47 protein-coding genes are annotated in these 57,465 nt (G+C 69.2%); 20 read left to right on the forward strand and 27 right to left on the reverse strand.

Annotation, left to right across the window (positions count from 1 at the left end):
* Together FJV41_RS13635 and FJV41_RS13640 are read left to right on the forward strand one after the other, a co-directional pair.
* A partial coding sequence (locus tag FJV41_RS13635) for a sulfatase-like hydrolase/transferase (RefSeq protein ID WP_141642901.1) occupies positions 1-1,864 on the forward strand: 1,864 nt, incomplete at its 5' end.
* Positions 1,854-2,222 (forward strand): PaaI family thioesterase, encoded by a 369-nt coding sequence (locus tag FJV41_RS13640; RefSeq protein WP_246137189.1) that lies wholly within the window; start codon positions 1,854-1,856, stop codon positions 2,220-2,222. The genes FJV41_RS13635 and FJV41_RS13640, both read left to right, overlap by 11 nt.
* Before the next feature lie 83 nt (positions 2,223-2,305).
* On the opposite strand, the gene FJV41_RS13645 is transcribed toward FJV41_RS13640, so the two are convergent.
* Entirely contained in the window at positions 2,306-2,869 is a 564-nt protein-coding gene (locus FJV41_RS13645; protein ID WP_141642903.1) for an NADH-quinone oxidoreductase subunit B, read from the reverse strand.
* Positions 2,870-2,875: 6 nt separating this feature from the next.
* Positions 2,876-3,247, reverse strand: a complete 372-nt coding sequence (locus FJV41_RS13650) for an NADH-quinone oxidoreductase subunit A (protein ID WP_141642904.1) — start codon at positions 3,245-3,247, stop codon at positions 2,876-2,878.
* Between the two features lie 247 nt (positions 3,248-3,494).
* Here FJV41_RS13650 and FJV41_RS13655 point away from each other — a divergent pair, with 247 nt between their 5' ends.
* Positions 3,495-5,060, forward strand: a complete 1,566-nt coding sequence (locus FJV41_RS13655) for a methyl-accepting chemotaxis protein (RefSeq protein ID WP_141642905.1) — start codon at positions 3,495-3,497, stop codon at positions 5,058-5,060.
* Between the two features lie 9 nt (positions 5,061-5,069).
* Here the strand turns inward: FJV41_RS13655 and FJV41_RS13660 are convergent, their stop codons facing one another.
* Complete coding sequence (locus FJV41_RS13660) at positions 5,070-5,297, reverse strand: amphi-Trp domain-containing protein (protein WP_141642906.1); 228 nt, start codon at positions 5,295-5,297, stop codon at positions 5,070-5,072.
* A 56-nt stretch (positions 5,298-5,353) separates the two neighbouring features.
* On the opposite strand from FJV41_RS13660, the gene FJV41_RS13665 reads away from it, so the two are divergent.
* Positions 5,354-6,760 (forward strand): pyridoxal phosphate-dependent decarboxylase family protein, encoded by a 1,407-nt coding sequence (locus FJV41_RS13665; protein ID WP_141642907.1) that lies wholly within the window; start codon positions 5,354-5,356, stop codon positions 6,758-6,760.
* A 27-nt stretch (positions 6,761-6,787) separates the two neighbouring features.
* Here FJV41_RS13665 and FJV41_RS13670 read toward each other — a convergent pair whose 3' ends face one another.
* Positions 6,788-8,464, reverse strand: coding sequence for an arylsulfatase (locus tag FJV41_RS13670; RefSeq protein WP_141642908.1), 1,677 nt, complete (start codon positions 8,462-8,464; stop codon positions 6,788-6,790).
* A 211-nt stretch (positions 8,465-8,675) separates the two neighbouring features.
* Between FJV41_RS13670 and FJV41_RS13675 the strand changes: the two genes are divergently transcribed.
* Positions 8,676-10,148 (forward strand): D-arabinono-1,4-lactone oxidase, encoded by a 1,473-nt coding sequence (locus FJV41_RS13675; protein ID WP_181790621.1) that lies wholly within the window; start codon positions 8,676-8,678, stop codon positions 10,146-10,148.
* Positions 10,149-10,159: 11 nt separating this feature from the next.
* On the opposite strand, the gene FJV41_RS13680 is transcribed toward FJV41_RS13675, so the two are convergent.
* Both FJV41_RS13680 and FJV41_RS13685 read right to left on the reverse strand, forming a co-directional pair.
* Positions 10,160-11,128 (reverse strand): deoxyhypusine synthase family protein, encoded by a 969-nt coding sequence (locus FJV41_RS13680; protein WP_141642910.1) that lies wholly within the window; start codon positions 11,126-11,128, stop codon positions 10,160-10,162.
* Between the two features lie 187 nt (positions 11,129-11,315).
* Entirely contained in the window at positions 11,316-12,134 is an 819-nt protein-coding gene (locus FJV41_RS13685) for a PHP domain-containing protein (protein ID WP_141642911.1), read from the reverse strand.
* A gap of 81 nt (positions 12,135-12,215) precedes the next feature.
* On the opposite strand from FJV41_RS13685, the gene FJV41_RS13690 reads away from it, so the two are divergent.
* From FJV41_RS13690 to FJV41_RS13710, 5 genes are all read left to right on the forward strand, one after another.
* A complete protein-coding gene (locus FJV41_RS13690; RefSeq protein ID WP_141642912.1) occupies positions 12,216-12,686 on the forward strand; it encodes an RrF2 family transcriptional regulator in 471 nt (156 codons plus the stop codon).
* 12 nt (positions 12,687-12,698) lie between these two features.
* A complete protein-coding gene (locus tag FJV41_RS13695; RefSeq protein WP_141642913.1) occupies positions 12,699-12,977 on the forward strand; it encodes a hypothetical protein in 279 nt (92 codons plus the stop codon).
* A gap of 58 nt (positions 12,978-13,035) precedes the next feature.
* Complete coding sequence (locus tag FJV41_RS13700; protein WP_141642914.1) at positions 13,036-14,259, forward strand: deoxyhypusine synthase family protein; 1,224 nt, start codon at positions 13,036-13,038, stop codon at positions 14,257-14,259.
* A 38-nt stretch (positions 14,260-14,297) separates the two neighbouring features.
* Complete coding sequence (locus FJV41_RS13705; protein ID WP_141642915.1) at positions 14,298-14,732, forward strand: OsmC family protein; 435 nt, start codon at positions 14,298-14,300, stop codon at positions 14,730-14,732.
* Between the two features lie 120 nt (positions 14,733-14,852).
* On the forward strand, positions 14,853-15,380 hold the full coding sequence (locus tag FJV41_RS13710) for a hypothetical protein (protein ID WP_141642916.1): 528 nt from the start codon (positions 14,853-14,855) through the stop codon (positions 15,378-15,380).
* Positions 15,381-15,456: 76 nt separating this feature from the next.
* Here the strand turns inward: FJV41_RS13710 and speA are convergent, their stop codons facing one another.
* Positions 15,457-17,463 (reverse strand): biosynthetic arginine decarboxylase, encoded by a 2,007-nt coding sequence (gene speA / locus FJV41_RS13715; protein WP_141642917.1) that lies wholly within the window; start codon positions 17,461-17,463, stop codon positions 15,457-15,459.
* A 226-nt stretch (positions 17,464-17,689) separates the two neighbouring features.
* Here speA and clpX point away from each other — a divergent pair, with 226 nt between their 5' ends.
* The gene (clpX, locus tag FJV41_RS13720) at positions 17,690-18,763 is read left to right on the forward strand and encodes an ATP-dependent Clp protease ATP-binding subunit ClpX (protein ID WP_141642918.1); all 1,074 of its coding nucleotides are present in this window, start codon (positions 17,690-17,692) and stop codon (positions 18,761-18,763) included.
* Here clpX and FJV41_RS13725 read toward each other — a convergent pair.
* From FJV41_RS13725 to dnaK, 3 genes are all read right to left on the reverse strand, one after another.
* A complete protein-coding gene (locus FJV41_RS13725) occupies positions 18,753-19,520 on the reverse strand; it encodes a CvpA family protein (protein ID WP_141642919.1) in 768 nt (255 codons plus the stop codon). The genes clpX and FJV41_RS13725 overlap by 11 nt on opposite strands.
* Positions 19,521-19,547: 27 nt before the next feature.
* Positions 19,548-20,312, reverse strand: a complete 765-nt coding sequence (locus FJV41_RS56890; RefSeq protein ID WP_141642942.1) for a J domain-containing protein — start codon at positions 20,310-20,312, stop codon at positions 19,548-19,550.
* Between the two features lie 1,692 nt (positions 20,313-22,004).
* Positions 22,005-23,612, reverse strand: coding sequence for a molecular chaperone DnaK (gene dnaK, locus FJV41_RS13735; RefSeq protein WP_141642920.1), 1,608 nt, complete (start codon positions 23,610-23,612; stop codon positions 22,005-22,007).
* Between the two features lie 198 nt (positions 23,613-23,810).
* Between dnaK and FJV41_RS13740 the strand changes: the two genes are divergently transcribed.
* From FJV41_RS13740 to FJV41_RS13770, 7 genes are all read left to right on the forward strand, one after another.
* Positions 23,811-24,647: a class II glutamine amidotransferase gene (locus tag FJV41_RS13740; RefSeq protein ID WP_141642921.1), complete on the forward strand. Its 837-nt coding sequence runs from the start codon at positions 23,811-23,813 to the stop codon at positions 24,645-24,647.
* A gap of 359 nt (positions 24,648-25,006) precedes the next feature.
* The gene (locus tag FJV41_RS13745) at positions 25,007-25,387 is read left to right on the forward strand and encodes an ATP-binding protein (RefSeq protein ID WP_246137190.1); all 381 of its coding nucleotides are present in this window, start codon (positions 25,007-25,009) and stop codon (positions 25,385-25,387) included.
* Positions 25,388-25,434: 47 nt separating this feature from the next.
* A complete protein-coding gene (locus FJV41_RS13750; RefSeq protein WP_141642944.1) occupies positions 25,435-26,079 on the forward strand; it encodes an ATP-binding protein in 645 nt (214 codons plus the stop codon).
* Entirely contained in the window at positions 26,070-26,645 is a 576-nt protein-coding gene (locus tag FJV41_RS13755; RefSeq protein WP_246137191.1) for a SpoIIE family protein phosphatase, read from the forward strand. Before FJV41_RS13750 ends, FJV41_RS13755 begins: the two co-directional genes overlap by 10 nt.
* A complete protein-coding gene (locus FJV41_RS13760; protein ID WP_141642922.1) occupies positions 26,642-27,133 on the forward strand; it encodes an STAS domain-containing protein in 492 nt (163 codons plus the stop codon). The genes FJV41_RS13755 and FJV41_RS13760 overlap by 4 nt, the downstream gene beginning before the upstream one ends.
* A 10-nt stretch (positions 27,134-27,143) precedes the next feature.
* Positions 27,144-27,824, forward strand: coding sequence for an STAS domain-containing protein (locus FJV41_RS13765; RefSeq protein ID WP_141642923.1), 681 nt, complete (start codon positions 27,144-27,146; stop codon positions 27,822-27,824).
* Positions 27,825-27,853: 29 nt separating this feature from the next.
* Positions 27,854-28,273, forward strand: coding sequence for an STAS/SEC14 domain-containing protein (locus FJV41_RS13770; protein ID WP_141642924.1), 420 nt, complete (start codon positions 27,854-27,856; stop codon positions 28,271-28,273).
* 46 nt (positions 28,274-28,319) lie between these two features.
* Here FJV41_RS13770 and FJV41_RS54585 read toward each other — a convergent pair whose 3' ends face one another.
* Both FJV41_RS54585 and FJV41_RS13780 read right to left on the reverse strand, forming a co-directional pair.
* Positions 28,320-35,783: an Ig-like domain-containing protein gene (locus tag FJV41_RS54585; RefSeq protein WP_141642925.1), complete on the reverse strand. Its 7,464-nt coding sequence runs from the start codon at positions 35,781-35,783 to the stop codon at positions 28,320-28,322.
* Entirely contained in the window at positions 35,780-37,153 is a 1,374-nt protein-coding gene (locus FJV41_RS13780) for an OmpA family protein (RefSeq protein WP_141642926.1), read from the reverse strand. Before FJV41_RS13780 ends, FJV41_RS54585 begins: the two co-directional genes overlap by 4 nt.
* Before the next feature lie 301 nt (positions 37,154-37,454).
* Between FJV41_RS13780 and FJV41_RS13785 the strand changes: the two genes are divergently transcribed.
* Both FJV41_RS13785 and FJV41_RS13790 read left to right on the forward strand, forming a co-directional pair.
* Entirely contained in the window at positions 37,455-39,386 is a 1,932-nt protein-coding gene (locus tag FJV41_RS13785) for a hypothetical protein (RefSeq protein ID WP_141642927.1), read from the forward strand.
* Between the two features lie 91 nt (positions 39,387-39,477).
* Positions 39,478-40,857, forward strand: a complete 1,380-nt coding sequence (locus FJV41_RS13790; RefSeq protein WP_141642928.1) for a hypothetical protein — start codon at positions 39,478-39,480, stop codon at positions 40,855-40,857.
* A gap of 137 nt (positions 40,858-40,994) precedes the next feature.
* On the opposite strand, the gene FJV41_RS13795 is transcribed toward FJV41_RS13790, so the two are convergent.
* The 15 genes from FJV41_RS13795 to FJV41_RS52200 form a co-directional block, all read right to left on the reverse strand.
* A complete protein-coding gene (locus FJV41_RS13795; RefSeq protein WP_141642929.1) occupies positions 40,995-42,233 on the reverse strand; it encodes a hypothetical protein in 1,239 nt (412 codons plus the stop codon).
* Between the two features lie 68 nt (positions 42,234-42,301).
* A complete protein-coding gene (locus FJV41_RS13800; RefSeq protein WP_141642930.1) occupies positions 42,302-42,832 on the reverse strand; it encodes a hypothetical protein in 531 nt (176 codons plus the stop codon).
* Entirely contained in the window at positions 42,829-46,713 is a 3,885-nt protein-coding gene (locus tag FJV41_RS13805; RefSeq protein ID WP_141642931.1) for a type VI secretion system membrane subunit TssM, read from the reverse strand. Before FJV41_RS13805 ends, FJV41_RS13800 begins: the two co-directional genes overlap by 4 nt.
* A gap of 3 nt (positions 46,714-46,716) precedes the next feature.
* Complete coding sequence (locus FJV41_RS13810; RefSeq protein WP_246137192.1) at positions 46,717-47,028, reverse strand: hypothetical protein; 312 nt, start codon at positions 47,026-47,028, stop codon at positions 46,717-46,719.
* A 10-nt stretch (positions 47,029-47,038) separates the two neighbouring features.
* Positions 47,039-47,677, reverse strand: coding sequence for a DotU family type IV/VI secretion system protein (locus tag FJV41_RS13815; RefSeq protein ID WP_141642932.1), 639 nt, complete (start codon positions 47,675-47,677; stop codon positions 47,039-47,041).
* 1 nt (position 47,678) lies between these two features.
* Complete coding sequence (locus tag FJV41_RS13820; protein WP_141642933.1) at positions 47,679-49,325, reverse strand: type VI secretion system baseplate subunit TssF; 1,647 nt, start codon at positions 49,323-49,325, stop codon at positions 47,679-47,681.
* Positions 49,326-49,338: 13 nt separating this feature from the next.
* On the reverse strand, positions 49,339-49,941 hold the full coding sequence (locus FJV41_RS13825) for a hypothetical protein (RefSeq protein ID WP_141642934.1): 603 nt from the start codon (positions 49,939-49,941) through the stop codon (positions 49,339-49,341).
* Between the two features lie 26 nt (positions 49,942-49,967).
* Positions 49,968-51,617, reverse strand: a complete 1,650-nt coding sequence (locus tag FJV41_RS13830) for a hypothetical protein (protein ID WP_141642935.1) — start codon at positions 51,615-51,617, stop codon at positions 49,968-49,970.
* Positions 51,614-52,012 (reverse strand): GPW/gp25 family protein, encoded by a 399-nt coding sequence (locus FJV41_RS13835; RefSeq protein ID WP_141642936.1) that lies wholly within the window; start codon positions 52,010-52,012, stop codon positions 51,614-51,616. Before FJV41_RS13835 ends, FJV41_RS13830 begins: the two co-directional genes overlap by 4 nt.
* A gap of 1 nt (position 52,013) precedes the next feature.
* On the reverse strand, positions 52,014-53,264 hold the full coding sequence (gene tssK, locus FJV41_RS13840) for a type VI secretion system baseplate subunit TssK (protein ID WP_141642937.1): 1,251 nt from the start codon (positions 53,262-53,264) through the stop codon (positions 52,014-52,016).
* A gap of 22 nt (positions 53,265-53,286) precedes the next feature.
* Positions 53,287-53,865 (reverse strand): hypothetical protein, encoded by a 579-nt coding sequence (locus FJV41_RS13845; RefSeq protein WP_141642938.1) that lies wholly within the window; start codon positions 53,863-53,865, stop codon positions 53,287-53,289.
* A 45-nt stretch (positions 53,866-53,910) separates the two neighbouring features.
* On the reverse strand, positions 53,911-55,401 hold the full coding sequence (gene tssC, locus FJV41_RS13850; RefSeq protein WP_141642939.1) for a type VI secretion system contractile sheath large subunit: 1,491 nt from the start codon (positions 55,399-55,401) through the stop codon (positions 53,911-53,913).
* A 42-nt stretch (positions 55,402-55,443) separates the two neighbouring features.
* Positions 55,444-56,061, reverse strand: coding sequence for a type VI secretion system contractile sheath small subunit (gene tssB, locus FJV41_RS13855; RefSeq protein WP_141642940.1), 618 nt, complete (start codon positions 56,059-56,061; stop codon positions 55,444-55,446).
* A gap of 66 nt (positions 56,062-56,127) precedes the next feature.
* A complete protein-coding gene (locus tag FJV41_RS13860) occupies positions 56,128-57,030 on the reverse strand; it encodes a type VI secretion system baseplate subunit TssG (protein WP_141642941.1) in 903 nt (300 codons plus the stop codon).
* Between the two features lie 4 nt (positions 57,031-57,034).
* Positions 57,035-57,465: type VI secretion system protein IglI family protein (locus tag FJV41_RS52200; RefSeq protein WP_281291414.1), on the reverse strand; the 431-nt coding region annotated here is incomplete at its 5' end.

Below are 57,465 nucleotides of genomic sequence, written 5' to 3' on the forward strand. Positions count from 1 at the left end.
GGGTGGGGTGGGGGTGACGGTGATGGGCTGGTGCGTGCTCGTCCTGCTGCTGGCGTGGGACCGCGCCATCTCCCGGCCCGCGCTCTTCGACGACCTGCCCGCCGTGCGTCCGCTCCTGGCCTGGCTGGTGGACCATGGCGCACCGTGGCATCCGCGCGCGGCGGCGGTGCTGCTCGCGCTGGTGCATGTCGCGGTGCTCCTGGCCCGACTGGGGACGTGGAAGCGCCGGCTCCAGGTGGGCCTGGGACTGGTGGCCACCGTGGCGGTGCTGTTCGTCGCGGGGCGCGCGGGCGGTGGCGGGACGACGGACGCCAGTCCTCCGCTGGTGGTGCTCATCGGCATCGATGCCTTCCGGCCGGACCGGCTGCGCACGCTGGGCGGAAACGGCGAGGTGGCGCCGCACGTGGACCGGTTCGTGGAGGACGCCACGCTCTTCACGCGGGCGTATACGCCGGTGGCCCAGACGGAGCCCGCGTGGCGCTCGCTGCTCACCGCGCGCTGGCCTCACGAGACGGGCGTGCGCTACGCGCTGACCTCCGAGTCGCGGATGAAGCTCCAGCCCACCTTCGCGGAGTCCTTCGCTCGGGCGGGGTGGCGCACGGTCTTCGCCACGGATTGCTCGCGCTTCCACGCGGAGGGGCCCGCTTCGGGTTTCGCCACCCGGTTGCAACCTCCACGGGGCGCGGTGAACTTCCTCCTGGAGAAGCTGCGTTACCGCGCGCTGGGCGTCTTCGCGGACCATGCCGTCGGTGCCGCGTGGGTGCCGGAGTTCATCGACAACCGCGCGCTGGCGGGCATCCATGACCCCATGGGCTACGCCGGGCGGCTGACGTCCACGCTGCTCGACGAGGCGAGCCAGGGCCCCACGCTGTTCGCCTTCCACGCCACCGCCGCGCACTTCCCGGGCGACCCCGTCCATCCCTTCTACCGGCGCTTCGTGTCGTCGTCCGAGCCCCTGGAGCGCCGGCTGCGCATGCACTTCGCTCCCGTGTCTCCCGGCGCGAAGGGCGGATGGAGTCGCGACGGGGCGGAGGCGCTCTACGACGAGCTCATCTCCCAGGCGGATGCGCAGGTGGGCATGCTGCTGGACGCGCTGCGCCGCTCGGGGCGGTATGACGACGCGCTCATCGTCCTCATGTCGGACCACGGCGAGAGCTTCCACGAGGACCGGCCGGACCTGGCGGGCGCGACGCCCGTGCATGGCGCGCGGCTGTCCGAGCTGGAGAACCGCATCCTGCTCGCGGTGAAACCGCCGAAGGGACGCGCGGGTGCGCCCGCGACCTCGGAGGCGCTGGTGCGTCTGGTGGACGTGGGGCCCACGCTGCTGGCGTTGTCGAGCCTGCCCGCGCTCTCCGGTGTGGACGGCGTGTCCCTGGCGCCACTCTTGCGCGGTGAGTCGCTTTCGCCGTTGAACCTGTACGCGGAGACGGGCTTCACGCACGTCTCGCCCGAGGTGTTCGACAGGGGGCACTGGCCCGGCGCGCCTCGTGCGTTCGACGCGTACCGCATCCGCCCGGACGGCGTGGTGGAGCTGGGTGACGCGGCGCACGAAGCCGTGGTGTTGGAGAAGGACCGGGGCGCGTTCGACGGACAGCGCTGGTGGGTGGACCGACCGCAGGCGGATGGCACCCTGCTGCGCGTGTGCGAAGGGGACTGTGAAGGGCTGGACGCGCTGGCGCTGGAGTCGTGGCTGGACACGGTGCGAGGACGGACGCCGGAAGGGGACTCGCGTAAGGTGGCCGGCCATGTCGACGACTCCAGACGCCCCGTCTCTCCAGGAACAGTACGCCCCCCACAACAGCTGCTTCGGCTGCGGCCCGGCCAACACCCAGGGCCTGCGCATCCGCAGCCGCGTGGAGGGTGACCTCGTCGTCGCCGAGTGGACGCCGTCCGAGCACCACCAGGCCTTTCCGGGCGTGCTCAACGGCGGAATCATCGGCGCGCTGCTGGACTGTCACTGCAACTGGACGGCGGCGTACCACCTGATGAAGGCGCAGGGCGCGTCCTCTCCGCCGTGTACCGTGACGGCCGACTACTCCATCACCCTCAAGCGCCCCACGCCCATGTCCGGGCTGGTGCGGCTGGAGGCGAAGCCGGTGGAGCTCAAGGGCGACCGCGCGGTGATTGAAGGCACGCTCACCGCGGGCGGCAAGGTGACGGCGCTGTGCCGGGGCACCTTCGTCGCGGTGAAGGAAGGCCACCCCGCGTACCACCGCTGGTGAGGGCGGAAACACCAGGGGCCCCGACGCCACCCCTCTGGAGGGGAGGCACGCGGGGCCCCGGGAGCAAGACGAAGGCTTTGGGACTACTTGCCCATGGAGATGAGCAGGTCGTGCCGGGCGGCCGTCTGGTTGGGCTGCTCGCGGTCCGCGATGCGGTGGACCTGGTTGGCGATCTTGTCCTGGAGGAGCATGAGCCCGTCCAGCACCTGCTCCGGACGGGGCGGGCAGCCGGGGATGTAGACGTCCACCGGGAGGATGCGGTCGATGCCCTGGAGCACCGCGTAGTTGTCGTAGAAGCCGCCCGAGGACGCGCACACGCCGAAGGACACGACCCACTTGGGCTCCGTCATCTGCTCGTACACGCGCTTGAGGATGGGGGCCTGCTTCAGGTTGATGGTGCCCACCACCATCAGGAGGTCCGCCTGACGCGGCGAGAAGCGGGGGAACTCGGCGCCGAAGCGCGCGATGTCGTGACGGCTGGCCGCCACGGACATGTACTCCATGCCGCAGCAGGCAGTGGCGTACGGGTAGGTGAACAGCGAGTACTTGCGGGCCCAACCCAGGCCCTTGGAGACCATGCGCTGGAAGAAGCCCATGGCTTCGTCGCGGCGGGTCGTCAGCACTGGAGCGATGTCTGAATCAGCCATGATGTCTCAGCTCTCCCAATCCAGGGCGCCCTTTTTCCAGACGTAGATGAGGCCCACCACCAGGGTCACCGCGAAGACCAGCATCTCCACGTACCCGAACCAACCGAGCGCCTGGAAGTTCACCGCCCACGGGTACATGAACACGGCTTCCACGTCGAACACGATGAACAACAACGCGACGACGTAGAACTTCACGGCGAAGCGCTGGCGTGCCGGGCCGCTCGACTCGGAGCCGGCCTCGAACGGTGTGGACTTGATGGCGCTCGGGCGACTGGGGCCCAGCAGCGAGGTGATGAAAGGAATCGCGACGCCCATGATGCCGGCCAGCAGCAGCACCACCGCCAGGGGCAGGTAGGGCGAGAGGGGAGAGGGAGTCATCGCGCGCGGAACCTAATGACACCGGCCTTGCCATGTCAAAGGGAAAGTCCCCCTGCTCGGTGCCGCAACCCCTTGAGATAACGATGAAAAGCAGGGCTTGTCGACTCCGGCGGCGAGCAGGGGGCCTGGGACGGTTCCCCGCATGCCCCGTGAGCAGCGGGCTCGTTTGACGCTTCTGGGGACGCACGCCTACCGTCGGGCGGCGCCGGCGGCCGGCGATCAGCGCGTCACTTGGGAGACGACAGGCATGTGGGGGCGGCTCGGCTTGCGGATGCAGGTGGCCATCGCGGTGCTCGTGCCCTGTCTCACGGTCATCGGCCTGTGCATCTGGAACTTCTCCGCCCGGCAGCGCGAGGTCTCCCTGGAGCTGCTCCAGAAGCGGGCCCGGGTCCTCGCCACGCTCGTGGCCAACCACCCGGCGACGCGGGAGTGGGACGGCACGGAGGCTTCCAAGGAGCGCCTGGACACCGTGCTGGCCCAGTTGGAGGCCCGTGACGTCAACGGTGAGGGTGGCTTCACGGTGAACTATCAGGGGCTGCTCGGGCCGGACGGCCGCCCCGTGTACGAGTCCGCGACGCGACTGCCCGAGCATGCGCGCGGCCGGACGGCGGTGACTCGGGACGGTTGTGTGACGTCGCTTCTGGCGCTGCGCGAGGTGTCGGTGCGCTGCGCGAGCGGCGAGCGGACGTATGTCGTGGGCCTGGGCCTGGACGAAGCGGCGGCCTCCGTCACCGAACTGAAGGGCTCCGTGGTGGCGGGGCTGGTGGGCGCGCTGGTGCTGGGGCTGCTGCTCGCGGCGCTCATCGGGCGGACCATCGTCGAGCCCGTGTCCCAGGTGACGGACGTGGTGCGGGACGTGGCCCGTGGAGACGTGTCGCGCGTGGAATTGGACGTGCCGGCCACGGGCGAGGTGCGGTTGATGGCGCAGTCCTTCAACCAGATGCTCGGCACGCTGCGAATCACGGTGCTGGAGCTGGTGTCGCGCACGGAGCAGTTGTCCGGAGCATCACGCGGACTGCTGGGCGCCTCCGCGGACCAGGAGCACGTCATCAGTCAGCAGGCGGCGTACGCGCAGCAGATCGCCGCGACGTTCGAGGAGCTGAGCCGCACGGCGGAGCAGATCTCCAGCTCCACCGAAGTCGTGGAGTCGAGCGCCCGGCGCACGCACGAGGCCGTGGCCGAGGCGATGGCGGTGGTGGCGCAGGTGGTCGCGGGCATCAACGACATCCGCACCGAGTCCAAGGGCGTGGCGGACGCGATTGTCGGCCTCAACCAGGACCTGCAGCAGGTGTCCAAGATTGCCCACGTCATCAATCAGGTGGCGGAGCGCTCGGACCTGCTGGCGTTGAACGCGGCGCTGGAGGGCACCAAGGCGGGCGAGGTGGGGCGGGGCTTCTCGCTGGTGGCGGCGGAGATGCGCAAGCTGGCGGAGAACGTGTCGGCCTCCGCGCGGGACATCGGCCGCATCGTCGAGAAGGTGCAGGACTCCGGCGAGGAGGCCGCGTCCAAGGCGCGCGTGGGCATGGCCACCAGCGACCGGGGCGTCGAGGTGGCGGAGCAGGCTTCCTCGGTGTTCCAGCGAATCGTGGAGTTGGCGCGCGGCACCAGCGAGGCCGCTCGGCAGATCACCATCGCCACGCGGCAGCAGCGTCAGTCCAGCGAGCAGGCGGTGCAGGGCGCTCGCAACGTGGCGGAGCTGGTGAAGCAGGGCGTGGACGCCACGGGCCGCACCACGCGCATCGCCCAGGACCTCCAGGCGGTGGCCGAGGGGCTCACCGCCGTCACCAGTCGCTTCAAGACGACGCGGAGCTGAGAGAGACGCCTACTCGTCGCGCGTCCAGCGGACCTGGAGCTCCAACTCGTCCACGTCGCCTTCGCGCTCGTGCTCGATGCTGAAGTGCGCATGGGCGGGGACGTGCAGGCGCTCGCCGGCCACCTGGATGCTGAACCCCTTGCCGCTCTCCACCGCGTCCGCGAGGCGTCGCAGCTTCGCGACGAACTGTGCGCGGGGATAGACCTTCTCGATGTCACGCTTCGGTCGCTTCGCCATCGCTTCATCCTGCCAGCGACGTGCAAACCCGTCGAACTTCATTACTGTGCGCGCCCATGGGCTCGCTCGAACTGTCCCCCGCGCATTTCCGGCGTCTGGCTGACCGCGTCTCCACCCTGGCCGAGGAGTGGCTCGAAGGGCTCGACTCACGCCCCATCGCGCCCTCAATCAATGGCGCCGCATCGGAGGCGATGTTCTCCGAAGGGCTCCCCGAGCAGGGCCTCGGAGACGCCGCGCTGGATGCGCTGCGGCCCTTCATGGAGGGCTCGCGCGCGGGCAACGCGCGGTTCCTCGCCTACGTGTTCGGCTCGGGCGAGCCGGTGGGTGTGCTCGGCGACTACGTGGCCAGCGTGGTGAATCAGAACGTCACCGCGTGGCGCTCGGCGCCCACGGTGGTGAGCCTGGAGCGCTCGGTGATTCGGAGCCTCGCGAGCGCGGTGGGCTGCGAGGGCTTCACCGGGAGCTTCGCGGGGGGAGGCTCCTCCGCCAACCTCATGGCCCTGGCCATGGCGCGTGAGTCGCTCGCTCCCGCCAATGAGGACGGCGCCCCGTCCGGCGTGGTGTACGCGTCGGCTGAAGTTCACATGTCCATTCCCAAGGCCGTCGCGCTCCTGGGCCTGGGGCGCAAGAACCTGCGGCTGATTCCCACGGATGCGCAGTGGCGGATGCGTCCGGACGCACTGGCTCGCGCGATAGCGGAGGACAAGGCCGCGGGCCTACGTCCCCTGGCCGTGGTGGCGACGGCGGGCACGGTGAACACCGGCGCGGTGGACCCCCTGACGGCGGTGGCGGCGCTGGCGCGCGAGCACGGCCTGTGGATGCACGTGGATGGCGCCTACGGCGCGCTCGCGGCCATGGCCTTCCCGGAGCGCTTCGAGGGACTGGGCCTGGCGGACTCCCTGTCCATGGATGCGCACAAGTGGCTCTATCAGCCAGCGGACTGCGGCGTGCTGCTGTTCCGCGACGCGAAGGCCGCGCGGCGGGCCTTCTCCTTCACGGGGGACTATGCGCGCGCCCTGAACGCGGACCCGGTGGAGGGCTTCGCGTTCTTCGACGAGTCGATGGAGCTGTCACGTCGCGCTCGAGCCCTGAAGGTGTGGCTCTCCGTCCGCTTCCATGGGCTCGCCGCGTTCCGCGAGGCCATCCGCCGCGACGTGCGGAACGCGGAGCGCCTGGAGGCGCTCGTCCGGGAGACGGCGGGACTGGAGCTGCGCTCCCCGGCGACGCTGAGCGCGGTGTGCTTCCGCTACACGGGCGGACTTCCGGACGCGGGGCTCGACGACTTCAACACGCGACTGCTGGCGCGAATCAACCGGCGGGGCCGTGTCTATCTCTCCAACGCGACGCTGGAGGGGCGCTTCTTCCTGCGTGCCTGCTTCGTGAACCACCGCACCACGCCCGAGGACGTGGCGACGGTGGTTCACGAGGTGCTCGCGGCGGCGGAGGAGCTCAGGGCCTCGTAGTCACGTCACGAGGCCCTGGGCGCGGGCTCAGGCGTGACTCTGCTGGAAGCGGTGGAGGGCCTCCTCCACCTCGTTGGCGAGCGCCATCACCTGGTCGCCGACCTCCGACTTCCCGTCGCGCTGAGCCTCCTTCATCTTCTCCTTCACCTTGTCCTTGAGGGGGCCGATGCTCAGGCTGCCCGGGGCCTGACTGGGCACGTAGTCGATGAGGCTCTCCGCGAACTTCTTCACCAGCGCCTGGGCCGGGACGAAGAGGAACATGCGCTGGCCGTACCATTGCGTGTACAGGCCGGAGAAGAGCGCCTCCTCGAACGGGTCCGAGCGCAGGTTGAGGATGTAGGGCCAGGAGGGGTTGAAGCGCTTGCCGCTGAACCACATGTCCGGGCCCCGGCCATCCTGGTAGCTGAAGATGACCTTCCAGTCGTCGTAGCGCACCGCCGCGATGTTGCCGCTGTCGAGCACGTAGATGAACTCGTGTCGCTGACCCGGCTCCTTGCCCGCGAGCAGCCCGCGCTGGTCATACCCATCCAGGTGCACGCGGAACTTCTTCTTCCCCACCGTGTGGCCCTGCTTGCACTTGTCCACGATGTCCTCGGGACCGCCCGCCGCCGCCACGAAGGTCGGCATCCAGTCCTCGTGCGCGAAGATGTCGTTGATGACGGTGCCCGCCTCGATGACCCCGGGCCACCTCACGACGCAGGGGACACGCACGCCGCCCTCCCACGTGGAGCCCTTCTCGCCCCGGAAGGGCGAGTTGCCGCCGTCGGGCCAGCCCATCTTCTCGACGCCGTTGTCGGTGGAGAACACGACGATGGTGTTGTCCGCGATGCCCAGGTCATCCAGCTTCTTCAGCAGCATGCCCACGTGGTCATCCAGCTCCGTCATCGCATCCGCGTACAGGCCCTTGCCCGTCTTGTTGCGGTACTTCTCCTGCAAGAACGTCCACACGTGGGTGCGCGTGCTGTTGTGCCAGAGGAAGAAGGGCTTGTCGTCCTTCGCCGCGCGCTCCATGAATGACAGGGAGGACTTGAGGAACTCCTCGTCCACCGTCTCCATGCGCTTCGTCGTGAGCGGCCCGGTGTCGACAATCTTCTGCCGGCCCACGCGGCCCCAGCGTGGATCCTCCGTCGGGTCATCGCGGTCCGTGGACCAGCAGTGGAGCACCCCTCGCGGACCGAAGCGCTCCTTGAACGCCGGGTCCTTCGGGTAGTCGGGGCACTCGGGCTCGTTCTCCGCGTTGAGGTGGTAGAGGTTGCCGTGGAACTCGTCGAAGCCGTGCACCGTGGGCAGGTAGCGGTTCGAGTCGCCCAGGTGGTTCTTGCCGAACTGCCCGCACACGTAGCCCTGGGGCTTGAGCAGCTCCGCGATGGTGGGGTCCGAGTCCTGGAGGCCGTAGGCGGCGCCTGGCATGCCGATGGTCGTGAGCCCCGTGCGCAGCGGGTTCATGCCGGTGATGAAGGCGGCGCGGCCCGCGGTGCAGCTCTGCTGGCCGTAGCAGTCCGTCATCATCGCGCCCTCCTTCGCGATGCGGTCGATGTTGGGCGTCCGGTAGCCCATCATTCCCTGGTTGTAGGCGCTGACGTTCCACAGGCCGATGTCGTCACCCCAGATGACCAGGATGTTCGGCTTCTTCCCCGGCTGCTTGCTGTCGTGGCCGTTGCCGTTGCCGTTGCCCTTGTTCTTGGATTTTCCGATGAACGCCATTCGCTCCGCCCCCGCTGTCCCGCCGTCGGTGAAATCCGTCCGGCCGACAGGCAAGGTGAGGCGGGGTGGTGTGAGAGGCGACTTGCCCTGCGGGGCAGTGGTCGGCCGGCTCCGTTCCCGAGCCCGTGCGTCCAGGCGAGCGTCGCCCCGCCCCAATGACTCACACCCGCGGCCGTTGCGCCTCCCTCTTTCGAGAAACGAGGGGGGACCCATGACGCTGGACCGCATTCGCCGCATCGCGCGCACGTGGCGCATCAACACGCTCAACACCGCTGTCTATGTCGCGTCGGGTGGCACCAAGACACTGCACGAAGGTCACTTTGCCCGCTGGCGAGGAACCTGGCGCAACTGGAGCCGGACCTTCGAATGTCAGCCCGAGCGCTTCGAGACGCCGGGCACGGAGGCGGAGCTGTGTCGCATCGTCCGTGAGTCGGAGAAGGTCCGCGTCGTGGGCGGGGGACATTCGTTCAACCGCTGTCCGCTGACCCAGGGGACCCTGATTTCGCTCGATGCGCAGAACCGCGTCCTGGAGGTCGACATGGAGCGGCGCGTGGTGCGCGTCCAGGCCGGCATCCGACTGCGCGACTTCACCCGGCGGCTCCTGGAGCACGGCCTTGCGTTACCAGTGCTCGGGTCCACGAACGCGCAGAGCCTGGGGGCGCTGATTGGCACGGACCTGCACGGCACGGGCAGGTCGCATGGCTTCCTCTCCGAGCAGGTGCTGTCGCTGCGCGTGGTGGACGCCGCGGGCGAGGCGCGCACGCTCCGGCGCGGCACGCCCGGGTTCCATGCGGTGGCGGGCTCGATTGGCACCTGCGGCGTCGTCACCGAGCTGGAGCTCCAGTGTGTCCCCGCGTTCAACCTGGAGAAGCGCCTGGAGGTCGTCCCGCGTCGGTGGGCCGAGGACCACCTGGACGAAATCCTCGGCACGAATGACCACGTCAGCTTCTATTACGTGGGCGGGATTGACGCGGAGCACGTCCGGATGAACGTGTGGAACCGGTCGACGCGGCCTCCATCGCGGTTCTGGCACCTCCGGAAGATGGGGCTGGAGCTGCTGGACATGTCGCTGTCGGGCTATCTGCTCGGCTTGTCCCGGGTGCTGATGTTGACGGAGCCCTTCGCGAAGGTCGGCTTATTCTTCATGAAGTTCACGCAGCAGGGACGCAAGACGGTGCTTCCCATGTGCTCCGCCTTCTCGCGCCAGCTCTTCTACCACCACGATGAGATTGAGTACGGCGTGCCCTTCGCCGTGCATCAGCGGTGTCTCCAGGACGTGTTCGACCTGCTGAAGCGACGGCGCTTCGTCTGCATCGTCGAGGTGCGCTTCACGCCCGCGACTTCCATGGCCACGGTGGGGCCGGGCGTGGGACGGCGCACGTGTTTCATCGAGCTGGCGCCCAGCCTGTCCGTCGACTCGAGCTCCGTCTTCGCGGAGGCGGAGCAGATCTTCCTCAAGTACGGCGGACAGGTCCATCTGGGGAAGGCGACGCGCGCCACCGAGGAGGACATGGAGCGGATGTATGGCGTGCGCTGGCACGCGCTGCGCACCGTGCAGCGCGCCCAGGACCCCGATGGGAAGTTCGTCAACGACTTCGTGGCCCGCGTCTTCGGCCCCACACGGAGGCTGGAGACGCGGGACGAAGACGCGCCGACACCGGAGCCCGTCGTCTCCTGGGGCTGAAGCGCCGCGCGCTACTGGTCCAGGACGTAGGCGAACAGCAGGGGGGCGACGATGGAGGCATCGCTCTCGACGATGTACTTGGGCGTGTCGAGGCCCAGCTTGCCCCAGGTGATCTTCTCGTTCGGCACCGCGCCCGAGTACGAGCCGTAGCTCGTCGTCGAATCGCTGATCTGACAGAAGTAGCCCCAGAGCGGCACGCCGGTGCGCTGCAAATCTTGATGCAGCATGGGCACCACGCAGATGGGGAAGTCGCCCGCGATGCCGCCGCCAATCTGGAAGAAACCCACGGGCGTCTTCGGAGCCACGTCCGTGTACCAGGCCGCCAGCGTCTGCATCGCCTCGATGCCCGTGCGCACCGTGTGCACGTTCTTCACGTCCCCGGAGATGCAGTGCCCCGCGTACATGTTGCCGAGCGTCGCGTCCTCCCAGCCCGGCACCCAGATGGGCAGGTTCTTCTCGCACGCGGCCAGCAGCCAGCTGTTCTTCGGGTCGATTTCGTAGCTCGACTCCAGCTTGCCGCCGCGGAGCACGCGGTACATGAACTCGTGCGGGAAGTAGCGCTCGCCCGCGCGGTCCGCCGCCATCCACTCCTCGAGCACCACCGCTTCGATGCGCCGCATCGCCTCCATCTCCGGGATGCAGGTGTCGGTGACTCGGTTCATGTGCCGTCCGAGCAGCGCCAGCTCATCCGCGGGCGTGAGGTCCCGGTAGTTCGGCACCCGCTCGTACGCCTCGTGGGCCACGAGGTTGAAGAGGTCCTCTTCCAGGTTCGCCCCGGTGCAACTGATGGCGTGGACCTTGTCCTGGCGAATCATCTCCGCCAGGGAGATGCCCAGCTCGGCCGTGCTCATGGCCCCCGCCAGTGTCACCAGCATCTTTCCGCCGCCATCGACGTGACGGCGGTAACCCTCGGCCGCGTCCACGAGCGCGGCGGCGTTGAAGTGACGGAAGTGCGTCCGACAGAAGTCCCTGATTCCCATGCGTGCTGCTCCCGGCGACCACGAGGTACAAGCGCGGGGGCTGTCGCCAGGAACACACCACGCCTGAACGCTCTACGGTCCGGACTGGCACCGCCATCGAAGCGTCGGGTGGCTCGGCGGGGTTCGTATATTCGCTTCACCCACGCGCCGCAACATGGGCGGCGGGCCTGCTCGGCGGGCAGGGAACTCAGGCGGCGGCGCGGGACTTCAGCTTCGCGAACAGCTCCGGCGGCATCGCGGCCGTGCCCAGGCGGTGCTCGGGCGACACGGCCTCGCCATGGAAGTCACTGCCGGCGGTGGGCACCAGGTCGTGCTCCTTCGCCAGCGCCAGGTACTTCTGGCGCAGCCCCGGGTTGTGGTCCGCGTGCAGCACCTCCAGGCCGGAGAGCCCCGCCTTCGTCAGCTCGCGAATCTCCATCCGCTCCGCCTTGGACGAGCCCGGGTGCGCCAGCGTCGCCGTGCCGCCCGCGTTGCGGATGAGGCGGATGGCGTCCGCGCCGTCCAGCTTGAAGCGCTCCACCCAGGCCATGCCCCGCGTCCCCAGGAAGCGGTCGAACGCGGCCTTCATGTCCACCGCCCAGCCCTGGTCCACCAGCACCCGGGCCAGGTGCGGCCGGCCCAACTGCGCATCTCCCGCGACGGCCAGCACATGCTCCATGCGCACCGGGAAGCCCAGTTGCTGCATCCGGGCCACCATGGCCTCCATGCGCTGCTCGCGCTCGCCGCGCAGGCGCTGGGCGAACCGCGCGAGGTCCTCGTCGTCCGGCCTCACGAAGTGCCCGAGGATGTGTACCTCGCGACCCAGGACGAAGGCGGACACCTCGATGCCCGGCACCAGCTCCACGCCGTGAGCGCGCGCCGCTTCGCCGGCCTCCGCCAGCCCCGCCACCGTGTCGTGGTCGGTCACCGACAGCACCGTCACCCCCGCCGCCGCCGCGCGCGCCATCAGCTCCGTGGGCGTGTACTGGCCGTCGCTGGCGGTGGTGTGGGAGTGCAGGTCGATCATCTCGGGCTCCGGGGCGAGCGGTTGAAAGCCGCACTGTCGCGACCTAGGCTCTTCTTCAAACCACGGACAACGTCAAGAGCGATGCCGCAGCACCCACTCCAAATCTCACGAAAGATTGAGTACGGGCTGCGGGCCATGACCTTCCTGGCCTCACAACCCCTGGAGCGCATGGTTCCCTTCCGGGAAATCGCGCGCCGGATGGACGTTCCCGAGGACTTCCTCGCCAAGATTCTCAAGGTCCTCGTCTCCCAGAAGCTCGTGCGGTCCACCCGGGGCGCGCACGGGGGCTACGCGCTGTCCCGGCCCGCCCGCGAGGTGACGTTCCTGGAGGTCATCGAGGCGGTGGAAGGGCCCGTCCACGTCAATGTCTGCCAGGACACGCAGCACGATGGCTGCAAGGCCACCGGCAGCTGCACCATGTACGGCGTCTGGAAGCTGGGGCAGCAGCGGATGCTGGACGTGTACCGCTCCACCACGCTGGACCGTCTGGCGATGACAGAGCTGCGGGCCCCGTCGGAAACCGGCTCGCCGGCCGTGACGGCGCGGGCCTAGACTGCCCGCCCCATGGCCAAGAAATCCGACACGAGCATCGAGAACCGGGTGTACCTCTTCGAGTCGCTCGCCAGCAGCTACGTGGCCGCGGCCTCGGAGGCGCTGGGCTCCAAGGACTCCGCCGAGCGCGAGCGCGCCCGGAGGGCCCTCGCGGAGCTGGCCTTCGTCTCCTGTGTGGTGGCGGACACCGGGGACCTGACGCCCGAGCAGGTCCGGGAGCGGGTGCTGAGCGCGCCCGCCGCCGACGCCGCCCCCCAGAAGCGCGGCAGCCGTCGCAAGCGCGACAAGTAGGGGCGGGGGCTCAGGCGGTGCTCCCCTTGGCGGGCGGGCGGTGTTAGATCGCCGCGCCATGGCCAAGACCTCCTCGAACCCGAAGAAGTCCCTCCGCTCCGCGTACTCCGGCGCCCGCAAGGCGGACCCCCGTCCCATCACCGGCAAGGAGAGGCCGGCGGAACTGCTCGCCCACGCCTTCAGCGCTTACGTGGGCCGCCAGGAGCGCACCGCGTTCGAGCTGATGTCCAAGTCGATGGAGGACGACGCGTCCATCTTCCTCACGCTGTCGGGCGCGATGACGCCGGCGGGTCTGCACCAGAGCTGTCTGATTCCCCTCATCGAGAAGGGCGTCATCTCCGCCATCACCACGACGGGCGCGAATCTGTACCACGACGCCCACCGCATCATCGGCCACGCCATCCGCGAGGTGAACCCCAACGCGGGCGACCTCCAGTACCGGCTGGCGCGCATCATCCGCATCTATGACCTGGGTTTCTGGGAGGAGGCGCTGCTCGACACCGACCGCCTCTTCTCCGCCATCATCCGGCAGCCCGAGTTCCAGAAGAAGATGACCACGCCGGAGTTCCACTTCCTGCTCGGCAAGGCCATCCACGGAATCGAAAAGCAGCTGGGCGTGAAGCAGCCGTCGCTCCTGTCCACCTGCTACAAGCACGCGGTCCCCATCTGGGTGGGCGCGGTGCAGGACGGCTCCATCTTCCTGAACATCGTCAAGCTCAAGCGCTTGCTCGGGCCCGAGTTCAAGTTCGAGCTCGACATCAACGACGACGTCTACTCCATGGCGGCGATGCAGCACTTCTGCCGGCACAACGGCAGCAAGCGGCTGGCCATCTGGATTCTGGGCGGCGGCGTGCCGAAGAACTACACGCTCCAGGGTGAGCCGCTGCTGGACCAGATTCTCAACGTCCCCACGTCGGGCTTCGACATCGACGTGCAGTTCTGCGTGGACCCGGTGGACAACGGCGCGCTGTCCAGCTGCCCCGCGGGCGAGGGCCACACCTGGGGCAAGGTCTCCGTGGAGGCGGTGGAGACGGGCTCCGTCTACGTCCACTGCGACGTGACGGCGGTGTTCCCCTGGCTGACGCACGCGCTGCTCAACGAGCCGAAGAACAAGCGCAAGCCCATGCGGCTGATGGACCGGCTGCCGGAGGCCATCACCTTCCTCGACGCCGACGTGAAGAAGCGCAGCAAGGCGCTGATGAAGACGCTGGACTGGAGCGTGGAGGAGGCGGAGCCTTCCACCAAGAAGGACGCGAAGAAGCACGAAGCCTACGTCCGCTGAACGCCCCAGGCCCCCAGGCTCCAAGGAGCTTCCGACCCATGAGCACGCAACAGCCCCCTGCCACCGGCGTGGTGATGACCCTGGTCAGCCACGCCCAGTTCAAGACGCAGCTCACCCACGGCCCCTCCAGCGCGGGTCTCCAGACGGAGGCGCCTCGCGACAATGGCGGCACCGGCGGCAGCTTCTCGCCCACGGACCTGGTGGGCGCGGCGCTGATGTCCTGCGCGGTGACGACGATGCACCTGTTCGCCTCGCGCGAGGGCATCGCCCTGGGAGAGATTCGCGCGAAGGTGGAGAAGCGGATGACGCCGCCGCCGCGCCGCATTGGCGAGCTGGTGCTGGACATCCAGATGCCCGCGGGCCTGTCCGCCGAGCACCGTGCTCGCCTGGAGCAGGTGGGCCGTGAGTGTCCGGTGGCTCGCAGCCTCCACCCCGAAGTGAAGCTGCCGCTGACGTTCAGCTACCCGGACTGAGCCGGCGCCCGGCTGTCCGGCCGTCCTCCAGTGGAGCCTCCGGGCCTTTGCTGCCCGGAGGCTCCCGCGTGAGAACCCTTCCCCCGCGGCGGTGTGGGCCGCGTGGCCGGGAGGGGCGGCATGGATGCGAAGCGACTGGGTATCTATCTCAGCGATCACCACGCGGGCTCGGTGGCGGGCATCGCGCTGGCGCGGCGCACCGAGTCGGAGAATCACAGCAACCCCGTGGGCCACTTCCTGGCCGCGCTCATCCCGGAGCTGCGCCAGGACCAGCGGACGCTCGAGGCGGTGATGCGGGCCCTGGAGCTGCGCAAGGACCCGCTCAAGTCCCGCGTCGCGTGGGTGATGGAGAAGGCGGGCCGCCTGAAGCTCAACGGCCACTGGGTGCGCTACTCGCCCTTGAGTCGCCTCATCGAGTTGGAGGGCCTGTGCACGGCCACCGAGGGCCGCATGTCCCTGTGGAGCACATTGGCGCGGCTCCAGCTTCACGACTTGCGGCTGGCGGGCTTCGACTTCGAGTCGCTCGTCGCCCGGGGTGAGCTGCAACAGGCGGGGCTCCAGCGGCTGCGCGCCCGCGCGGCGGATGTCGCCTTCGCGGACGAGCCCACGCCCTTCGGCGCCGGGGAGCCCGCCATCGCCAGCTACTGAAAACACCACGCCCCCCGACGCTTCCCCAGGAGGGGCGCGGCGGAGGGCGGGGTTTGAAGCGTCGAAGGCGAAGTGACTACGTGCCCGACGGAGACACCGGAGGACGGGTGGCGTCCGGCACCGGCACCAGACGGAGCTGGCTGGCGCTGCCCGCGAAGGTCGCGTCCACGCCGCGCTCCAGGTACGTGTAACCGGACAGGCCGTCCTCGTACATGCGCAGCAGGGTGCGCGACTCGTCCAGGGAGATGCGGCCCTGGCGCAGCGCCATCTCGGTGAACTTGCGCAGCCGGGCCACCAGGTCATCCCTGCTGTAGCTGACGTAGTTCAGCACTTCCGTCACGGTGTCACCGGCCACCACGTGGTCGATGAGGTAGCCCCCGTTGGGCGCCAGCGACACCTGCACCGTGTGCGTGTCCCCGAAGAGGTTGTGCAAGTCGCCGAGGATCTCCTGGTACGCGCCGACCAGGAAGATGCCCAGGTAGTAGTCGTCATCGTTGAGCGCGTGCAGCTCCAGCGCGTCCTTCACCTCGCGCTTGTCGATGAAGTGCTCGATCTTGCCGTCCGAGTCGCAGGTGATGTCCGCCAGCGTCGCGCGGCGCGTCGGCTTCTCCGCCAGCCGGTGGATGGGCATCATCGGGAAGAGCTGGTCAATCGCCCACGAGTCCGGCAGCGACTGGAACACGGAGAAGTTGCAGAAGTACGTGTCGCTGAGCGCCTTCTCGAGTGAGTCCAGCTCCTCGGGAATCTCGCCGGCCTCCTTCGCGATGCGCATGATCTTGTGGCAGGTGGCCCAGTAGATGTTCTCGGCCGCCACGCGCTGCTCCAGCGACAGGTGACCCAGCGAGAAGAGGGTGAGGCTCTCCTCCTTGGCGTCCTGCGCGTCGTGCCACGCCTCCAGCAGGTTCTTGTTCGTCACCTCGCGGAAGGTGGACAGGAGGTTGCGCACCACGGAGGGCGCCTTCTCGTCCACCTTGTCCGGCACGTGGGCCGGGTCGAACTCGCTGGTGCCCAGCACGTCCACCACCAGCACCGCGTGGTGCGCGACGACGGCGCGCCCCGACTCGGAGACGAGCGTCGGGTGCGGCACGCCAGCGCGGTCACACGCCTCCATCACGCCGAAGACGACGTCGTTGGCGTACTCCTCCGTCGTGTAGTTCATGGAGGAGGCGAAGTTCGTCTGGGAGCCGTCGTAGTCCACGCCCAGGCCACCGCCCACGTCCAGGTACTTCAACGGCGCGCCCTGACGCGCCACCTCCACGTAGAAGCAGCCCACCTCGCGCAGCGCGTTCTTCACGTTGCGGATGTTGGAGATCTGGCTTCCCAGGTGGAAGTGCAGCAGCTCGAACGCGGGCAGCAGGCCCGTGTCCTTCATGAAGCTGATGCAGCTCATCAGCTCCGACGAGGACAGGCCGAACTTGGAGCGGTCTCCACCGCTGGCCTCCCACTTGCCGGCGCCACGGGTGGACAGCTTCACGCGCATGCCCAGCCGCGGGGTGATGCCCGTGCGGCGCGAGACCTCCGCGATGAGGGGCAGCTCGCTGGGCTTCTCCACGACGAGGATGACGTTGCGGCCCAGGCGCGAATAGAAGAGGGCCGTCTCGATGTACTCCTCGTCCTTGTAGCCGTTGCAGATGACGAGCGCTTCCTCGTTCTCCAACAGCGCCATCACCGCCATCAGCTCCGGCTTGCTGCCGGCTTCCAGGCCGTAGTTGTAGCCCTTGCCCGCCTCGATGATGGTCTCCACCACGTAGCGGTGCTGGTTCACCTTGATGGGGTAGACGCCCCGGTAGCCGCCCTTGAAGCCCTGGTCGGCCATGGCCTTGCGGAAGGCCTCGTTGAGGTGGACGACGCGGTGGCGCAGCACATCCGTGAAGCGCAGCAGCAGCGGCAGTCCAATGCCCCGGCGACGAACTTCGTCCACCAGGTCCTTCAAGTCCATGCTGGGGGCCTGGGGGCCGTCCGGATGGACGCAGACGTGGCCCTTGTCGTTGATGCCGAAGTAGGGCGAGCCCCAGTTCCGGATTCCATAGAGCTCGTGCGCGTCAGCGAGGGTCCAGCGGTGCGGAGGGGCGTTTGCGGGCATCGGCGGTTCGAGGCTCCCAGGGAAATGGAGGGTGGACTCCAGTCAACACTGGAGGGGCGCGGGAACTATAGGAAAGCCCCCCCGCATACAACAGCCGGCTGAAGGGACAGCAAGCTGGCGGGCAGGCGACCACCCCGGGCCCCTGTCCTGGCGGGCGGACCTTCCATCTGATTCCTACCCTTTGGACGGAGTGTCGGGAGGACGCGTGGATAGAAGGGAAGGGTACATGGAGTCGTCCGCACGCAGGGAAGAAGCGCCGCTGACCCCTCGGGAAATCTTCGAGCGACTGGACCGCTACGTCATCGGCCAGGACGCCGCCAAGCGGGCGGTGGCCATCGCCGCCCACAATCACCTCAAGCGCGTGCAGGCCCGGAGGCTGCGTCGGCAGTCGCTCATCAAGAAATCCAACATCCTGCTCATTGGCCCCACCGGCAGCGGCAAGACGCACATCGCCCGCAACCTGGCGGACATCCTCCAGGTGCCCTTCACCACCGTGGACGCCACCGAGTACACGGAGGCGGGCTACTACGGCAAAGACGTGGAGGTGATGATCTCCGACCTGCTCCTCAAGGCGAACCACTCCGTCGAGGACACGCAGCGGGGAATCATCTTCGTGGACGAGGTGGACAAGATTGCCCGCCGCTCCCAGGGCGCCCGCAACGGTGCGGGCAGCCGGGACATCGGTGGAGAGGGCGTCCAGCAGGCCCTGCTGAAGCTCCTGGAGGGGCGTGAGGTGTACGTGCCGCTCAACGTCACCCAGGCCTGGAACAAGAGCGACTTCGTCCAGGTGGACACGCGCGACATCCTCTTCATCTGCGCGGGCACCTTCAGTGACTTGCACGACGCCGGCGACGAGGCGTCCAGCAGGCCCCTGGGCTTCGGCGCGGACGACGCCTCCAAGCGGCTCCGCAAGCGCATCAGCACCAAGCAACTGGTGGAGTTCGGGATGCTGGCGGAATTCCTCGGCCGCCTGCCCGTGGTGGTGCAGTTGGATTTGCTGGGCGAGGCGGACCTCATCCGCGTGCTCACGGAGCCGCCGGACTCCATCGTCCGGGAGTTCCGTGAGCTGTTGGCCATGGACGAGCTGGAGTTGGAGTTCGACGACGCGGCGCTGCGCGAGGTGGTGCACTACTCGGTGTCGCGCGGGCTGGGGGCTCGTGGGCTGCGCTCCATCCTGGAGCACGTGATGGCGGACATCATGTTCGAGGCGCCCGAGCGTCGGCGTCGGCAGTTGAAGGTGGACGCGGACTACGTGCGTCCCCGGCTGGTGGGGCTGGACGCCGTGCAGCTCAACGTATGACGTCCCCGGCATGCTCCGAGGCCCGGGCCGCCGCTCCCAGTCGGGCGGCGATGTCCGGGTCCTGGATGAGCTGGAGGACCAGGTCGTTGCGCAGGAGCGCGGCCGTGTCGCCCCGGACGAGCGCCTGCTTCACCTTGTCGTCCTGGAGGAGCCGCTGGAAGCGCGGGTCCTTGCGCAGGGCCTTGAAGGCGGGGTCGTTCTTCAGTGACGCCGCGCGCTCGGGGTCCCCCGCGGCCTTGGCCACCTGGACCATGTCGTCCATGGGGGCGAACTGGGTCATCTCGAAGAGGTTGTAGCGGCGCGCGGCGTGGGCGGCCAGGGAGTCCTTGGGCGACACGCCGATGCGCTTGCCGGCGACGATGACGTGCTGCTCGAAGAAGGTCATCGCGCTCAGGGCCATCCAGGCGAAGGCCGCCGTCTTCCCCGCGCCCAGCACGAAGCCGAGGAACCGGTCGATGCCCCGGTTCTCGTTCTGCTTGCCCGTGGCGAGGAAGCGCTGGAGCAGGGTGCCCAGCGCGTAGCGCACGGTGAGCCACACGCCGACGAAGAGGAGCACCGTGCCCAGCAGGAGGCCCAGCAGCAGCGGGCCGTCGAGCGCCTCCGCCAGCCGGGGGGCGACGAAGGGGCCCAGCCGGCGCGAGGCGAAAAACCCCAGCGCCAGGCCCACCCAGTTGGCCACCTGGCGTGAGGCGCCGGTGAGGGCGCCGATGAGCCCGAAGAAGAGCACCATGCCCAGGATGATGAGGTCGATGACCATGGGGCTTTGCCGCGCCTCCGGACGACGTCAGCGAATCTTGAACGAGTCGCCCTTGGCCTTGGCTTCTTCAGACAGGCGCTTCTGCGCCTCGGCCAGGCTCTCCTTGTAGCGGGGATTGGAGGGCTCGTAGGTGAGGGCCATCTTCAAGTTGCGCTCGGCGGCGGACCAGTTACCGGCGTCAATGTCCTTCTGGGACTGCTGGTAGAACTGGCGCCCCTTGGGGTGGGTGCCAATCTGTTCTTCCTGCTCCTTCTTCGCGGCGGCCTTCGTCTCGGATTCGGACGCCTCGGTGAAGCGCAGCTTCTGCGCGCGCTCCGCGCCCGTCACATCGACGAGGTACTTCTTGCGCTTCGTGTCGTCGCGCAGGACGTAGTAGGCCTCGGTGACGCGCTTGTAGAGCTCGTGCACCTGCTCCTTGAGCTGCTTGTCGTCGATGTGGAAGAAGCGGTCCGGATGGTAGGTGCGGCTCTCCCGGTAGAACGCCTTCTTGATGTCGGCGGGAGTGGCCGTGCGCTCCAGCAGGAGCACCTCGAAGTAGTCGAGCTGGTCCAGCTTCGCGCAGCGCGACTGGAGGTCCGCGAGCTGGTGTTCATCCAGGCCCGGGCCCTTGGCCGCGCTCGGCGGTGGAGGCGGCGCCATGGGCGCGATGGAAGGGACCGCCGGCGCGATGGGCGGCACCATGGGGCTGATGGCCGGAACGCGGGGCGCCGTCATCGGCGGGATGCCCGGGACGGTGGCCGCGGCGGGAGGTCGGGGCGGCAGGTCCGAGGGCGCCAGTGCCGGCAGCGACATCGTGGGCCGTGCGCCCGGACGTGCCTGCGGAGCTGGGGTCGGCGGCGGAGGCGGGACGACCTGTCCGACGGCGAGCGTCGGAGGTGGACGGGGCGTGAGCGCGGGACCCCGTGGCGCGGCACCTTGCGGCGGTACGGCCGGGGCGATGCTCGGAACGGTGGTGTGGGGCGGTCCCGCCAGGGGAGTGGTCGCCGGACGGACGGAGGGGGCCGCCGGGGCGATGCTCGGCACCGCGGGCGCGATGGACGGGACTCCGGGAGGAATGCTCGGCACCGCACCATGGGGCGCGGCGCCAGCGACGGGAGGTGGCGGCGGCACGATGGCCCGAGGCGCGACGGGCGGAGGCGTCAGGGGCGAGGTGCCGGCGGATGTCACGCGAGGCGGGGTGCCCGCGACAGGCGGAGGAGGCGGCACGGTGCCGACGGGAGCCGCGCGAGGTGGCGTGCTGGCGACAGGAGGCGGCGTCAGCGGCGTGAGACCCGCGGGAGTCCCACGCGGCGCGGGGCCCGAACCGGGAGGAGGCGGCGGCACCGTGCCGACGGGAGCCGCCCGGGGGGGAGTGCCGGCGACAGGAGGTGGCGTCAGCGGCGCGAGACCGGCGGGAGTCCCACGCGGCGCCGGGCCCGAACCTGGAGGAGGCGGCACCGTTCCCACGGGCGCAGTGCGAGGCGCAGCGCCAGCGACGGGAGGAGGTGTCAGCGGCGCGAGGCCCGCAGGCGTCGGACGCGGGGCGGGGCCCGAAGCGGAGGGGACTGCGCCCCCGGGTGCCCCGCCCGCGACAGGCGGGGGAGTCAACGGCGCGATCCCGGAAGGTGCGCCTTGGGGCGAGGGCGGTGGTCCTGCTCGCGCGGCGGGCGCTGTGGGCCTCGCTGTCGCTTGAGCCTGCGGCGTACCCGTTGCGGGACTCGCGGGTGCACCGCCGGCGGCGGGCATGGCAGCAGCCACCGTGGGCCGCGCACCTGTTGCCGGAGTCGCGGGCGCACCGACGGCGGGAATGCCTGCGGCGATCGATGGCCTCGCACCCGTTGCCGGAGTCGCGGGCGCACCGACGGCGGGAACGCCTGCGGAGACCGTGGGTCTCGCACCCGTTGCTGGACTCGTGGGTGCACCGACGGCGGGAATGCCTGCGGAGACAGTGGGCCTCGCACCTGTCGCCGGAGTCGCGGGTGCACCGACAGCGGGCACCGTGGAGACAGTGGGCCTCGCACCTGTCGCCGGAGTCGCGGGCGCACCGACGGCGGGAATGCCTGCGGCGATCGATGGCCTCGCACCCGTTGCCGGAGTCGCGGGCGCACCGACGGCGGGCATGGCGGCCACCGTGGGCCTCGCGCCCGTGGGCGTGGAGGTGGGGCTTCCCACCGAGGGCAGCCCCGTGGCGCTCGTGCGCTGCGGCGTGGGCGCGGTGATGGCGGGCACGGACACCGTGGGCCGCTGCGATGGAGGCACGGCCGGCGCCGCGACGCCCGGAGGTCTTGCTGTCGGCACTCCAGCGGGCGCGGCTTCCGTTCCGGGAGGACGCGGCGGGGCGGCGGCGGGAGGCCCGGCCACCGGCGCCGGAGTGGGCGGTACGGGGCCCGGGGTGGCCGCCGTCATCCGCGGAATGGCGGGGCGCGCGGGAGCCGCCGGTGTCCCGGGCGGGCTTCCCGGCGGCCTGCCGGAGCTGGGATCGGAAGGCTCGGACATCGCGCTCGTCTACTGGGCCACGGCGGGCAGGTCGTTGTTGTTGTGTCCGGCGAGGCGGGTGCTCCGGTTCGCCTGGATGGACTTCTGGATGTCGTCCTCCGACATGCCAGACGACAGGGTGATGGTCGTCGACGTCTTCTGTCCCGTCTCGGTGTCACACGCGGACACGTTCACCAGTCCGTCCGTGTTGATCTCGAACGTGACTTCGATCTTCACCTCGCCGCGATAGCCGATGCGGAAGCCCGCGAACTCGAACTCACCGAGCATCTCGCACTCGTCGGCCCGGTTGGACTCGCCCTGATACACACGAATCTTCACCTTCTCCTGCCCGTCACGGCTGGTGGTGAACGCCTTCGAGCGGTCGATGGGCACCGGCGTGTTCTTGTCGATGATCTTCTCGGTGTACCCACCCACCGTGCCGATGCGCAGGGTCAGCGGCGTGACGTCCACCAGGAACGTCTCCGTCTTGCTGTCCAGCAGCGCATGCGACTGGAGCGCCGCGCCCATGGCCACGACCTGGTCGGGGTTGATGCCCTCCAGCGGAGCCTTCTGGAAGTAGTGCTTCACGGAGTTGCGGATGATGGGCAGCCGCGTGGGCCCGCCGACGAGGATGACCGCGTCGATGTCCGCCGCCGTCAGCCGCGCGCTCTGCAGCGCCTCGTCGCAGACCTTGAACGTGCGCTGCACCAGGTCCATCACCATCCGGTTGAACTGGTCCTGGTTCAACGTGTGGCGCAGGTCCATCACGTTGCCCTGCGCGTCCTGGCAGATGCCCGCGCAGAGGATGTCCGCGGAGCCCGTCTGCCCCACGTCGATCTTCGCCTTCTCCGCGGCCTCCTTCAGCATCTGCAGACAGAACTTGTTCTGCCGCAAATCCAACCGCGTCTTGCCCAGGAAGTCGTCCGCCAGCCACGTCATGATGCGGTCGTCGAAGTCGTCGCCGCCCAGGTACGTGTCGCCCGCCGTCGCGAGCACCTCGAAGACGTCCTTGCCGATCTCCAGGATGGACACGTCGAACGTGCCGCCGCCCAGGTCGTAGACGACGACGCGCTGGTTGACGTCCCGGCCAAAGCCGTACGCGAGCGCCGCCGCCGTGGGCTCGTTGAGGATGCGCAGCACCTCCAGCCCGGCGATGCGGCCCGCGTCCTTGGTGGCCTGGCGCTGGTTGTCGTTGAAGTACGCCGGAACGGTGACGACCGCCTTGGTCACCTCACGTCCCAGGTACGTCTCCGCGACGGCCTTCATCTCCTTGAGCACCAGCGCGGAGATTTCAGGCAGCGAGTACGCACGCTCCCTCACCCCGATGCGCACCGAGTTGTTCTCGCCCTCGACGATGCGGTACGGCATCACCGCCTGCGCCTTCTTCACCTCGTCGGAGAAGTAGTAGCGACCGATGAGCCGCTTGGCCGAGTACACCGTCGTCTCGGGGCTGGTGATGATGTTCTTCTTGGCCGCGTTGCCCACCAGCACCGAGCCATCCTCGAGGAAGGACACGCAGGAGGCATGCGTCGTCTCTCCCCACTCGTTGGGGATGACGATGGGCTGGCCATCCTGGACCACCGACACGCACGAGTACGACGTGCCAAGGTCGATGCCGATTGCGATGTCGTCCGACATTCCATCTCCGGTGAAGGGTCTAGCCCGAGGCCGTCGGTGAAGCGCCCGGAGGTTAGGAGCCTCCGGAAGAGGTGTCAATGTTCGATCAATGTAAAGCCCAGCCATTTCAAGCACTTAGCGAAGTGGCAAGGGGGCGTGCCCGCTGGCTTGAGGGGGGGAGGGGACGTCATTATCTATGGAGCAAAGGAGTTCTCCCTCATGTCCGTCGTCCTCGCAGCCCTCACGTCAGACCCGAACCTGCTCAGGTGCGAGCTCCACCGGCTCGCCGAGCAGGTGCTCGTCCAGACGGAGCCTCGCGCAAACGCGGTGGGGGTGGGAGCGTACGCCCAGGACGAGGTCCTCCTGCGCCGTTTCTCCAGCGCGGAAGGGGAGCCCTCGCTCGTGGGGCTCGCCCCACCGGGTGAGTCGGAAGCCCTGCTGTTCCACGCCAGCCGCATTCCGGTGGGCCAGTCGCTGGAGGAGAACACCCAGCCGTTCCGCTCGCGCCGCTGGCTGTTCGCCCACCAGGGCAGTGTCAGTGGCTTCGACGAACTGCGCGCGACCCTGTTGGACTCGCTGCCAGAGCACCTGCAGCGTCAGGTGCACGGCGGAACGGACAGCGAGGTGCTCTTCGCGCTCTTCCTGCGTCACCTGCGTGACGTGGGGCGCACCGACGACCCCCGGCTGGAGGCGCACGTCGCCGGTCGCATGCTGGCGGACACCGCGCGCGAGGTCATCAAGCGCTCCGTGGACGCGGGCATCCCTCGCGCGTCCACGCTCAACCTGGTGGCCACCAATGGGTACCTCCTCGTGGCCTGCCGCTTCGGCGAGGAGCCGCTGTTCTATTCGCGACTCGAAGGCGGCGCGGAGTGCGTGCCCTGCGGAGTGACGGCCAGCTCTTCAGAGTCGCAGCCCGCGGTGGGCGCCCACCGGCGTCGCCGCACCGTCGTCCTGGCCAGCCACCTGAAGCGCCCGGGGAGTTGGGTGGAGCTGCCTCGCGGAACCACCCTCGCCGTGGGGTTGGACCTTCAGGTGCAACTGCTCAACGGCGGCTGAGCCCGGAAGGCGCTCTCCTGGTCGAACGCCCACGCACTTCGCGTGGGTCGTTCCCGCCCCGTGGCTTTCGGAGACGCTGGAGCTGAAGTGACGGATTCCCGGAGCATCCCGGCGCAAGCGGGTGAAGCACGGGAGTAAAACGAAAAAACCCAGGAATCTAGACGCCTCTTCCGGGAAACCGAAGCGGATTCCATGGGTGGAATGTGAACCGCTTTACAGGCCCCGCAGATTTGTTGCCTCATACTGGCGTAATTCCAAGGGTTTTACTCCGGGAATGAGTTTTGCCGCTGCCACTGCCTTCCTCTGCTTCGCTTGAGTCCCGGCTGTCCGTCGTTGTTCGCCATCCCGTGGATGCGGTGGTGGCGGCCTCGATGGGCCGGCGCTTCGCCCGGGACGCGGGATTGTCGGCGGCCTCCAGCGCGGAGGTCGCGGTGGTGGTGAGCGAGCTGGCCACCAACCTGGTGCGTCACACGCGGGCGGGCGGGACGGTGGAGGTGTGGTGTGAGGACGGCTGGCTCTGCATCCGCTCGCTGGACCGGGGCCCGGGCATGGCGGAGCCGGAGCGGCTCTTCGTCGGCCGCGAGGGACGCCCAGGGCCTTTGCCAGGAGAGAGCCTGGGTGAAGGCGGCGCCGCCGTGCGACGGCTGACGGACGAGGTCCGCGTGTCCAACCGCGAGGGCGGTGGCCTGGAAGTGTTCGCGCGCAAGCGCATGAGTCTGGAAGCAAGGAGACCGTGGTGAGTCGGGGCGTGACGAGTACACAGCTGCTGGGCGTCTTGCAGCACTTCATGACGGAGACCGCCGCGCGGCTGGTGCTTCGAGGAACGCTGGAACCGCTGCGATTGTCGGCGGACACACTGGGCGCGGCGGAGCTGCCGCGGGTTATCGAGGCGCTGGAGCCCGCCACGCGCCACTTCGTGGACCCGGCCCGACGTCCGGACCTGGCCGCGCGGTTGCGGGCCCTGACCGCGACGGCCACCGTCCCCTCGGGGTTGAGCGCCGCGCGCGAGCCGACGCCGGCCCCCGCGATGACGACGATGGACGCGCGGCCCACCACGTACCTGGTGCGGACGGAGGCGGACGCCAGCCATGCGCGGCTCGCGGCGCGCGCGCTGTGCGAGTCGATGGGGGGACGCGGCTACGAGTGCCAGAAGGTCGCGACGGCGGTGAGCGAGCTGGCGCGCAATCAGATCTCCTACGCGGGCGGCGGCACCATCCAGCTCATCCCCGTGCAGACGCCGCGCAAGCTGTTGCGCGTGCGCGCGGAGGACCAGGGGCGGGGCATTCCGGAGCTGGAGCGCGTGCTGTCGGGCACCTACCGGAGCAAGACGGGCATGGGCCTGGGCATCCTGGGCGTCAAGCGGCTGGCGGACCGGTTCGAGGTGAAGACGGGCGCCACGGGAACGCAGGTGGAGTTCGAGGTGTGGCTGTGAGGTTGTCCATCGCCCACCGGACCCGTCCGAAGGTGGGCGAGGTGGAGAACGGCGACGGCGTGGTGGTGCGCGTCGACGGGCCGCACACGCTGCTGGCGGTGGTGGACTCGCTGGGCCACGGGCCCGCGGCGGCACAGGCGACGGCGGAGGCCGTGCGCTGCCTGGGCCAGGCGCCGCTGGTCCCGTCCGTGGAGCCGCTGATGGAGGCGCTGCACGCGGCGCTGCGCCATGGCCGGGGCGCGGCCATCATGCTCGCCGTGTTCGACGGGCACACCCTGCACTGTGGCGGCGTGGGCAACGTGGAGCTGCGCACCGTGGGCACGCGCGTGCCCGTGCTGCCCACGCCGGGCATCCTCGGCCAGTCCTTCCGCACGCTGCGCACCGTCTCCACCGTGCTGTCGCCCGGAGACCGTCTGGCGGTCTTCACCGACGGCTTGAGCTTTCGCCTGGACCTGGAGCTGGTCCGTACGCAGTCCCCCGATGCGGCCTGCGCGTTCCTGATGGAGCGCTTCGGCCGTGTTACCGATGACGCCACCGTGTTGGTGGCGGATGTGGAGCCGTCGTGAGCCACCCGGACAGTCCCCTCCCTTCGCGCGACCTGTCGCGCATCCCCATCATCCCCCTGTGGGGACAGCTCATCGTCCCCCTCCAGGGCGACATCACCGACGCGCAGGCGGCGCAGCTCTGCTCGGACGTGCTGCGCGACATCCAGCGCACCAGCGCGAAGGGGATGGTGGTGGACATCTCCGGCCTGTGGCTCGTGGACAGCCACCTGTGCGCGGTGCTGGCGCGGCTGGCCGCCTCGGCCCGGCTGATGGGCACGCGCACCGTGCTGTGCGGCATGGGCGCCGACGTGGCGCTCACCCTCCAGAGCATGGGCATCCAGCTCGACGGCGTGGAGACGGCGCTGGGGCTGGAGGAAGGCTTGTCGCTGCTCGGCGTCCGGGCGGTGGGCGCGCGCACGGCCGAATCGGAGCGCGAGGAGGCCCAGCGCCTCGCGGACGAGATGCTCGGCATCATCGCTCCTCCTCCTATGGCCAGGAACGTCGTCTGAGGGAGACTCCATGAGCACCGCCCTGCCCACACCCCTGACCGTCGACCCCGAGCGCGTGGGGCGCATCATCGACGTCCTGTCCCTCATCTCCGTGGGGGAGTTCTCGCCCGAGCGCACCACCATCTCCATCCGTGAGCAGGACGAGCTCGCCGCGTTGGAGGAGACGCTCAACGTCTTCGTGCGCGAGCTGGCCACCACCCGCCGCGAGCACGAGGAGGCCCTGACGCGCCTGGCGGCGAGTCACCGCGAACTGGAGGAGAAGCTCTCCACCATCGACCGGCAGCGCGACGCCATCCGCGACCTGTCCACGCCCATCATCGAGCTGTGGGAGGACATCCTCACGCTGCCCATCGTCGGCGTGGTGGACACGCAGCGCTCCGTGGAGATGACGGAGCGGCTCCTGCAGCGGGTGGTCCAGGGAAAGGCCCGCTGCGTCATCATCGACATCACCGGCGTCGAGGTGGTGGACACGATGACGGCCAACCACTTCATCAAGATGGTGAACGCGGCGCGCCTGCTGGGCGCCTACTGCGTGGTGACGGGCATCAGCCCGCTGATTGCCCAGACGCTGGTCCAGATTGGCGTGGACCTGCGGGAAGTGAAGACGCTCGGCAGCCTGAAGGAAGGCCTGCGCGATTGCTTCCAGCACCTGGCCGGGCGTGGCGGCAACACCTCCACCTCCCGGCGCTGACCCCTTCGACTTCCGAGAGGAGACACGGCATGGTCCGCATGTGGACGTTCGGTGACAACAAGGTGTGGCTCGAGTCGCCCGACATCATCCGACTGGTCAACGTCGGGGTGTTCGACCTCAAGCTCCTCCATGAGCTGAACCAGGTGGCGCTGGAGCTGAGTGCGACGCATCCCCGGCTCTATCTGATCTCCGATGTGCGTCGCGGGACGAGCATCTCCGCGGACGCGCGCAAGACGCTGAGCGAGAACCCGGAGGCGATGCCCTTCGTGGGCACCGTCCTCTTCGGCGCGAGCTTCGCCTTGCGGACCATGGCCAACATGATGGGGCGGGCCTCGGCCCTGCTCGGGCGGACGCAGGGCGCTCCGTTCGGCATGGTGGAAACGGAAGAGGAAGCCCGGAACTGGGTGGCCGCCCAGCGCGCGCTGCAGGGCGCTGCCCGAGCCTCCTGAAGGGGCTGTCCGGAGGAGGCGCGAGAACCTCCGGACGCCGACCCGCTCACCGCCGCCGGCGCAGCCCGAGCAGGCCCACCCAAGCCAGCCAGACGAGGCCGAGCGGGAGGGCGCCCGCGGTGCTGGAGCAGCCCACGCCGCCTCCCTCCACCAGGCTGGGACGGATGACGTTCCACTGGTGATGGGCGGGAGTTATCTGCACGTTCCCCGCGATGTCCGTCGCCAATACATCCAGCGAGTGGATGCCCTCCGACAGCGAGCGGACGGTGAGGGGATTCTCACAGGGCGACAGCTCCACGCCGTCCAGCGTGCACTTGAAGCCGGAGACGGGCTCGGAGGTGTTCAGGGTGAAGGTGACCTCGGAGAGCGTGCTGGTGCCCGTGGGGCCCCCGCTCAGCGTGGTCGTCGGCGGCAGGCTGTCCACCGTGAAGGTGCGAGGCGTGGACTTGTCGCCAATGTTGCCCGCCATATCCGTGGCGAAGACCCGAAGGTCCTGCAGCCCGGTGACGATGGCCAGCGTCACCGCCACCGTCCACTCGCCGCGCTCGTTGGCCAGTGTCGTCCCCACCGTCAGTCCGTTGAGGGTGGCGGTGAGCGTCGTCCCCGGCTCCGAAGTGCCGGTGATGGTGTAGTTGTCCGGCCTGACGATGGCGTCGACCGTCGGGGTCAGGACGACGGGGGGGGCGGGCTTCGAGGTGTCCACGGTGAAGGCGTGGGTCGTGGAATCGGGGCCGTTCCGCTTGAAGGCGTCCGTGCAGTACGCATTGACCCGATGGAGCCCATCCGACAGGGCCGCCGAGGGCGTGAACTTCCACTCGCCCGTGCTGGCGGTGACCGTGATGGTCGGCTCCTGGGGCAGGTCATCCAGGCGCACGGTGAGGACGCATTGCTGCGGGGCCGTGCCGACGATGAGCGGCGTCGGCGAGTTCACGAGCGCGGCATTCGCGGGGGTCCGCAGCTCGGGCTTGCCCGGGAGCTCCAGGTCGAGCGTGAAGGCGCGCGTGATGCGAGGCCCCTCGTTGCCGGCGAGGTCCACCGCCTGCACCAGCATGTCGTGCCGCCCGTTGGCGAGGCCCTGGGGAGGCACGTAGAACCACTCCCCCGCGCCATCCACGGTGACGCCTGGGAGGCTGACTCCATCCAGGGTGATGAAGATGGTGCTGTCCGCCTCCGCCGTCCCTTCGATTCGAGGGGTGGGGGTGGTGAGAATCGCGTTCTGGATGGGCTTGGAGACCACCGTGGTGGGAGGCGTCGTATCCACGCGGAAGGACCTCGAGGAGGACGGGTCCCCAATGTTCCCGGCGAGGTCGGTGGCCTGGACCTGAACGTCGTGTCTCGCCTGGCTCAGCCCCGCCACCGGGGCGAACGTCCAGGCACCGGTGCTCGACGCCGTCACGGCGCCCGCCAATGCGCCGTCGATGAAGATGCTCACCTTGGCGCCCGCCTCGGTGGTTCCGACGAAGTCGGGGCGCGCCTTGCCCACCACGGCATCGGCGGCCGGGCTGGTGAGGATGGGAATCGCCGGGCGGGAGGCATCCACGGTGATCTGGATGGCCACGGAGGGGGCGCTCTCGTTCTTCGCGACGTCGGTGGCGGTGGCCGTCACGGTGTGGGGGCCATCACCCAGCGTGGTGCTCACAGGCACGGCCCACTGTCCGCTGCTGTTCGTCACCGCCGTGACGAACACGGCCTCGTTGATGAGGAGCTTCACCATGCTCAGTGGCTCGGCGGTGCCCTCGAAGGCCGTTCCGTTCGCGTTGACCAGGGTGCCCGTGGTGGGTTTCAGGATGGCGGGGGCGCCAGGGGGCGTCACGTCCACGGTGAAGCGGACCTCCGCGGGCGCACTGGTGTTGTTCGCGGGATCCGTGGCGGTGGCTGTCACCAGGTGGGTGCCATGCGGATATTCCACCAGGGTGGGCAGCGACCAGTTCCCGCTGCCACTCACCACGGCGGTGCCGACGAGGTCCCCATCCACGAGGACTCTCACGCTGCTGCGGGGCTCGGCGGTGCCGGAGAAGCCCGTTCCGTCCTCGCCCACCACGATGTCCACGGTCGGCGTCAGGATGACGGGAGCGGCGGGGGGCGTCAGGTCCACGGTGAAGGTGGACGTCGCGGTGGTGCTCGTGTTGTTCAAGGCGTCGGTGGCGATGGCCGTCACCGTATGCGAGCCCGCGCCGAAGCCCGTGCGAATCGCTATCGACCAGGTGCCCTCGGGGGTGGCCTGCGGGGACGCGATGAGGGCGCCGTCGACGCTGACCCGGACGGTGCTCAGTCGCTCGGCGGTGCCCGAGAAGGCCGTGCCCGCGGCGCCCACGACGGTGTCGGGGTTGGGGGTCTGAATCACGGGAGCCGCGGGGGCGGTGAGGTCCACGGTGAAGGTGGACGTCGTGGTGGCGCTCGTGTTGTTCGACGCGTCGGTGGCGGTGGCGGTCACTATATGTGCCCCGTCCGTGAAGCCGCCCTGCGTGGGCAGGGACCAGGCGCCGGAGGTATTGGCCTGGGCGGTGCCGACGGGCGTGCCATCCACGCTGACCTTCACCGTGCTGTCCGCCTCGGCGGTGCCGGAGAAGCCCGTGCCCGCGGGGCCCACCACCGTGGTGGAGTTCGGCGTCTGGATCACCGGCGCGGTGGGCGCCTCGATGTCCACGGAGAAGTGGCGCTCCGTGACGCCGCTCGTGTTGCCCTGCACGTCGGTGGTGGTGGCCGTTATCGTGTGAGGGCCGTGCGTGAAGGTCTTGCTGACGGGCAGGGACCAGGCTCCCAGGCCGTTGGCCTGGACAGTGCCATGCACGGCGCCATCGACGCTGACCTTCACCGTGCTGTTCGCCTCGGCGGTGCCGGAGATCCCCGTGCCAACGGGGCCCACCACCGCGCCTTCGGTGGGAACCAGGATGACGGGCGCGGAGGGGGCGATGATATCCACGACGATGCCATGGCTGGCGGCGGGGCTGATGTTGCTAGCGGCATCGGTGGCGGTGGCCGTCACCGTGTGGGCGCCGTCCGTGAATCCCGTCCGGACGGGCAGGGACCAGGTGCCGGTGCTGGTGGCCTGGATTCCGCCGACGGACTGCCCATCCACGTAGACATTCACCATGCTCAGGTTCTCCGCGGTGCCGGAGAACGACGTGCCGGCTGGGCCGATGACCGCGCCATCCGCCGGTGTCTGAATCACGGGCGCGGCGGGAGCGGAGGTGTCCACGGTGAAGGTGCTCTCCGCGGTGCTGCTCATGTTGCCGAGCGCGTCGGTGGCGGTGGCCGTCACGGTGTGCGTTCCATGCGAGAAGCCCGTCTGGGGCGCGAGCAGCCAGTTCCCACTGGGGCCGGCCTGGGTGGTGCCGACGGGCGCGCCATCCACGCGGACCGTGACGGTGCTCACGTTCTCCGCGGTGCCGGAGAAGCCCGTTCCCGCCGTGCCCACCACGGTGAGTGGGTTGGGGGTCTGAATCACGGGCGCGGCGGGCGGCGTCACGTCCACGACGAAGCTGATGGCCGTGGGGAGACTGGTGTTGTTCGCCGCGTCCGTGGCGGTGGCGGACACCGTGCGGGTGCCGTTGGCGAAGCCCGTGCTGACAGGAAGGGACCATGCCCCGCCGGGGCCGCTCGCCTGGGCGTTGCCGATGGGCACTCCGTCGACGCTGACGCTCACGGTGCTGTTCGCCTCGGCGGTGCCTGAGAAGCCCGTGCCCGCGGGGCCCACCACCGTGTCGGGATTCGGCGTCAGGATGACAGGCGCGGAGGGCGCCGCGGTGTCCACGGTGAAGGTGCGGGTCGTGGTGGGGCTCGCGTTGTTGCCGGCATCGGTGGCGGTGGCCGTCACGGTGTGGGGGCCGTGGCTGAGGCCCGTCTGAGTGGGCACCGACCAGGCGCCGAGCGCCGTGGCCTGCGGGGTGCCGATGACGGTGGTACCCAAGCGGACCGTCACGATGCTGTTTGGCTCGGCGGTACCGGAGAAGCCCGTTCCAGCGGTGCCCACCACTGCGCCCGAGGCGGGCGTCTGAATCACGGGGGCAGGGGGGGGTGTCTTGTCCACGGCGAAGGTGCGCTGCGCGGTAGGGCTCGTGTTGCCAGCGGCGTCTTGGGCCGTGACGGTCATCGTGTGCGAGCCTTCGGCGAGCGACGTGTTGTTGGGCAGGGACCAGGCGCCGGTGGTTGCGTGCGCCGTGGTGGTGCCAATGAGAAGGCCGTCCACGAGAACTGTCACGGTGCTCGAGTTCTCGGCGGTGCCAGAGAAGGTCGTGCCGGCGCTGCCCACCACGGTGCCCGCGACGGGGGTCTGAATCAGGGGGACCACGGGCGCCGCCGCGTCCACGGTGAAGGCGTTCTCCGCGGCGGGGCTGATGTTGCCGACGCCATCGGTGGCGGTGGCCGTCACGGTGTGCGGCCCTTCATCCAGGGAGCTGCTCGCGGGAACCGTCCAGGCACCGGTGGTGGCGTGCGCCGTGGTGGTGCCGACGAAGGCTCCGTCCACGTGGACCGTCACGATGCTGTTTGCCTCGGCGGTGCCGGAGAAGTCCGTTCCAGCGGCGCCCACCACGGCGCCCGAAGCGGGCGTCTGAATCACGGGGACGGCGGGGGGCGTCTTGTCCACGGAGAAGGTGCGCTGCGCTGCGGGGCTCGTATTGCCAGCGGCGTCTTCGGCCGTGACAGTCATCGTGCGGGAGCCCTCGGCGAGCGAGGTGTTGGTCGGCAGGGACCAGACACCGGTGGTGGCGTGCGCCGTGGCGGTGCCGACGAGGAGGCCGTCCACGAGGACCGTCACGGTGCTGTTTGCCTCGGCGGTGCCGGAGAAGTCCGTTCCAGTGGCACCCACCACGGTGCTCGCGGCGGGCGTCTGAATCACGGGGACGGCGGGGGGCGTCTTGTCCACGGTGAAGGTGCGCTGTGCGGCGGGGCTCGTGTTGCCAGCGGCGTCTTCGGCCGTGACGGTCATCGTGCGGGAGCCCTCGGCGAGCGAGGTGTTGTTGGGCAGGGACCAGGCGCCAGTGGTGGTGTGCGCCGTCGCGGTGCCGATGAGGAGGCCGTCCACGAGGACCGTCACGGTGCTCGAGTTCTCCGCGGTGCCGGAGAAGCCCGTGCCAGCGGTGCCCACGGCGGCGCCCGAAGCGGGTGTCTGAATCACGGGGGCGTCAGGCGCCGCCGCGTCCACGGTGAAGGCGTTCTCCGCGGTGGGGCTGATGTTGCCGGCGGCGTCGGTGGCGGTGGCCGTCACGGTGTGCGGCCCTGCTCCCTGGGAGCTGCTCGCGGGCACCGTCCAGGCACCGGTGGTGGCGTGCGCCGTGGCGGTGCCGACGAAGTTGCCATCGAGATAGACCGTGACGGTGCTCGAGTTCTCGGCGGTGCCCGAGAAGTTCGTTCCAGTGGCGCCCACCACGGCGCCCGAAGCGGGCGTCTGAATCACGGGGACGGCGGGCGGCGTCTTGTCCACGGTGAAGGTGCGCTGCGCGGTGGGGCTCGTATTGCCAGCGGCGTCTTTGGCCGTGACGGTCATCGTGCGGGAGCCCTCGGCGAGCGAGGTGTTGTTGGGCAGGGACCAGGCGCCAGTGGTGGTGTGCGCCGTCGCGGTGCCGATGAGGAGGCCGTCCACGAGGACCGTCACGGTGCTCGAGTTCTCCGCGGTGCCGGAGAAGTCTGTTCCGGCGCTGCCCACCCGTGCGGCGTTGATCGGCGTCTGAATCACCGGTGCGACGGGGGCCGTCTTGTCCACGGAGAAGGTGCGCTGCGCGGCGGGGCTCGTATTGCCAGTGGCGTCTTCGGCCGTGACGGTCATCGTGCGGGAGCCCTCGTCGAGCGAGGTGTTGTTCGGCAGGGACCAGACACCGGTGGTGGCGTGCGCGGTGGCGGTGCCGATGAGGAGGCCGTCCACGAGGACCCTCACGGTGCTGTTTGCCTCGGCGGTGCCGGAGAAGCCTGTTCCGGCGCTGCCCACCCGTGCGGCGTCGATCGGCGTCTCAATCACCGGTGCGAGAGGCGGCGTCGTGTCCACGGTGAAGTGGCGCTCGGCGACGGGGCTCGTGTTGTCGTCGGCGTCGGTCGCGGTCGCGGTCAGCGTGCGCGCCCCATCGGTGAGCGCGGTGCTCGTCGGCAGGGACCACGTTCCGGTAGGGCTCGCATCGATGGTGGCGTAGGGGACGCCATCCAGCAGGAGGTCCACCCGGCTATCGGGTTCGGCGGTGCCCGAGAAGTCGGTGCCGCCGGTGCCCACCAATTCCCCTTCGGTCGGCGTCAGAATCACGGGCGCGAGCGGGGGCGCGAAGGCTTCCACGGTGAAATAGACGGGGTCGCTCGACAGGCTGCTCAGCCCTTCGAACTCGGCGTGCGCGGTGAGCGAGTAGACGCCGTCATCGAGGTCCGTGGGCACACGGACAGAGAAGTCCCCGGAGGAGCCCACCGGCGTGGCGGGAAACTCCCACTCCGGCGTGGCGGGGCGCTCGATGTTGCCCATGCGCAGGAAGACGGTGGCGCCGGGATCTCCCGTGCCCGTGACGACCGGCGTCGGAGCGGTCAGCGCCTGGCCGTCGCCGGGCGTGGTGATGACCGGCGTCCTCGGAATGACGAGCGCGTGCTCCACCAGCGTGACATCACCCGGTTCACCCACGCTCGTCCCCACATCGCCGGAGACGCTCTCTCCGCCCGTCACGCGGACGGGACAGCCCGTCAGGGTGCCTGCCTGGAGCAGCACCTTGCCGCCCGCTCCCGGGCCAAATCCCTCCTGGGCGCCGAAGGACTCCGCGGGAACCCCGGGCCCACCCTGGGCCATCAGCGCTTCGCACTCGGCGCTCTCCACCAGCCGCGCGGAGATACTTCCTCCCTCGCCACCGCCCTCGGTGCCCAGGTCCCATGGCAACGCCTGGCCATTGGCTTCGATGCGGCCCGCGCCCGTGAGCTTGCGCGCCCGGAAGAAGACGACGCCGCCATCACCCAGGGGCTGCTGACGCAGCAGCGCGCCGCTCGCGGTGATGACACCTCCGTTGTGCAGCGTGCCGGAGGCCAGGAAGGCCACCACGCCACCGGAGGTGCCATTCCAGCTCCGAGCCTTCAGCTCCCCGGTCGGATGGATGGTGACGCTCGTGTACTCAGGCACGCGGATGACCTGCGTGGACAGGGGCACGAAGTCATTCAGCACGGGACGGGTCAGCGTCAGCACGGCTCCCCGCACCCGCGCCACTCGCGCCAGCTCCCAGACTCCCCCCGGGCTCTGCTCCCGGGGGCCAAAGGTGAACGTGGCCACGGACGAGGACCGCACGGGGCCGACGCCCAGCGTCTGCAACACCATCACCAGGTCACCCGCGACGAAGCCCTCGGGGGCGTCGACCTGAAGCTCGTGGTCCCCCTTGCTCAAGGGCGACGTCACCGCGGCATAGCTGTTGATGACCCGGCTCTCATGCGCCTGGACGGTCAGCGGCTCATCACGCCCCGCGCCGAGCCCGAAGACATCCGCCTCCGCGAACGCGGGAAGCGCGACCAGCGCCAGGGCGCAGGTCAAAAAGTGCATCCATCCCGATGATTTCATGGCGAGGCTTCCTGAGTGGTCGGCAGCATGAGGAGGAGCTCAACCCGGCGGTTTCGCTCCCGGCCCTCGGGGGTGCTGTTGCTTTGAGCGGGATGCTCCGGGCCGTAGCTCCGGAGCCGCAGCTTGTTGGGGGACACCCCGTGTTCCACGAGGTAGCGCCACACGGCCTCGGCGCGGCTTCGGCCCAGGCGTGGATTGAACGTCTCCGCGGTCGAGTCATCCGTATGACCGTCGACCGTCATCATCTTCACCGCGGGATTCGTGAGCAGCATCTCCACGGCGCGGTCCAGGTCCGCGGACTCCGCGGGCAGCTCCGTGCTGCCACTGCGGAAGTACACCTTGCCCTCGAGCACGAAGCGGTCCCTCGACACGTTCGCGATGGGCGACATCTCCCCGGGGTTCGGAATCATCGAACCCTGGCTGCTCTGGAACTCGCTCGCGCGCCTCGTCGGGATGGGCAGGGGCACGGACTCGTGGACGATGCTCGTGTCCGAGTCCGGTCGCGAGTCCTCCCCCAGCATGTACGAGAAGGACACGCCCGCGAGCAGCCGGAAGAGAGGGACGCCCGGCTCCGCGCCGAAGCCCAGGCCGCCGAGCGCGAACAGCTCCACGCCGTCCCGGGGTGCATAGCGCCCGCCTCCCAACAGCTCCACCGCGCCACGTGCCTGCTTCCAGGAGAGGCCCGCGTTGAGCGCCAGCTCCGCCCGCAACGGCGAGCCCACCGTCATCAACCCCGCGCCAATCCGAAGCTCACTTCCCAGCTCACGTGACTCCAGCGTGGGGACCTGGATGACCGCGGTGGGGCGTACCAGCATGCCCAGCTCGAAGGACGGAGCGAAGCGGGTGCCCAGCCTTCCTCCCACCATCACCTTCGCGAGGAGGCTCGTCTCCGCTTCGCGCGCCAGCGCCCCCTGCGTTCCCATGGGGAGGAAGACCCCCACCTCCGCGGCCAGGTCCACGGAGTCGTCCTCCTCCGTGCGCAAGAGCCCCACGCGGGCACCCACTCGCGGCGCGCCGACGCCATGGCGCGTGGGGGCGATGACCCCTTGCGACGTCAGGTCATCTCCCTCTCGCTGGGTCAGCACGGGCAGCCGGACGTCCAACTGGAGCCGGGAGCTCAGGCCCCAGCCCATGACGAACACCGCCGTCGAGCGACTGCGCAACAGGGGCATGTTCTCCCCCTTGGCGTTCAATGTCAGCGGCTCGTGTTGGTAGTGACCGAGCACCATCACCCGCAGCTCGCCGTCGCGTAGCACGGTGCCGCCGCCCGTCGCCAGCGGGCCGGGGCCTGGATTCACCTCCAGGCGCTCCAGGGCGAATGCTGGAAGGGACGCTGGCTCCTGGGCGCGAGCCACCTGCGCCAGCAGCAAGGCCGCCAGAGTCCATCTTCGCTGCCACCTGGCGCGCCAACCGCTCATCCGCATCCCATGGCACGTGACAGACAAGGGGTTCATGCGGGAGACAGCCCGCGGACACGTGCCGGGTTGAGGCCGAGAGCAAGGCACGTACCAAGGCCGCTGCGTCGCAAGCACCCCAGGCGAGGCCTCGTCATGCGTGCCGGTGGAACGCGGTTGCGTCCTCGCGGACCGCAAGCGAGGCGCAGGGCGGCGGGTTTCGGGGCCAGGGGCCCGGCTTCGGGCTGGCACGGAACGGGCAAGTGCTCGCGGACGCATGGCCTTCCAGGAACGACTCGCGCTGTCCCTCACGCTGACCCAGGGCGGGCAGACCTTCGTCATTCCCGGCGGACAGGTGGAGGCCTTCTCCGTCCAGCTCCTGCCGCACGGCTTCACCGCCTCGGTGCGCTTCTGGACCGGACTGGAGAAGGATGACGCGGCGCTCTTCACCGCGTTCTCCACCCAGGACCTCCTGGACGTGAAGCTCTCCATCATCAAGGGGGGCTACCCTGTTCCGAAGACGCCGCCGGAGCCGCTCACCCTCCATGGGCTGGCGCGTGCCCGGGGGATGGAAGCTCGGACGCACGGCCCGGTGGAGGGCGCGCCGGTGCGCTTCCGGCGCTACACGGTGGAATTCGAGGACGCCGCCCGGGTGCTCTGGCGCCAGCATCGTCCCACCGAGCTGCGCACGGACACCACCCTGGCGGCCCTGCTGACGGAGCAGACGGCGGGGGCCTTCGCGCTGGACTGTGACTGGGACGTGCTCGACGAGAAGCGGCCCCTCATCTGTCTCGCGCTGGGAGAGGACGCGCCGGGCGTGGGCTTCCATGACTTCGTCGCGTGGCTTGCGGCGAGCCGGGGCGGCGTGTGGACCTATGACAGCGTGAAGGACCGCTACGCGCTCCTGGGCCGCAAGGCGCCCGTGGGCACGGCCGCGCCCCTGTCACGCGAGAAGGTGGAGCGGGTGGAGGTGGTGATGCCGGCCGTTCCCAGGCACGCGGCTCGGGTCCTCAATGTCTCCGCGCTCAAGCCCTCCACGCTGGATGTCCCGGCGACCGTGGGAGTCGTGGGGCTCCATCAGGACCATCTGGTGCGCACGCCCATCGTCTCCCAGGTGGAGCAGCGGCAGACGCTGGAGGTCTCCCGCCTGCGCGTTCCCCAACGACGGATGCGACTCACGTTCCGCCACTACCCCACCGTCGCGGTGAATCCCGGCGCGGGGATTCGGCTGGAGGGCGTGCTGTGGGGCAGCGCGGCGGTGGGGATGGGGGAGGACCTGCGTTCCGTGGAGCTGAAGCTGGAAGCTCGGACGCTCAACGAAGGGCCTCACGCGGGGCTTCAGATGCAGGACGCGGGTTTCACGGTGGAGATGTCGCTTCTGGTGGAGCGCACGACGGACACCACGGTGACGCTGCCGGTGCATCGGGCGCCGCGATATCCCATCCACGTCGAGGGCAAGGTGCTCAGCCCTGGAGGCGGGGAGAAGGACCGCATCTATCTGCTGTCGGAGGACAAGAAGACCTCGGTGCTCACGTGGCGGGTGACGGTGCCGCTGTGGAACAAGGCGGTGAGCGTGCCGGCCGAGCCGGGCTTCTTCCCCGGACACTTCTACTTCCCGCCGTACAAGAACGCGCGCGTGCTGGTCGCGCTGCACTTCGACCGGGCGGAACTGCACCGTCACCTCGACTGGGCTGACGCCGCGCGGCTTCCCCAGGCAGGGCAGGGGGACGGAATCCTGCTGGGGAAGAACGACACCAGTCAGACGTCCATCGTCCACGACTACCAGGACATGAAGCCCGTGTGGCACCTGCGCCGGGTCTCCGGTCCGGACACCGAGACGGTGCGCATGGCCGAGGGCGTGATGATGTTCCGCACGAAGGAGGAGCCCGGCGCCGCCGCCGCCGAGTCCACCTACGATGTCTCGCCGCAAGTCGAGACGGCGCGCGCGGACCTCACGGCGGGCGTGAGCGGGGCCATGGGCGAGACGACCGCCGCGTACAAGACGGCGGCCGGTGCCTCTCAAGCGAAGCTGGACGGCGCCACGGCGGAGACGCAGGCGAAGCTGGAGGGCGCTCAGGCGGCGGTGAACGCGAAGGTGGCCGAGACGCGCGCCGCGCTCAACGGGGCCCTGTCGGGACTCAACGGGAGCACCGCTCCGCTGGATGGGGCCGCGGCCGAGGCACGCGTGGCGCTGGAGCGACTCAAGTGACGCGCGAGGGCCTGTCGCCCGGGCACGGCCCATGGGCGCGAGTGACGTGGGGCCTCCATGCGTGGGCCCGGAGCCGAAGGGAGGTCGAACCGTGAAGGCATTGCTGGGGACGCTGACGGAGCTTCGAGGCGACCTGGAGTCGTGCGGGGCGGGCTGCACGGCGCGCGTGGGCTCCTCGCGCACGGCCGTCGAGTCCGTGGGAAGTGGCATCGATGCCCTCATCACGTCGATTCGTCCCGAGCTGGAGCCCGTGCTCGCGGCGCTCCTGGGGCGCATCGACGCGCTCGACGCGAAGCTGGCGTCGCGAAAGGACGACGCGGACGCGGCCCGGCTGCGCGCGGAGTTGTCCCCCCTGCGCACCCAGGTGGATGGCGCTTCCGTGTCGATGGCGTCGTCGTTGGCCGCGCTGGAGGGGAGCGTGGGCTCGCCACTGCGTTCGAGCCGCGAGGGCGCGGCGACGTCGCTGGGCACGCTCGAGTCGACGATGTCTGGGCAGGTCGAGTCCCTGCTCTCGCAGGTGGAGACGGTGGAGAAGGCCGTCGTGCCCGCGCAGGCCCAGGTGGAAGGCATCATCACCCAGGCGAGCGAGGCGCTGGATGCCCTGGTGAAAGGCGCGGTCGCCGCCGTCGCCGCCATCCGCGAGCCGCTGCAACAGGCGGTCAACACCGCGCTCGCGACGCTGGAGTCCGTCCTCACGCAATTGGCCACGGTGAAGGAGCAGGTGCTGTCGCTCTTCACTCCGCTGCCCGCGGTGCTGGAGCAACTCCAGACGCTGTATCAGACGCTCGTCGGCTCGCTGGAGGCGCTGCTCACGCGCGTGAGTACGCTGTTGGATGCGATTCCGGCGGCGAACCTCCCCAAGCCGCTCGTGACTCCGGCGGTGCAGTCCATTCAGCAGGTGGTGACGCAAATCACCACGCAGCTCGGCGCGTTCTCCTCGCAGATGGCGACGCAGATGCAGTCGCTCCAGGCGCAGGTGCTCACCCAGGTGGACACGGTGCGGACCCAGGCTCTCCAACAGGTGGACACGCTCCAGCAGCAGCTCGTGCAGCAGGTCGACTCGCTGAAGCAGGCCGTTCTCTCGCAGGTGCAGCCCGCGAGCGCGCAGATGGACGCCGCGGTGTCCGCCGCCGTCACGCAGGTGGGGACCGCGAGGGACCAGGCCGTCGCGCAAGTCTCGGCCATCCAGGACCAGATGGCCGCGCAGGTGGAGGCGGTGAAGTCCCAGGTGAAGGCTCGGCTCCCGGCGCTGGAGCAACAGGTCGACGCCGGGGCCCAGGCAGCCCAGGCGCAGATGGAGGCCGCGGGCGCTTCCGCCGAGGAGCAGGTCACCACGGCGCGCACGGGTTTGAAGTCCCAGGTGGATGGCGTGGCGGGCACCGTCGGTGCGTCGCTCGACTCACTGGAGGCGCGGATGGCGCTGCCGCCAGCTCCCGTGACACCAGGGCCCGGAGGCCCGCTCCGGGCGTGAGTCGGTGTCAATCCGTCGGGTGACTCGGAGACAAGGGGTTGTCGCGGACATGCGACAACTCGCACGAATCCAGGCTCGTAGTCGTTCGAGAGAGTCTTCTCGACGGAGCCTGGTCGGATGTTCCAGGACCCTGGGCGTTACAACTCCCCGAACAGGTTGGCCAGGAAGTTACCGACGGGCACGCGCGGGGGCATCACCCGGGTGTCGTAGATCTTCACCTCGCCGGCGGAGGCGAAGTAGTCGGTGGCGACCAACGCGCCGCCGACGCGCACGGGGTTGGGGACTGGGATGATGTTGAACGTGCCCGGGGTCTCCAGGGCGACCGTCGCCGCCCCGTTCCACTGCTTCAGTTCGATGGCGGGCGGCGCGCTCGCCTGGGTGCGCAGGCCGTCGACGTTGAAGACATACCCCGTGTTCACGACGCGGACGGCGGGGTCCTTGATGTCCATCCCGGCGGAGGGGATGACTTGAATCATCGGCTCGATGGTGTCGATTCCCTCCGGGCTGTTCTTCATGCGCCGCTGCAAGTGGTCCAGGCAGACCTCCACTCCGATGCAGACCTCGTTGATGTCCTCGTGGGCATCGCCGAGCCGGAAGATGCAGCCACCCTGCAAGGAGTTGGTGGACCACTCGTCGCGGTTCTGGCTTCGGGTAGGGGCCTGGGACAAGGCGTCGTGAGAGCCCAGGGTGGGCACCGTGGCGCGGTACTTGTTGACGGAGCCGAGCAGGCTCATTCCTCGCGTGTCGACGTGTCCGATGCGAGCCCAGGCGGCATCGAAGGTCGTCGTCGTCTCGTTGATGTAGTCGATGCCGGAGACGTATTCCTTGTAGACGAGCCGCTCGTGCTTCCCATCCGGGCTCAGGAAGCCCCCTTGTTGGATGAGCGCGATGTTGAAGACCTCGACGCCCGTCTTCCTGTTGGGCACCACGGGGTCCATCACATCCATGTACCCGATGATGGTCCCGAGGACGAACAGCCAGTTCCTGAACCGGTCCGGCCGCGCATTGAACGACCACTTGCGGAAGTCCTTGAGCACGTCGGCGATGAGCTCCAACGGGTAGCCGCCGCGGACGCCCCGGAAGAAGAACTCCGGCATCACGAACACCTTGAGCGTGGTGGCGTCCATGTCCGTGTGCGGACTGTTGGCCGCCGCCAGGATGGCGTTCTTCACGTAGGAGCACCGGTTCGTCAGGTCGGTGCGGTCGTTCGCGTGGCCCTTGTACGCCTGGGTCCCCTTGCCGGCCACGACACGGTGCGGAGGGCCGGGGAAGAGCTTGTGCGTCCCGTTCCAGATACGCCCAGGGGCGCCCGGGTTCTTCGCGTTGTAGCCAAGCTGGTGGTGATAGCCGATGAACTGAACGTCGTCGTAGCTCATGGGGTCTGCTCGAAGTGAGGGGCTTCGGTGGGCCTGCGCCCCGCACGACGGCACGGGACGCCTTTGGACTACTTCCCGGCGGAGGGGGCCTCGATTTTCGGGCCCTCCACCTTGGGCGGCTCGACCTTGGGCGGTTCCACTTTCGGGGGTTCGACCTTGGACCCCTCGCCCTTGGGGGCGCGCTTCTTCTTCGGAGCGTCCGTGCGGATGCGGCTCTCTTCCAGCTCGATATCCACGCGCCCCGGAATGGGCGTGTCCAGCAGCACCTGCCAGGCCCCGTCCGGCGTGGTGAAGAGGAAGGAGATGGCCAGCGGCGACTCCTCCGGAATCTTCACCTTCGTCTGCGTCTTCTCGCCGGGATAGACGACGAGCGTCTGCACCACCGAGTCATCCGGGTGGACCACGCGCTCGGCCACGTCGGCGTAGAACTCCGTCATGTATCGCTGCGAGTCCACCGCGCGCACCAGCATGTGCATCGGCCGTCCCTGGTTCGTCCCGGGCGGCGACTTCACGTTGATGGTCAGGTGCGTCGGCGCGCAGGCCACCGTGCCCAGCGCGAGCGCCAGCATCACCAGCCACGGCCCCTTCGTCGCGCTCATCGCGTCACCTCCTGGAACAGCGTCCACGGCCCACCGCGCATGCCGAAGCGCAAGCGGATCTCCGAGTGCTCCGAGCCATCCGGACCCGGCAGCGGCCAGATGGCGTTGTGCTCGGCGTCGAACGTGGCGGAATCCAGGATGCGGAAGCAGTTCCACGACGAGCGCGACAACTCCGTGGAGCGATACCGCTTGCCCTCGCGCCCTGGCACCCGCAGCTCGACACCCACCGACGCCGACCGGGGCTCCCACCACGCCAGCGCGAAGTCCTGCCACGCGGGCGTCTGGTTGAAGCCGAAGGCCGCCGCCGCGCCGCACTTCAGGAAGGACATGGTGACGAAGCCGTTCTCGCCCGACGGCGGCAGCGGCAGCGGACGCACCTGGAGCATCAGCGGCTGGGGCTTGCCCTCGTCATTCCAGAGCAGCTTCGCCAGCTTCGAAAGCCGCCCGAGCATCGCCAGCATTCGCGGGGGGACGGAAAGCTGCTGACGCAGCGCCCGGCGCAGCATCCACTCCGTGCCGCGCTCCTCCACCACCGGCGACAGCACCTGGTTGACGAACTGCCAGAAGGCGCCGTCCTTGCGCTTGAGCACCTCCAGCTCCGTGGGGTCCAGCTCCTGGCTCGCCTCCACGGCGAACGGATAGCGCCGCAAGAGGGGCGTGAGCAGGGTCCGGAAGCGCCACTCCCACTGCTCCTCCAGCACGCGCTCCAGCTCGGCCCGGCCCAGCTCTCGCGTCATCAGGAAGGGCTCGCGGAACGGCCGGCGCAGCTCCCCGAGGATGCCCTGCTTGTCCAGCCACGCATCCACGCGGCGCAGGTAGGAGCCTTCATCGTCCAGCAGCATCGACAGGCCCACGCGGCCCAGCGGCGAGAGCAGGTCCGTGAGCTGCCGGCCGCCTTCCTCCGTCGACGCGGGCACTTCCTCGCCCCCGGCGCGCAGCGACGCGGGAACGACCACGCGCTCCCCCAGCACCGGCGCCGCGTTGAAGCCCGACACCTCCGTGTGCAGCTGCGACACCAGCAAGAGATAGGCGGCGAGCTGCGCCGTCTGGCCGTCCTTGTCCGGCGTCATGAGCTGCACGATGGGCCGGAACGCGGACAGCTCCTGCCGGAGCGGCTCGTAGTACGGGCCCTCCATGGGGCCGATGCCCGCCCCCGTGGCGACCTCGCGCAGCATCGACACCAGCTCCGACGTCGGCTGCGTCACCGCCGACAGCTCCGAGGCCAGCGACGTCGTCAACGCGGTGAAGCGGTAGTCGCGGTACTTCACCAGGAGGTCCTGGCGGTAGCGCTGCCCGAAGTTGGAGACCTTCTTCAGCACATAGCCCTGGCGCTGCGCGGCCTCCGCGCGCGACAGCTTCGAGTCCGTCATGCGGATGGTGAACTCGTCCACCAGCGGCCGGATGTCCGTCTCGAAGGTCAGCCACTCCGAACCATGGCGCGAGGGCAGGGTGTCCACCCGGCCCATGTCCATCGCGTCCTCCATGGACATGCCCATCCCCATCTCCGACGCGGACGCCACCGCGCCCGCCGGCAGGCGCACCGTCTGCCTTTGGAAGGGCCGCTGGCCCTGCTCCATCTGCCGCAGCAGCTTGTCCAGCAGCACGCGGGACAGCTCCTTCGGGCGGAACTCGAACGACTGCTGCAGCACCCGCACCTCCAGGCGCGCATCCCCGTTGGTGGGCACGAAGAGGCCCCCGGTGCGCGTCAGCAGCTCCGCGGTGGACATCTCCGCGGCCGCCTTCAGGCCCGCGTCGATCTCCTCCTCCATGCGCAGCACCGCGGCCAGCATCGGCTCGTGCTCGCGGTGCCAGTCAATCGAGTCAAGCGTGCTCTCCACGCCCTTGAGCGTCGCCTGGCTCTCCGGCGCACCCGAGGCGTCCAGCAGCGCGAGCATCTTGCGCGCGGACGTGTACGCGACGCTCTGGGCCAGGGTTATCTGGAGTCGCTTGCGCTCACTGGTCAGCACCCGCCACTGCTCCAGGTCCAGCTCGCTGGCGCCCATCACCAGTTGGAGCCGCTGCAGGTGGTCCCGCCACGGGCCCAGGTAGCTCTCCTCCGTCAGCCACTCGTAGGGCCAGCGCATCCACGGCAACTGCCCCTGCGCCTGCATGCCCGCGCGCCACGCCTGGTCGCTGGAGATGATGTAGTCGCCCACCACCTCCTCGCGCAGCTTGGTGGCCTGCATCCAGTTGGATTCCTTCGCGGCGGCGTGCGTCCCGATGAAGCCCAGGGAGTCCGCGGCCCAGTTCCAGCGCTTGCGGTACTGCACGTCCAGTCCGGACAGGATGAAGCGGCCCATGTCGTCGCCGCGAGAGGCGCGCGTCACCGCCATGACGTGCAGCATCTGCTCCGGGCGGCACAGCGTCTCGCGCTCGCAGCGCTCGTCCGAGTGCGTCGGCGCCCAGCGCGAGCGGTTGCCCACCAGCTCCGCCGGCGCGCAGCCGGGGATGAGCGTGCCGCAGCGCTGGCACTGCTCCTGGCAGCTCTCCAACAGCGGCTTGAGGTACGACAGCCGGACGGTGTTGGCGAGCTGATCTCTCAGCACCTCCTGCTCGTCGAGGAAGCTGTGGCTCAAGAGCGGGAAGTAGCGCGCCGCGGCCAGCAGCGTGTCCATGGACTGCATCGCGCCCTGACCCTTGTCCACCACGACTTCGCCCGAGGCCGTCAGGTGCTGCTGCCCCAGCCGCTGCACCGTCGCCTCGAAGTCCTCCATGTGCCGCTGGGCTTCCTCCAGCTTCTTGTAGAAGTTCCCGTAGGCCCCGAGCACCGGCAGACAGCCCACCGCGAGCAGCAGCGCGCAGCGGCTCAGGTGCTTGCCCCGGTAGCGCGCGCGCAGCTCGATGTTTCGCTTCTCCGGGGCGATGGCGAACACGCCCGTGGAGCGCGCCTCCGGCATGGGCGACGACAGGTACACCCGCGACAGCTCCGGGCGATACGACAGCGTGCCGCCTTCCCACAGCCCGGTGACGAAGCGCGAGAGCGCCGCGAAGGACTCGCCACCGCGCGCGTAGAACTCCTCCAGCCGGCTGAAGGCCTCCACCGACAGCGATACGAGCCCGAGCGCGAAGTACTGCTCCATCGGCTGGAGCCCCGCGGCCAGCTTCGCCTCCTCACCCGGCGGCGGCACGTCCCAGTGCAGGGGAATGCCATGGCTGCGCAAGAGCTGGGCGAAGTCCGGGAAGCCCACCATCGCATCCATGTGCGTCAGGCACAGCCGTGTCTCCACGGCGCCTTTGCACACCTCGGAGAGCAGGTTGATCTTCCCGCGCACCAACTGGATGACCCGGCGCACTTCATCCGGCGGAGTCTCCGCCAGCCAGCGTGCGTCCAGCGCGATGGCGACCCGGCCCTTCTGCCGTCGGAAGCTCGCCTCCCACAGGCGGCGCAGCGCGCGGCGCGCCTCCTGGGTGTCATCCTCCAGCAGGGACGCGGAGACCTCCTGCACGATTTTGTCGGGCCCGAGGAAGATCTGGAGCAGCGGGTCCGAGGTGAAGCTGGGCATGAACTGGCGCTCCTGCCGCCGCCAGTCCACCTCCAGGTCGATGAGCGTCGTCTTGCCGGCGCCCGCCGGGCCGAACACCACCACCGTGGGGAAGTCCATCACCGCCACGCGGTAGCGCCACGGCAGCGCGCTCAGGAACTGCTTGCGGATGCGCACCAGCGCGTTCGCGTCCAGCTTCCTGCGCGGCTCCACCTGCGGCGCGGCGCGGCGCCGCTTGCGCCACCACCACACCAGCCCCACGACGAGGGCCACGGCGAGCAGCACCGCCAGACCTATCAACACCCAGGTCAGATAGGGCTTCGCTGCTTCCACCGTCGCAGGACTCGCGTTCGCCGCAGCGCTCGCGGCCGCGGCGATAGGGGTCTTCTCGCCCGCCATGACTCAATCCCTCTTCCCGCCCGCTTTCGCGCGGGCCGCGAGCTGGAGTCCTTCAAGGACGTCCTCCAGTCGCTCCAATGTCGCCTCCAGTTGCACGCCCCATGCCTCCCGCTCCTTCGGGGAGAGCCGGGCGCCGCCAGGGCCGGGTTCCAGGGCACGGGCCCCCTCACGAAGCACGTCCAGCAGGGGGCGGGTGCCCTCCGCGAGGCTTCCCAGGGACGAAGTGACGACCTGCTCCAGCCGCTCCACCAGCTCGGCCATGGCCTTCCGGGACGCGCTCGCGTCCATTCGTGACGCGGGGGGCGGCGGATTCATGGGGTGGCTCTCAGTTGGACAGGTGCCAGAGCAGCACGGGGACCGCGACGATGATGGACATCGTCACGGCGTAGTAGCGCCAGGGGAAGTCGTAGAGGGTGGGCGGGGGGCCCATGTCCTCGGTGGTGACCTCCGGCGCGACGGCGTGCGGCTGGGGGATGCGGGCCACCAGCTGCTCGCGGTAGTCGCGAAGCCGGGCGGGGTGGCCCACGTGCCGGCCCACGAAGCCCGCGGTGAGGCAGAAGTGCAGCATCTCGAAGAGCAAGGGCGGCGTGTCCTGCTTGCGCAGGCCCGCGTCGGCCAGGTCGAAGAAGAGGTCGCCGCCGGAGTCCACGCCGAAGGCCTTGAGCTGTAAGAGCGGCCAGTGCTGCGCGTCGTCATTCGCCAGCCGGCCGAGCACCTTCTCGTCCACGAGGAACGCGAAGGGCTGGAGCACCTGCTCCACGTCGTCGGAGCGCAGCCCTTCGCCCAGGTGGATGCGCAACTGCTCCAGCTCGAAGACCAGGCCGCGCGACATGGCCTCCATGGCGCCCGGGGAGAGCCGCTCGCGCAGCTCGGAGTCCAGGCTCGGTGAGCCCAGCTCCCGCTCGAGCAGCTCTTCCACGCGTCGATAGGCCAGGAGGATGGCTTTCCAGTGAGACATCTTCATGTCAGGAGGCTCCCGGAAGGACGAGGGGACCCGCGCCGGCGATGGTCGCTCGCAGCTCCACCGTCGCTTCGTTGTTCCACACGTCCAGCAATTCCCGTACCCGCGTCAGGAAGCACACCACGAGGGGTTCGAAACCTTCCTCGAAGGGCTCCAGCACCACCTCGTACACGTGGCGCAGGCCCGAGCCGCGCCGGGCGCTGTCCGGCACGCGCTGCACGCTCAACTCCCGCAGGAGCGGAAGGACGCGGCGGAAGGGGCCCTCGCCGGGGGTGCCCAGGTGCTCCAGCACGGCGCGCAGCTCCTCCAGTCCCAGCGTGGGCTGTGCCTTCCAGGCCAGCAACTGGGTGAGGGCCGTCAGGTCATCGCGCAGGGGGCTCTCGCGGTCCGGCTGGAGCTGGCCCACCAGCCGCCAGTCCAGGCCCTCGATGTGGCGCCCCGGCACGCCCACGGTGAGCCGGCCCAGGGCCTCCGAGGCGAAGCGCGGCTGGTGCCACAGCGCCTCCACCAGCAGCTTCCGGGGCGCGGAGAAGGCCTCCGGCATGCGCAGCACCAGGTGGGGGGAAGGGCCGTGCTGGGTGGGGACCTCCTCCACCTCGTAGCCGGGGCCCTTGCCGGGCAGGTGGGCGGGCCGCAGCGGGGACAGGCCCGCCTTCGTCATCTCGTACACGCCCGTCACCGAGTGCAGCGCCAGCTCGCGCCCCGCGCTCATGTTGCGGATGGGGTGTTCGGAGCGCGTGCCGTCCGTGGTGATGACCTGGGCGGGCTCCGCGCGCAGGTTCTCCACCGGGACGGCGAAGGGGACCAGGAAGTCCGGCCGCAGGGAGCGGCCCACGGTCCACTCCTGCGCCAGGTCGAAGCAGAGGCTGAAGCGCCGCCACTCGCCGCGCGTGGGCGGCACCGCGACGTGGAGGAACAGCTCCGTCTCCGGGAAGAGGAAGAACGAACGCAGCCGCTGCAGGGGGTGCGCGAAGCTCGCCGAGTCATCCGGCGCGGGCGGCTCCCGGTCGAACGACACCTCGCACTTCGCGCCCGTGGAGTGCTCGTCCGCCAGCTCGCCGTACACCACGCTGACGTCGCGCAGGTGCTGGCGCAGCGAGTGGAACACGGCCAGCGACGGCAGGTACTCGTCCAGGTGGCGCACGTGCAGGCTCATCGTCTCCACCGCGTCCGCGCGCTCGTGGCGCGACTCGAAGTGGAGGATGAGCCGGTGGCCGCCGCGCACCAGGGGGCGCACCTGCGTGGACTCCAGGGTGACGGGCAGCACGCGCAAGTCGCGCTGGAGCCGGAAGATGCCGGGCTCGCCCTCCGTGGGCGTCAGCCGCAGCTCCGTGCCGCGCGGCAGCAGCACCGGCTCGCCCATCTTCCCCGCGGGCATCGCCTGGACGACGGCGCGCGTGGGCAGCGGCTCCAGCAGGAAGTCGAAGAAGCCCGCGAACAGGCGCCGCCAGGTGGAGCGCAGGTTGTGCAGCGTCGCCTGCCGAGTCTGCACGGAGAAGAACGCCATCGCCTCGATGAGGCGGCGCACGTCCGGGTCCTCGCGCTCCAGGGGGGCGGCGGGGTAGCGCTCGTGGAAGCGCTGACGGAAGCGCTCCAGCGAGGCCATCTCCTCGAGGAAGTCCTGGTGCAGCTTGTCCTTGGTGCCGCTCATCGGGTGTGCTCCCTCAACCCAGCTTCACCAGCGCGCCGGACACGCTGGTGACTCCGGAGGCCTTGAGGTTGGCCATGCCCTGCGCTTCCAGGTCAAGCGCGGCCTGGCCCGACACCTTGACGTTCAGCCCGCTCATGGAGGCCTCCGTCGTCCCCGACAGCTTCAGCGTGAGGCCGTCTACCTTGGCCTCGCCGCCGGTGGCCTGCATCGACGCCGTCATGCCCTTCATCGCCAGCGCCTGGGTGGCCTCCACGTTGATTTTCGCCGAGGAGGAGAGGCTGGCGTCCTGCATGGCGCTCTGCGTGAGCTTCGCCTGCGAGGTGAAGGTCATGTCCTTGGTGCTCTCCACCGTCAGCGTGTCCTGACTCTTCCAGTCGGACGTCTTGGAGGAGAGGAGGGTGATGGTCTCCGCGTCCACCTTGAAGTCCTTGACGGTGACGACGATGCTGTCCGCCTTCTGCACCACGGTGCTGGTGTCCGTCTGGCCCGCCACCTTGAGGGTGATGCTGGTGCCGTCCATCGTCACCGTCTGGAGAATCTGCCCGTCGGCGTTGTCCACCGTGACGGTGATGCCCTTCTGCTTGTCCAGCTCGATGGTGCAGACCAGCGTTCCCATGGTTCCTTCACGCCTCCAAAGCGCGCCTACGCGGGCTCTTCCTTCACCCGGATGGTCAGCGTCCCCTCCTTGATTTCGATGCGGGCCGTGTCCTTGGCGTTGGTCCTTTGCAAGAGGAAGACCGGCTTGCCCTCCGCATAGGAGTGCCGCATGGAGGTGCCGTTTTCGGGCGTCTTGCCCACCAGCAGATGGGTGCCCTGGCCGTCCGCGGGCATGCGCGCCGTGTCACGCCAGTCCAGGAAGCGCTTGAGCCAGGCCTTCTGGAAGTCCAGTCCCACCAGCACCCGCTCCCCCTTGTAGGCCGGGAAGTAGAAGTGCCCGGGCAGGAGGTTCGGGTTGAACGGGAGGGTGACAATCTGGTTCTGCCAGAGGGGAACCTTCACCTTGTAGCCGTCCTGCGACGTGGCCGAGTCGGTGTAGGCCTGCCACGTCTCGTGCGGCTGCTCGCCCATCTCGCTGACGATGAGTCCCTCCACGTAGCGGGGCCAGGTGGGCGGGGTGTAGGCGGGCAGCTCCACCCAGGTCTCCGCCTGGGGCTCCAGCACGGTGTGCATGGCGAAGTCGAAGCCGGTGCTCTTGGCCAGGTGGTCCGCGTCCGGTGAGGACGCGAGCGCGTCCCCCCGCAACGCGATGGAGCGCACCCGGAACGTCTGCCCGGCGCCCAGCCCCGCCGCGGCCCAGGCCTGCGTCGTGGGCAGCTTCACCAGCATGCCCGGCGTCAGCGCGGTGGCGGGGAAGCGCCTCCACGTCAGGTCGACCTCCATGCCGCGAAGCTTGAGCCGCCCGGTCTCCAGCGTCACCCGCGCGTCCACCTCCGTGGTGATGGGGGTGCGCACGAGCACGTCCTGGCGGATGCCGGTGACGGCGCGCGCTTGGGTGATGGGCCGGGTGGCGGGGCCCTCGGCCACCGCGTTGAGCACATTCACTTCGTGGCGCGCCACCTCGGGGAAGCGCAGCGCCACCTGGTCCATCTCCGGACCCACCAACTGCACGGGCGTGCCCGTCGCGGCCTTGGCCGTGGACAGCGCGTACTTGCCCGCCGCGTAGTCGTACGCCAGCACGCCGTTGCGCGTGTCCACGTACCAGAGGAGGAAGTCGTAGAAGCTGGCGCCTTCCTCCGGCGTGAGGCCCAGGAACAACTGCGGGCAGGTGCTGTCCAGGCCCGCGCTCCAGTCGTAGTTGAAGGCGATGTGCGAGCCCTTGTGGGCGTCCAGCACGTCCTTCATCGACTTCTGCGTGTAGAGGATGCAGGGGAAGTGCTGGCTCCACAGCAGCTGGGCCGCGTCCTGGAACGTCACCCCGTAGCGGCGGTGCAGCAGGGGCGCGCCAGGGGCGGTCGTCGCGGGCATCTCCACCAGGGTGCGCTCGGAGACCAGGCCCTTGATCTTGAGGGACGTGAGCGCCGGCTGCTTCGCGGTGTCGGTGAACGTGCTCTTGAGCTCGAGCTGGACCTCCATCAAGTCCTGCTGGAGGAAGGCGGCCTTGAGCGCGTCCGTCTCCATGCCTCCCGCGGAGGTGTTGTCCGCGAGGTCGAACTCCACGCGGCCCTCGAAGCCCCAGGGGCGCAGCTCCAGCGCGAAGGACTTCACGTCGCCCGCGGGGATGGCGTGCGCGGTGCCGCCCGCCGTCAGGGTGACGGACACCACCAACTTGTCGTCGAAGCCGCCGGTCGTCATGGCTCCTCCTCCACGCGCACGTGGGCACTGAGGGTGTCGAAGCGCAGGCGCAGCTTGTGGCGCTCGCCGCCCACGGTGCCCGTGAGGCCGAAGTGCAGCCACAGCCCCGCGTCGCGCCCGCGCAGCGTCAACTCCACGTCCGACAGGCGCGGCTCGTGGTGGGCAATCTCGTCGCGCAGCTCGCGGGTGAGCGTCTCCACCAGCTCGCGCGTGCCGTACTTCTCGGTGTACTCGCCCAGGCCGAAGTCGCGGCGGAAGAAGCCGTACCCCGCCTTGGTGTTCAGCACGGCCTCCAGGTTGCGCAGCACGTGCTCCAGCTCATTCGAGCCCTTGCGGCCGGTGCCCCGGCTGTCGCCACGGACCGCGAACTTGTCCAGGAAGGAAGCGCGGGCCATGTCAGGACCTGCGCCAGAAGAGGGACACCTGGGCGCCCTGGAGCGCCGGGGTGGCATAGAAGGCCAGGCCGTCCTCGCGCAGCGCGAACTGCCACTCCTCGCCCTGGGACAGCTTGTACCAATCAATCTCCGGGCCCAGCGCGTGCGGGAAGGACGGGTGCGGCACGTGTTCGAAGGCGATGCCCTTGAGGGCCATGCGGCGCACCGTGGCCAGGCGCGAGGGCCCCGCCAGCTTCACGCCGTCCACCGGCAGCGGCTCTCCGGCCAGCCGGCGTTGGACCAGGAGGTACAGCTCGCCGCTCTCCCGGACCTCGGGCGGCAGCGGGGAGAAGATGAACTGGCCGTCGCGCGCCGTGAAGGCCCGGTGCGTGGCGCGGGTGGCCTCCGGCTGGAGCGCGCGCGTGAGCAATTCCACCCAGCGGCTCAGCCCCTTGCCCGGGGCCTCGTGCTGGTAGGTGGGCAGCGACTTGTCGGGCATCAGCTCCAGGTAGCAGCACGCCTCGAAGTACAGGCGGCGCAGGGAATCGAAGAAGACATACGGGTGCGGGGAGACATGGCGGTGCATGTCCTCCAGCAGGGCTTGCAGCCGCTGCACCTCGCACAGCGCGCGGCGGGCATTGCTGAGCCGGTCCGTGCGCAGGTAGCTGTCGGAGAGCCGGGCGATGAGCTGCAGCCGCGACTGCTCCAGGAGCGCCTCCAGCCGCTCCAGCAGGGCCCCGAGGAACGGGTGGGGGCCCACGAGCAGCAGCGGAGGAACCAGGTCCTCCGCCAGCCGCCACACGCCCTCGGTATCCCTTCGGAAGACGGCCAGGGGGAGCGTGTCCTTCGCTCCGTCCAGGACCGGCTCCGCGGACAGGCGCAGCCGCCGCATCACCCGCTCGACCACTGGCGGGTCTTCGGCGTACAGCCGCACGCTCTGCGCGTTCGTCGTGTCCCCCATCACATGCAGGTAGATGGTGGCCTCCGCGCGGCCCGTGCCCTCCAACGAGAAGGGCGGCAGCACCGCGTTGCCGGGCACATCCACCACGAAGCCAGCCGGGGTGACCGCCGTCAACGTCGAGACGGACAGGCTTCCACCGGCCAGCAACGGCTCGCTCCAGGCCATCGCCGCCACGCCGTAACCCGGCGTGCCAGACAGCGAGGCGTGGAGGCGGACCTGTGCCTCCAGCGACTCTTCCTGGGCCTCGAAATGCTCCGGAAGCAGCGTCTGGCCGACGTGCCACCGGACCCGTGCGAGCTTGAAGGGGGGCATGTTGTTTTCGTGGCGGAGGGGCTTACGCCGTCTCCGTGACGCCCCACTTCTTGACGATGTTCTTCGAGGACGCCGCCGCGACGTTGATGGACTGCTCCAGCGTCTTGGGCTTCACGCCAATCTGGAACGTGAAGTTCTTGGGCGACTGCACCTCACGCGACTCGTTGTCCGCCACGTTGATGTTCAGCCGGTCGCCGTTCTTCTCCAGCAGGCCGTTGAGGTCCGCGTCCACGAAGTTGGACTTGAAGTACTTCTTCGCGAGCGGGTCGTACTCGTAGATGACGTACTTCATCACCACTTCGATGTTGGAGAACGTGCCCAGCAGCATCTCGGCGATCTTCTGCTTGTTCGCCGTGGAGATCTGCGCGGAGAGGTACAGCGCGTCGGTGACGCCCGTCTCCCACAGGTAGCTGTTGAGGACGCCGACACACTTGGTGGCCAGCGCCTTGTCCGGCTGCTCCGGGTCGGCGATCGTCTCCTGGTCCGCCACGAGGACGATGCCGCCCACGGTGATGGAGGTGATGAAGCCCACGGGGGTCTGCTTGTCCTTCTTGAAGTTGAAGCCCTGATAGACGTCCAAGTCACGTGCGAATTGAGGCATGACTCACTCCTGGATGGTTGGGGGTTGGGTGAAGAGAAGCGGGGCCTACCCGAGCCGGGACTCGAGCATCAGCTCCACGTTGAGGCCTTCGAACTGGATGTGCGGCAGGACGGCGACCTTGCAGTCGTACCAGCCGATTTCACCCGTGCGCTGCTCCACCACCACGCTGGTGGCCTTGAACGGGAAGCGGCGGACCGTGAGGTCATCGGGGCTTGCCACCGTCGTGACGTAGCCCGCCAGCCACGCGTCGAGCTGACGCTGGATATAGGGCGCATCGGCTGTGCTGCCGATGTTGTCGCGCATGATGCACTTCACGTAGTGCGCCAGGCGGGTGATGGAGAACGTGTACGCCAGGTTCGTGACGAGCTGCGAGTTCTCCGAGTCCTTCGGGTCCTTGAAGCGCTTGGCGACCTTGGCGGACTGGGTGCTGAAGAACGTCGCCTCGCTGGAGCCCTTCTTGTACACGAGCGGCATGAAGCCGCACCGCGCGAACTCGAACTCGCGGTAGTCCGGGATGGCGATCTCCACCGGGGCCTTGAGCTCCTCCTGGCCGCGCATGAAGAACGTGTCCACCGGAAGGCCGGTGAGCAGACCGCCGCCCTTGGGGCCGCGGATGGACTGGCACCAGCCGGAGTTCTCGAACGCCTTCACCATGTTGCGGGCGAAGAGGATCGACGAGTTGCCCCAGAGGTACTTGTTGGAGTCACCCTGCGAATCCTCCGTGAAGTGGAGGTCGTCGCACGGGTTCTTGTCCGGATGCCAGGGCAGGCGCAGCACGTAGCGGGGGAACGTCAGGCCCAGGTATGCGGCCTCCTCGCTGTTGCGCAGCTCGTTCCACTTGCCGTAGCGCGGGTGGGCGAGCGCGCCCTCCAGGTCCTTGATGGCCTCCATCTCCTCGACCTTGTCGCAGCCGAAGAACTTGGGGCTGACGGCGGCGATGAACGGGCAGTGCGCCGCGTTGGCCACCTTGCCCATCTGCGTCAGCCACTTGATGTCGCCCGGCGTGGAGGAGAACTCGTACAGGCCCACCAGGGCGCCGAAGGGCTGGCCGCCGTACTGGTCGTACTCCTGGATGTAGACCTTGTTGAACAACGAGCCGGCGAACACGTCCGCGGAGTTGTTCTCGAAGTCCTGACCCAGCTCGTCCTGCGCGGCGTCCAGCAGGTCGATGGCGATGTTCGCCTTGAAGTTGGTGTGGGAGACCAGGTCCTCCAGGCCCCGCCACGCCGACTCCATCTTCTGGAAGCGCTCGTGGTGGAGGATTTCGTTCATCTGGTCGTTGATCATCGCGTCGATGCGGTCGACGACGTCGAGCACCTGGCCCTTGTCGAAGCGCACCGCGTCGCCCGCATCCGTCGTCGCCGGCGACACGTTCTGGACGAGCGCGGCGAGCGAGGACATGAAGCGCGCCTCGATGGTGACTTCCTTCTCATCGAGGGCGGGGACGAACTTCTCGGAGATCATCGGCTTGGCGTCCACGGGACGCTCCAGCCGCACGCTCTTGAACAACCCAGGCAGATATGAGGTTTCAGCCATGACGGTTACCTTCGTGGAAATAGAGTGGACGTGAGCGGCGGCTTACGAGTTCACGGTGGCGGGGACGGTGGCCGGCGCGGTCGCGGGGGCCGTGGCGGCGGGCGTGGTGGCCCCAGCGCCGTTGGCGGCGGGCGTGGCGTTCGCGGGAATCGCCTTGGGCAGCTTCAGCGACTCGTAGTCCTTCAGCTCGGCGAGGACGGCCTTGAGCGCCTCCTTGTTGGAGAACAGCTCGTAGACCATGTTCCGCAGCGCCTTCTGGTTGTCGATGCTGGACTGCATCTCCAACAGCAGCTTCTTGAGCAGCCGCAGCGCCTTGAGCTTGGGGACGTGGTTGACGATTTCGTCCGGGTGGAAGGACTTCATCTTGGTGATGGGCAGCTCGACGTTCAGGTCGGCTTCCACGTCCGGGTTGATGCGGTTGGGCACCTGGAAGTTCACGGACATCTTCATGTCCGCCATCAGCTCGTTCAGGTTGCGTCCGTTGACCGAGCGCAGCTTGCGCGCATCGAGGTCCACCTTCCGGTCCTCGGAGGAGCCGAGCGAGAAGTCTCCCAGCATCAGCATGCGCAGCGGCAGGTCGACCGCCTCCTGCTCGCCATTGATGGTGGTCCGGTACGTGAGCGTGATGCGCGACTTGGGCAGTTGTTCCTGGATTGACATGGCTACGTTACTCCCCTCGGGTGGAAGGCCTTTCTGCGACCCGGCGGGACGCGCCGGGGTCCTGCGTCACTGCGGAGGCGGTGAGGTCGGCGTGGTGTCACCGGAGAACAGGACCACCTGCCGCGACTGCTCGGGTCCGCCGATGATGGGCTCGTAGCCCAGGTGACTGGAGTCCTCGACGCGGGCGTGTCCGTGCTGGTCCCTGATGACCAGCACCACGGTGAGGAACACCGGTGTGTCGATGAGGTGAGGCAACACGCGCGAGCGCAGCCGGCGTCGCGCTTCAATGGCCCATGCAGTGCCGGTGCCACAGAAGGCCTCGTTCATGTGCAGCCAGGCTTCGAGGCCACCGGTGGGCACGGTGGCGAAGCCGCCCATGGAGGTGCCGTCGCCCAGCGCCGCGCCGCCCAGTTGGATGCCGCGCGTGTCGATGCGCTGGCGGCGGGTGGCGCGCCGCACGCGGACCTCCGCCTCCGGGTACGCGTGGGAGAACAGCCAGTGCAGCGTGGAGGGACAGGCGGGGCGCAAGAGGCGCAGGCGGTGCGCGGCGGAGCCCTCCCAGCCCGGCAAGAGCGAGCCGTCGCGCTCCGGGAAGAGGCCGGCGAAGCGCGCGCGCAGGAGCAGGTGGTCGAAGTAGCCCAGGAAGCTCTCCATCGCGTCGTGCTGCAGCGACTCCATCGCCTTGAGGAAGAAGGAGGGCAGGGGCGACTGGACGCTGAGCAGTCCCAGGTTGACGGTGATGATGGCGCGGCGCGGGTTGCGCGCGAACTCGATGGAGTGGACGAGCTGGGGGGCGTGCACGGTGCCCCGGTGGCTGCGCAGCTCCAGGTCATCCGGGCCGTAGCCCTCCTTGAAGAGCAGCTCCACCAGCGCGGGGATGTCGAACTCGTGGGCGCGCTCGATGATGCGCGCTTCGATGGAGGGCTCCCCGGCGGCCGGGGTGGAGGAGGTGGGCGTGGCGTCGAGCATGGCGTCAGTCCTCCTCTCTGGAGGTCAGCGAGGGCTGGGCGAGGAAGGCTTCCAGGTCCACCCGGTAGAGCTGCTCCAGCGCGCGCATGGGCAGCGAGTCGGCCTCTTGCAGGAATGGCTCCAGGTCGCGCGCGTGGCCGCTCAGGCCGGAGTAGAAGCGGGTGAAGAGCGAGGGCAGGTACACGCGCGGGTCGAACCGCTCCACGGTGGCCAGCACGTCCGCGGCAATCACGCCCGCCTTCGTCATCTCTCCGCGATCGACCAGCGTGTTGAACGCGTCCAGCTTGCGAAGCAGCAGCGCGAGCGGCGCGGAGATGGGCACGCCACCCACGGTGGGCGCGGCTGGCTCGGCGCGGGGCGCGGGCGCGGACTTCTCCGGGGGCGCGTTGTCGCGGGAGGGCGCGGTCTCCGGGAGCTGTCTCTTATACCCCGTCC

The organism is Myxococcus llanfairpwllgwyngyllgogerychwyrndrobwllllantysiliogogogochensis (assembly GCF_006636215.1).
In the GTDB taxonomy this organism is placed as follows: Bacteria; Myxococcota; Myxococcia; order Myxococcales; family Myxococcaceae; genus Myxococcus; species Myxococcus llanfairpwllgwyngyllgogerychwyrndrobwllllantysiliogogogochensis.

Coding starts and splice junctions, on each gene's coding strand:
- FJV41_RS13645 (WP_141642903.1), bottom strand. CDS start 2,869: ATGGCTGATTCAGACATCGCTCCAGTGCTGACGACCCGCCGCGACGAA.
- FJV41_RS13650 (WP_141642904.1), bottom strand. CDS start 3,247: ATGACTCCCTCTCCCCTCTCGCCCTACCTGCCCCTGGCGGTGGTGCTG.
- FJV41_RS13655 (WP_141642905.1), top strand. CDS start 3,495: ATGTGGGGGCGGCTCGGCTTGCGGATGCAGGTGGCCATCGCGGTGCTC.
- FJV41_RS13660 (WP_141642906.1), bottom strand. CDS start 5,297: ATGGCGAAGCGACCGAAGCGTGACATCGAGAAGGTCTATCCCCGCGCA.
- FJV41_RS13665 (WP_141642907.1), top strand. CDS start 5,354: ATGGGCTCGCTCGAACTGTCCCCCGCGCATTTCCGGCGTCTGGCTGAC.
- FJV41_RS13670 (WP_141642908.1), bottom strand. CDS start 8,464: ATGGCGTTCATCGGAAAATCCAAGAACAAGGGCAACGGCAACGGCAAC.
- FJV41_RS13675 (WP_181790621.1), top strand. CDS start 8,676: ATGACGCTGGACCGCATTCGCCGCATCGCGCGCACGTGGCGCATCAAC.
- FJV41_RS13680 (WP_141642910.1), bottom strand. CDS start 11,128: ATGGGAATCAGGGACTTCTGTCGGACGCACTTCCGTCACTTCAACGCC.
- FJV41_RS13685 (WP_141642911.1), bottom strand. CDS start 12,134: ATGATCGACCTGCACTCCCACACCACCGCCAGCGACGGCCAGTACACG.
- FJV41_RS13690 (WP_141642912.1), top strand. CDS start 12,216: ATGCCGCAGCACCCACTCCAAATCTCACGAAAGATTGAGTACGGGCTG.
- FJV41_RS13695 (WP_141642913.1), top strand. CDS start 12,699: ATGGCCAAGAAATCCGACACGAGCATCGAGAACCGGGTGTACCTCTTC.
- FJV41_RS13700 (WP_141642914.1), top strand. CDS start 13,036: ATGGCCAAGACCTCCTCGAACCCGAAGAAGTCCCTCCGCTCCGCGTAC.
- FJV41_RS13705 (WP_141642915.1), top strand. CDS start 14,298: ATGAGCACGCAACAGCCCCCTGCCACCGGCGTGGTGATGACCCTGGTC.
- FJV41_RS13710 (WP_141642916.1), top strand. CDS start 14,853: ATGGATGCGAAGCGACTGGGTATCTATCTCAGCGATCACCACGCGGGC.
- speA (WP_141642917.1), bottom strand. CDS start 17,463: ATGCCCGCAAACGCCCCTCCGCACCGCTGGACCCTCGCTGACGCGCAC.
- clpX (WP_141642918.1), top strand. CDS start 17,690: ATGGAGTCGTCCGCACGCAGGGAAGAAGCGCCGCTGACCCCTCGGGAA.
- FJV41_RS13725 (WP_141642919.1), bottom strand. CDS start 19,520: ATGGTCATCGACCTCATCATCCTGGGCATGGTGCTCTTCTTCGGGCTC.
- FJV41_RS56890 (WP_141642942.1), bottom strand. CDS start 20,312: ATGTCGCTGCCGGCACTGGCGCCCTCGGACCTGCCGCCCCGACCTCCC.
- dnaK (WP_141642920.1), bottom strand. CDS start 23,612: ATGTCGGACGACATCGCAATCGGCATCGACCTTGGCACGTCGTACTCG.
- FJV41_RS13740 (WP_141642921.1), top strand. CDS start 23,811: ATGTCCGTCGTCCTCGCAGCCCTCACGTCAGACCCGAACCTGCTCAGG.
- FJV41_RS13750 (WP_141642944.1), top strand. CDS start 25,435: ATGACGGAGACCGCCGCGCGGCTGGTGCTTCGAGGAACGCTGGAACCG.
- FJV41_RS13765 (WP_141642923.1), top strand. CDS start 27,144: ATGAGCACCGCCCTGCCCACACCCCTGACCGTCGACCCCGAGCGCGTG.
- FJV41_RS13770 (WP_141642924.1), top strand. CDS start 27,854: ATGGTCCGCATGTGGACGTTCGGTGACAACAAGGTGTGGCTCGAGTCG.
- FJV41_RS54585 (WP_141642925.1), bottom strand. CDS start 35,783: ATGAAATCATCGGGATGGATGCACTTTTTGACCTGCGCCCTGGCGCTG.
- FJV41_RS13785 (WP_141642927.1), top strand. CDS start 37,455: ATGGCCTTCCAGGAACGACTCGCGCTGTCCCTCACGCTGACCCAGGGC.
- FJV41_RS13795 (WP_141642929.1), bottom strand. CDS start 42,233: ATGAGCTACGACGACGTTCAGTTCATCGGCTATCACCACCAGCTTGGC.
- FJV41_RS13800 (WP_141642930.1), bottom strand. CDS start 42,832: ATGAGCGCGACGAAGGGGCCGTGGCTGGTGATGCTGGCGCTCGCGCTG.
- FJV41_RS13805 (WP_141642931.1), bottom strand. CDS start 46,713: ATGGCGGGCGAGAAGACCCCTATCGCCGCGGCCGCGAGCGCTGCGGCG.
- FJV41_RS13810 (WP_246137192.1), bottom strand. CDS start 47,028: ATGAATCCGCCGCCCCCCGCGTCACGAATGGACGCGAGCGCGTCCCGG.
- FJV41_RS13815 (WP_141642932.1), bottom strand. CDS start 47,677: ATGAAGATGTCTCACTGGAAAGCCATCCTCCTGGCCTATCGACGCGTG.
- FJV41_RS13820 (WP_141642933.1), bottom strand. CDS start 49,325: ATGAGCGGCACCAAGGACAAGCTGCACCAGGACTTCCTCGAGGAGATG.
- FJV41_RS13825 (WP_141642934.1), bottom strand. CDS start 49,941: ATGGGAACGCTGGTCTGCACCATCGAGCTGGACAAGCAGAAGGGCATC.
- FJV41_RS13830 (WP_141642935.1), bottom strand. CDS start 51,617: ATGACGACCGGCGGCTTCGACGACAAGTTGGTGGTGTCCGTCACCCTG.
- FJV41_RS13835 (WP_141642936.1), bottom strand. CDS start 52,012: ATGGCCCGCGCTTCCTTCCTGGACAAGTTCGCGGTCCGTGGCGACAGC.
- tssK (WP_141642937.1), bottom strand. CDS start 53,264: ATGCCCCCCTTCAAGCTCGCACGGGTCCGGTGGCACGTCGGCCAGACG.
- FJV41_RS13845 (WP_141642938.1), bottom strand. CDS start 53,865: ATGCCTCAATTCGCACGTGACTTGGACGTCTATCAGGGCTTCAACTTC.
- tssC (WP_141642939.1), bottom strand. CDS start 55,401: ATGGCTGAAACCTCATATCTGCCTGGGTTGTTCAAGAGCGTGCGGCTG.
- tssB (WP_141642940.1), bottom strand. CDS start 56,061: ATGTCAATCCAGGAACAACTGCCCAAGTCGCGCATCACGCTCACGTAC.
- FJV41_RS13860 (WP_141642941.1), bottom strand. CDS start 57,030: ATGCTCGACGCCACGCCCACCTCCTCCACCCCGGCCGCCGGGGAGCCC.